This window comes from Mariniluteicoccus endophyticus, from assembly GCF_054780035.1.
The window spans coordinates 1-57,671 of sequence record NZ_BAAGXC010000038.1 but is presented as its reverse complement, the minus strand read 5'-3'; the positions used below and the strand labels follow the sequence as shown (position 1 = coordinate 57,671).

The 57,671-nt window shown below is 70.0% G+C and carries 51 protein-coding genes and 2 tRNA genes; 30 read left to right on the top strand and 23 right to left on the bottom strand.

Annotated features, from left to right (window positions below):
- The first annotated feature begins 371 nt into the window (after positions 1-371).
- Complete coding sequence (locus tag ACYVGD_RS15830; RefSeq protein WP_460744748.1) at positions 372-2,183, top strand: phosphoenolpyruvate carboxykinase (GTP); 1,812 nt, start codon at positions 372-374, stop codon at positions 2,181-2,183.
- Between the two features lie 64 nt (positions 2,184-2,247).
- Here ACYVGD_RS15830 and aqpZ read toward each other — a convergent pair whose 3' ends face one another.
- Complete coding sequence (aqpZ, locus tag ACYVGD_RS15825) at positions 2,248-3,024, bottom strand: aquaporin Z (protein WP_460744747.1); 777 nt, start codon at positions 3,022-3,024, stop codon at positions 2,248-2,250.
- A gap of 193 nt (positions 3,025-3,217) precedes the next feature.
- Positions 3,218-3,310 (bottom strand) — tRNA-Ser (locus ACYVGD_RS15820).
- A gap of 130 nt (positions 3,311-3,440) precedes the next feature.
- Here ACYVGD_RS15820 and ACYVGD_RS15815 point away from each other — a divergent pair.
- Positions 3,441-5,072 (top strand): LCP family protein, encoded by a 1,632-nt coding sequence (locus ACYVGD_RS15815; protein WP_460744746.1) that lies wholly within the window; start codon positions 3,441-3,443, stop codon positions 5,070-5,072.
- Positions 5,073-5,076: 4 nt separating this feature from the next.
- Here the strand turns inward: ACYVGD_RS15815 and ACYVGD_RS15810 are convergent, their stop codons facing one another.
- Together ACYVGD_RS15810 and ACYVGD_RS15805 are read right to left on the bottom strand one after the other, a co-directional pair.
- The gene (locus ACYVGD_RS15810; protein WP_460744745.1) at positions 5,077-5,550 is read right to left on the bottom strand and encodes a hypothetical protein; all 474 of its coding nucleotides are present in this window, start codon (positions 5,548-5,550) and stop codon (positions 5,077-5,079) included.
- Positions 5,551-5,571: 21 nt separating this feature from the next.
- A tRNA-Ser gene (locus ACYVGD_RS15805) sits at positions 5,572-5,658 on the bottom strand.
- Between the two features lie 67 nt (positions 5,659-5,725).
- On the opposite strand from ACYVGD_RS15805, the gene ACYVGD_RS15800 reads away from it, so the two are divergent.
- The 6 genes from ACYVGD_RS15800 (at position 5,726) to ACYVGD_RS15775 (ending at position 10,407) form a co-directional block, all read left to right on the top strand.
- Positions 5,726-6,685: an NAD(P)H-quinone oxidoreductase gene (locus ACYVGD_RS15800; RefSeq protein WP_460744848.1), complete on the top strand. Its 960-nt coding sequence runs from the start codon at positions 5,726-5,728 to the stop codon at positions 6,683-6,685.
- A gap of 15 nt (positions 6,686-6,700) precedes the next feature.
- On the top strand, positions 6,701-7,519 hold the full coding sequence (locus tag ACYVGD_RS15795; RefSeq protein WP_460744744.1) for a helix-turn-helix domain-containing protein: 819 nt from the start codon (positions 6,701-6,703) through the stop codon (positions 7,517-7,519).
- A complete protein-coding gene (locus tag ACYVGD_RS15790) occupies positions 7,516-8,373 on the top strand; it encodes an LLM class flavin-dependent oxidoreductase (RefSeq protein ID WP_460744743.1) in 858 nt (285 codons plus the stop codon). The genes ACYVGD_RS15795 and ACYVGD_RS15790 overlap by 4 nt, the downstream gene beginning before the upstream one ends.
- A gap of 63 nt (positions 8,374-8,436) precedes the next feature.
- Positions 8,437-9,621 carry an MFS transporter gene (locus ACYVGD_RS15785; RefSeq protein ID WP_460744742.1) on the top strand — a complete coding sequence of 395 codons (1,185 nt, stop codon included), beginning with the start codon at positions 8,437-8,439 and terminating at the stop codon, positions 9,619-9,621.
- Positions 9,622-9,679: 58 nt separating this feature from the next.
- Positions 9,680-10,231 (top strand): bacterial proteasome activator family protein, encoded by a 552-nt coding sequence (locus tag ACYVGD_RS15780; RefSeq protein WP_460744741.1) that lies wholly within the window; start codon positions 9,680-9,682, stop codon positions 10,229-10,231.
- 2 nt (positions 10,232-10,233) lie between these two features.
- Positions 10,234-10,407, top strand: a complete 174-nt coding sequence (locus ACYVGD_RS15775) for a hypothetical protein (protein WP_460744740.1) — start codon at positions 10,234-10,236, stop codon at positions 10,405-10,407.
- Positions 10,408-10,659: 252 nt separating this feature from the next.
- Here ACYVGD_RS15775 and ACYVGD_RS15770 read toward each other — a convergent pair whose 3' ends face one another.
- The 3 genes from ACYVGD_RS15770 to serS form a co-directional block, all read right to left on the bottom strand.
- Positions 10,660-11,235, bottom strand: coding sequence for a WhiB family transcriptional regulator (locus ACYVGD_RS15770; protein ID WP_460744739.1), 576 nt, complete (start codon positions 11,233-11,235; stop codon positions 10,660-10,662).
- A gap of 362 nt (positions 11,236-11,597) precedes the next feature.
- Positions 11,598-12,404, bottom strand: a complete 807-nt coding sequence (locus ACYVGD_RS15765) for an HAD family hydrolase (protein ID WP_460744738.1) — start codon at positions 12,402-12,404, stop codon at positions 11,598-11,600.
- 9 nt (positions 12,405-12,413) lie between these two features.
- A complete protein-coding gene (serS, locus tag ACYVGD_RS15760) occupies positions 12,414-13,694 on the bottom strand; it encodes a serine--tRNA ligase (protein ID WP_460744737.1) in 1,281 nt (426 codons plus the stop codon).
- A 211-nt stretch (positions 13,695-13,905) separates the two neighbouring features.
- On the opposite strand from serS, the gene ACYVGD_RS15755 reads away from it, so the two are divergent.
- Positions 13,906-15,510 carry a bifunctional phosphatase PAP2/diacylglycerol kinase family protein gene (locus ACYVGD_RS15755; RefSeq protein WP_460744736.1) on the top strand — a complete coding sequence of 535 codons (1,605 nt, stop codon included), beginning with the start codon at positions 13,906-13,908 and terminating at the stop codon, positions 15,508-15,510.
- A 75-nt stretch (positions 15,511-15,585) separates the two neighbouring features.
- Here ACYVGD_RS15755 and pheA read toward each other — a convergent pair whose 3' ends face one another.
- Positions 15,586-16,524: a prephenate dehydratase gene (gene pheA, locus ACYVGD_RS15750; protein ID WP_460744735.1), complete on the bottom strand. Its 939-nt coding sequence runs from the start codon at positions 16,522-16,524 to the stop codon at positions 15,586-15,588.
- A 119-nt stretch (positions 16,525-16,643) separates the two neighbouring features.
- Between pheA and larB the strand changes: the two genes are divergently transcribed.
- Both larB and larC read left to right on the top strand, forming a co-directional pair.
- A complete protein-coding gene (gene larB, locus ACYVGD_RS15745) occupies positions 16,644-17,303 on the top strand; it encodes a nickel pincer cofactor biosynthesis protein LarB (protein WP_460744734.1) in 660 nt (219 codons plus the stop codon).
- Positions 17,300-18,634: a nickel pincer cofactor biosynthesis protein LarC gene (larC, locus tag ACYVGD_RS15740; RefSeq protein ID WP_460744733.1), complete on the top strand. Its 1,335-nt coding sequence runs from the start codon at positions 17,300-17,302 to the stop codon at positions 18,632-18,634. The genes larB and larC overlap by 4 nt, the downstream gene beginning before the upstream one ends.
- On the opposite strand, the gene mptB is transcribed toward larC, so the two are convergent.
- On the bottom strand, positions 18,623-20,197 hold the full coding sequence (gene mptB, locus ACYVGD_RS15735; protein ID WP_460744732.1) for a polyprenol phosphomannose-dependent alpha 1,6 mannosyltransferase MptB: 1,575 nt from the start codon (positions 20,195-20,197) through the stop codon (positions 18,623-18,625). The genes larC and mptB overlap by 12 nt on opposite strands.
- A 101-nt stretch (positions 20,198-20,298) precedes the next feature.
- Here mptB and ACYVGD_RS15730 point away from each other — a divergent pair, with 101 nt between their 5' ends.
- Positions 20,299-21,531, top strand: a complete 1,233-nt coding sequence (locus ACYVGD_RS15730) for an arginine deiminase (protein WP_460744731.1) — start codon at positions 20,299-20,301, stop codon at positions 21,529-21,531.
- 69 nt (positions 21,532-21,600) lie between these two features.
- Entirely contained in the window at positions 21,601-22,863 is a 1,263-nt protein-coding gene (locus ACYVGD_RS15725; protein WP_460744730.1) for a S8 family serine peptidase, read from the top strand.
- Between the two features lie 72 nt (positions 22,864-22,935).
- On the opposite strand, the gene eccCa is transcribed toward ACYVGD_RS15725, so the two are convergent.
- Positions 22,936-27,078: a type VII secretion protein EccCa gene (gene eccCa, locus ACYVGD_RS15720; protein WP_460744729.1), complete on the bottom strand. Its 4,143-nt coding sequence runs from the start codon at positions 27,076-27,078 to the stop codon at positions 22,936-22,938.
- A 217-nt stretch (positions 27,079-27,295) separates the two neighbouring features.
- Between eccCa and eccD the strand changes: the two genes are divergently transcribed.
- Both eccD and ACYVGD_RS15710 read left to right on the top strand, forming a co-directional pair.
- Positions 27,296-28,702 (top strand): type VII secretion integral membrane protein EccD, encoded by a 1,407-nt coding sequence (gene eccD / locus ACYVGD_RS15715; protein WP_460744728.1) that lies wholly within the window; start codon positions 27,296-27,298, stop codon positions 28,700-28,702.
- 48 nt (positions 28,703-28,750) lie between these two features.
- Positions 28,751-29,578 carry an enoyl-CoA hydratase/isomerase family protein gene (locus tag ACYVGD_RS15710; protein WP_460744727.1) on the top strand — a complete coding sequence of 276 codons (828 nt, stop codon included), beginning with the start codon at positions 28,751-28,753 and terminating at the stop codon, positions 29,576-29,578.
- Between the two features lie 6 nt (positions 29,579-29,584).
- On the opposite strand, the gene ACYVGD_RS15705 is transcribed toward ACYVGD_RS15710, so the two are convergent.
- Together ACYVGD_RS15705 and eccE are read right to left on the bottom strand one after the other, a co-directional pair.
- Positions 29,585-30,229, bottom strand: coding sequence for a hypothetical protein (locus tag ACYVGD_RS15705; RefSeq protein ID WP_460744726.1), 645 nt, complete (start codon positions 30,227-30,229; stop codon positions 29,585-29,587).
- Positions 30,226-31,404 (bottom strand): type VII secretion protein EccE, encoded by a 1,179-nt coding sequence (eccE, locus tag ACYVGD_RS15700; protein ID WP_460744725.1) that lies wholly within the window; start codon positions 31,402-31,404, stop codon positions 30,226-30,228. The genes ACYVGD_RS15705 and eccE overlap by 4 nt, the downstream gene beginning before the upstream one ends.
- A gap of 279 nt (positions 31,405-31,683) precedes the next feature.
- Here eccE and eccB point away from each other — a divergent pair, with 279 nt between their 5' ends.
- The 5 genes from eccB to ACYVGD_RS15675 all read left to right on the top strand — a co-directional run bounded on the left by eccB (position 31,684) and on the right by ACYVGD_RS15675 (position 36,359).
- On the top strand, positions 31,684-33,039 hold the full coding sequence (eccB, locus tag ACYVGD_RS15695; RefSeq protein ID WP_460744724.1) for a type VII secretion protein EccB: 1,356 nt from the start codon (positions 31,684-31,686) through the stop codon (positions 33,037-33,039).
- 355 nt (positions 33,040-33,394) lie between these two features.
- Positions 33,395-33,706, top strand: coding sequence for a WXG100 family type VII secretion target (locus ACYVGD_RS15690; RefSeq protein ID WP_460744723.1), 312 nt, complete (start codon positions 33,395-33,397; stop codon positions 33,704-33,706).
- A gap of 38 nt (positions 33,707-33,744) precedes the next feature.
- Positions 33,745-34,047 carry a WXG100 family type VII secretion target gene (locus ACYVGD_RS15685; RefSeq protein ID WP_460744722.1) on the top strand — a complete coding sequence of 101 codons (303 nt, stop codon included), beginning with the start codon at positions 33,745-33,747 and terminating at the stop codon, positions 34,045-34,047.
- Between the two features lie 207 nt (positions 34,048-34,254).
- On the top strand, positions 34,255-34,650 hold the full coding sequence (locus tag ACYVGD_RS15680; RefSeq protein WP_460744721.1) for a hypothetical protein: 396 nt from the start codon (positions 34,255-34,257) through the stop codon (positions 34,648-34,650).
- Positions 34,651-34,655: 5 nt separating this feature from the next.
- Positions 34,656-36,359, top strand: coding sequence for a hypothetical protein (locus ACYVGD_RS15675; RefSeq protein ID WP_460744720.1), 1,704 nt, complete (start codon positions 34,656-34,658; stop codon positions 36,357-36,359).
- 49 nt (positions 36,360-36,408) lie between these two features.
- Here the strand turns inward: ACYVGD_RS15675 and ACYVGD_RS15670 are convergent, their stop codons facing one another.
- Both ACYVGD_RS15670 and aat read right to left on the bottom strand, forming a co-directional pair.
- Positions 36,409-37,272, bottom strand: a complete 864-nt coding sequence (locus ACYVGD_RS15670) for an Fpg/Nei family DNA glycosylase (RefSeq protein ID WP_460744719.1) — start codon at positions 37,270-37,272, stop codon at positions 36,409-36,411.
- Positions 37,273-37,275: 3 nt separating this feature from the next.
- Positions 37,276-37,932, bottom strand: coding sequence for a leucyl/phenylalanyl-tRNA--protein transferase (aat, locus tag ACYVGD_RS15665; protein WP_460744717.1), 657 nt, complete (start codon positions 37,930-37,932; stop codon positions 37,276-37,278).
- A 103-nt stretch (positions 37,933-38,035) separates the two neighbouring features.
- Here aat and ACYVGD_RS15660 point away from each other — a divergent pair, with 103 nt between their 5' ends.
- The 4 genes from ACYVGD_RS15660 (at position 38,036) to ACYVGD_RS15645 (ending at position 42,250) form a co-directional block, all read left to right on the top strand.
- The gene (locus ACYVGD_RS15660) at positions 38,036-38,734 is read left to right on the top strand and encodes an EcsC family protein (RefSeq protein WP_460744716.1); all 699 of its coding nucleotides are present in this window, start codon (positions 38,036-38,038) and stop codon (positions 38,732-38,734) included.
- A 21-nt stretch (positions 38,735-38,755) separates the two neighbouring features.
- Complete coding sequence (locus ACYVGD_RS15655) at positions 38,756-39,454, top strand: DUF6882 domain-containing protein (protein WP_460744715.1); 699 nt, start codon at positions 38,756-38,758, stop codon at positions 39,452-39,454.
- A gap of 228 nt (positions 39,455-39,682) precedes the next feature.
- On the top strand, positions 39,683-41,236 hold the full coding sequence (locus ACYVGD_RS15650) for an FMN-binding glutamate synthase family protein (protein ID WP_460744714.1): 1,554 nt from the start codon (positions 39,683-39,685) through the stop codon (positions 41,234-41,236).
- 117 nt (positions 41,237-41,353) lie between these two features.
- Complete coding sequence (locus tag ACYVGD_RS15645; protein ID WP_460744713.1) at positions 41,354-42,250, top strand: SDR family NAD(P)-dependent oxidoreductase; 897 nt, start codon at positions 41,354-41,356, stop codon at positions 42,248-42,250.
- Between the two features lie 9 nt (positions 42,251-42,259).
- Here the strand turns inward: ACYVGD_RS15645 and ppk2 are convergent, their stop codons facing one another.
- Complete coding sequence (ppk2, locus tag ACYVGD_RS15640; RefSeq protein WP_460744712.1) at positions 42,260-43,150, bottom strand: polyphosphate kinase 2; 891 nt, start codon at positions 43,148-43,150, stop codon at positions 42,260-42,262.
- A 68-nt stretch (positions 43,151-43,218) separates the two neighbouring features.
- On the opposite strand from ppk2, the gene ACYVGD_RS15635 reads away from it, so the two are divergent.
- Complete coding sequence (locus ACYVGD_RS15635; protein WP_460744711.1) at positions 43,219-44,016, top strand: inositol monophosphatase family protein; 798 nt, start codon at positions 43,219-43,221, stop codon at positions 44,014-44,016.
- Between the two features lie 48 nt (positions 44,017-44,064).
- Positions 44,065-44,976 carry a hypothetical protein gene (locus ACYVGD_RS15630; protein ID WP_460744710.1) on the top strand — a complete coding sequence of 304 codons (912 nt, stop codon included), beginning with the start codon at positions 44,065-44,067 and terminating at the stop codon, positions 44,974-44,976.
- Here ACYVGD_RS15630 and ACYVGD_RS15625 read toward each other — a convergent pair.
- The 7 genes from ACYVGD_RS15625 to ACYVGD_RS15595 all read right to left on the bottom strand — a co-directional run bounded on the left by ACYVGD_RS15625 (position 44,879) and on the right by ACYVGD_RS15595 (position 51,054).
- Positions 44,879-45,652: a sigma-70 family RNA polymerase sigma factor gene (locus ACYVGD_RS15625; protein ID WP_460744709.1), complete on the bottom strand. Its 774-nt coding sequence runs from the start codon at positions 45,650-45,652 to the stop codon at positions 44,879-44,881. The genes ACYVGD_RS15630 and ACYVGD_RS15625 overlap by 98 nt on opposite strands.
- A gap of 91 nt (positions 45,653-45,743) precedes the next feature.
- Positions 45,744-46,490: an ANTAR domain-containing protein gene (locus ACYVGD_RS15620; RefSeq protein ID WP_460744708.1), complete on the bottom strand. Its 747-nt coding sequence runs from the start codon at positions 46,488-46,490 to the stop codon at positions 45,744-45,746.
- Positions 46,491-46,812: 322 nt separating this feature from the next.
- Positions 46,813-47,481, bottom strand: a complete 669-nt coding sequence (locus tag ACYVGD_RS15615) for a methionine ABC transporter permease (RefSeq protein ID WP_460744707.1) — start codon at positions 47,479-47,481, stop codon at positions 46,813-46,815.
- A complete protein-coding gene (locus tag ACYVGD_RS15610) occupies positions 47,478-48,287 on the bottom strand; it encodes a methionine ABC transporter ATP-binding protein (protein ID WP_460744706.1) in 810 nt (269 codons plus the stop codon). Before ACYVGD_RS15610 ends, ACYVGD_RS15615 begins: the two co-directional genes overlap by 4 nt.
- Positions 48,284-49,132 (bottom strand): MetQ/NlpA family ABC transporter substrate-binding protein, encoded by an 849-nt coding sequence (locus ACYVGD_RS15605; protein WP_460744705.1) that lies wholly within the window; start codon positions 49,130-49,132, stop codon positions 48,284-48,286. The genes ACYVGD_RS15610 and ACYVGD_RS15605 overlap by 4 nt, the downstream gene beginning before the upstream one ends.
- Before the next feature lie 18 nt (positions 49,133-49,150).
- Positions 49,151-50,149 (bottom strand): isopenicillin N synthase family dioxygenase, encoded by a 999-nt coding sequence (locus ACYVGD_RS15600; RefSeq protein WP_460744704.1) that lies wholly within the window; start codon positions 50,147-50,149, stop codon positions 49,151-49,153.
- 26 nt (positions 50,150-50,175) lie between these two features.
- On the bottom strand, positions 50,176-51,054 hold the full coding sequence (locus ACYVGD_RS15595) for a sulfurtransferase (protein ID WP_460744703.1): 879 nt from the start codon (positions 51,052-51,054) through the stop codon (positions 50,176-50,178).
- A gap of 347 nt (positions 51,055-51,401) precedes the next feature.
- Here ACYVGD_RS15595 and ACYVGD_RS15590 point away from each other — a divergent pair, with 347 nt between their 5' ends.
- Positions 51,402-52,961, top strand: a complete 1,560-nt coding sequence (locus tag ACYVGD_RS15590; protein WP_460744702.1) for a carboxylesterase/lipase family protein — start codon at positions 51,402-51,404, stop codon at positions 52,959-52,961.
- 66 nt (positions 52,962-53,027) lie between these two features.
- Entirely contained in the window at positions 53,028-53,813 is a 786-nt protein-coding gene (locus ACYVGD_RS15585) for a hypothetical protein (RefSeq protein WP_460744701.1), read from the top strand.
- A gap of 17 nt (positions 53,814-53,830) precedes the next feature.
- Here the strand turns inward: ACYVGD_RS15585 and ACYVGD_RS15580 are convergent, their stop codons facing one another.
- Complete coding sequence (locus tag ACYVGD_RS15580; protein WP_460744700.1) at positions 53,831-54,052, bottom strand: hypothetical protein; 222 nt, start codon at positions 54,050-54,052, stop codon at positions 53,831-53,833.
- A gap of 536 nt (positions 54,053-54,588) precedes the next feature.
- On the opposite strand from ACYVGD_RS15580, the gene ACYVGD_RS15575 reads away from it, so the two are divergent.
- Entirely contained in the window at positions 54,589-55,011 is a 423-nt protein-coding gene (locus tag ACYVGD_RS15575; protein ID WP_460744699.1) for a (deoxy)nucleoside triphosphate pyrophosphohydrolase, read from the top strand.
- A gap of 25 nt (positions 55,012-55,036) precedes the next feature.
- Positions 55,037-57,652, top strand: coding sequence for a DEAD/DEAH box helicase family protein (locus tag ACYVGD_RS15570; RefSeq protein WP_460744698.1), 2,616 nt, complete (start codon positions 55,037-55,039; stop codon positions 57,650-57,652).
- The last annotated feature ends 19 nt before the right edge of the window (positions 57,653-57,671 follow it).

The window sequence follows — 57,671 nt, the reverse complement described above, 5'->3', positions numbered from 1 at the left end:
CCTTGGGCGTTCATCGGCGCAGACGACCGGTCAGTGGAGGGCGGCTTTCCACGCCTCGAGCCAGGGGATGACGTCGCGCAGGTTCTTCGTGTCAACGGCAGCGGACGCGGCCGCCCGAGCCGCGGCGCCGGCGTTCAGAGCGAGTGATGTCGGCACGGCGGCGAACAGCGGAGGGTCGGACCGACTATCACCGATGGCACAGCAGTGATCGATCGAGACGCCATGCTCAGGCGGATCCTCCGACCGCGGGTCGACATTCCGTGAGCAAAGTCACGGCCGCTGCCCGGCAAACGGGTTAATACCAGTTCAACAGGTGGGCTAGTCTCATACCACTACACCACTGGTCTACCTACACGCAGGAGTACAACGTCGTGACTGCCACCGTTGCATCGAACGCGCCCACCAACCACAAGGCCCTCCTGGCCTGGGTTGAAGAGGTCGCGGCCCTTACGAAGCCCGACGCCATTCGGTGGTGCGACGGCTCGGAGGCGGAGTGGAAGGAGCTGACCGACCAGATGGTCGAGGCCGGCACCCTCATCCGTCTCGACGAGAAGGCGAAGCCCAACTCCTTCTACATCAAGTCGTCCCCGTCCGACGTCGCCCGCGTCGAGGATCAGACCTTCATCTGCACCGAGACCGAGGAAGGCGCCGGCCCGACCAACAACTGGGCCGCCCCGGCGGAGATGAAGAAGACGATGACCGCGCTCTACGACGGGTGCATGAAGGGTCGGACGATGTACGTCATCCCCTTCTGCATGGGCCCGATCGACGCGGACGACCCCAAGTTCGGCGTCGAGATCTCCGACTCGGAGTACGTCGTGCTCAACATGAAGATCATGACGCGCATGGGCAAGGACGCCCTCGAAGCGATGGGCGAGGACAAGCCCTTCGTCAAGTGCCTCCACTCCGTCGGCGCCCCGCTCGCCGAGGGCGAGGAGGACGTGCCGTGGCCGTGCAACGACACGAAGTACATCTCCCACTTCCCCGAGACCCGTGAGATCTGGTCCTACGGCTCCGGCTACGGCGGCAACGCCCTGCTCGGCAAGAAGTGCTACGCGCTGCGCATCGCCTCGGCCATGGCCCACGACGAGGGCTGGCTCGCCGAGCACATGCTGATCCTGAAGCTCACCAACCCCGAGGGCAAGAGCTTCGTCATCTGCGCCGCGTTCCCGTCGGCCTGTGGCAAGACCAACCTCGCGATGCTCGAGCCCACCGTCCCCGGCTGGAAGGTCGAGACCTTGGGCGACGACATCGCCTGGATGCGCTTTGGCGAAGACGGCCGCCTGTACGCGGTCAACCCCGAGAACGGCTTCTTCGGCGTGGCTCCGGGCACCGGCCACAAGACCAACCCGAACGCCATGCGCACCATCGAGAAGGGCAACTCGATCTTCACCAACGTCGCCCTGACCGATCACGGCGACGTGTGGTGGGAGGGCATGACCGAGGTCACGCCCCAGCACCTGACCGACTGGCACGGCAACTCGTGGACGCCGGAGGACGGCACGAAGGCCGCCCACCCGAACTCGCGCTTCACCACGCCGATCGACCAGTGCCCGATCCTGTCGGAGGACTTCAACAACCCGAAGGGTGTCCCCGTCGACGCCATCCTCTTCGGTGGCCGCCGCGCCTCGACCATCCCGCTGGTCGCCCAGGCCCGCGACTGGAAGCACGGCACTTTCATGGGCGCCACGGTCTCCTCCGAGACCACCGCTGCCGCGACCGGCGCCGTGGGCGTCGTCCGCCGCGACCCGATGGCCATGCTGCCCTTCATCGGCTACAACGCCGGTGACTACCTGCAGCACTGGGTCAACGTGGGCGAGAAGGGCGGCGACAAGATGCCGGGCGTCTTCTACGTCAACTGGTTCCGCAAGGACGACGACGGAAACTTCGTGTGGCCGGGCTTCGGCGAGAACAGCCGCGTCCTGAAGTGGATCTGCGACCGCCTCGAGGGGAAGGTCGACGCCGAGGAGACCGTCGCCGGTCTCGTCCCGACCAAGGACGGCATCGACCTCGACGGCCTGACGATCTCCGACGAGGACTTCGCCGCCGCCACGAAGGTCGACAAGGAGGAGTGGAAGAAGGAGGTGCCGCTCATCGAGGAGTGGTTCACCAAGTTCGGCGACAAGCTCCCCGAGTCGATCGCGGCCGAGCTCGAGACCCTGAAGAAGGGCCTCGAGGCCTGATCGCCTGAAACAGCGGTACGCCCCCGCGAGACCGAGGTCTCGCGGGGGCGTCCACGCGTGAGGATCAGGCCTTCTGGCGAGCGACCTCGTCCTCGTCGACCGGGGTCGAGTCGGCGGCGTGGAGCCACGCGTACGACAGGCCGGCGACGACCGCACCGAGGATCGGCGCGACGAAGAACAGCCAGACCTGGCCGAGGGCGGCCGGGTTGAACACGGCGACACCGAGCGAGCGGGCCGGGTTGACCGAGGTGTTGGTGACCGGGATCGAGATGAGGTGGATCAGCGTCAGCGCGAGGCCGATGGCGATGGGGGCGAAGCCCTGCCACGCGCGGTCATCAGTCGAGCCGAGGATGACGTACAGGAAGATCGCGGTCAGCACGAACTCGAGGACGAAGCAGGCCAGGAGGCTGTAGCCGCCGGGCGACAGCTGGCCGTAGCCGTTGGTCGCGAACGAACCGGCCGACGTGCCGTCGATCGAGAAACCGCTCTTGCCAGCGGCGACGACGTAGAGGACCGCAGCCGCCGCGACGCCCGCGACCAGCTGGGTGACGATGTAGGGTAGGACGGCCTTGGCCTCGACGCGCTTGGCGGCGAACAGGCCGAGCGTCACGGCCGGGTTGAAGTGGCCGCCGGAGATGTGGCCGACGGCGTACGCCGCGGTCAGGACAGTGAGACCGAATGCCAGGGCGACCCCGACGAAACCGATGCCCAGCTGGGTCTTGTTGGCGTCGTCGGTGAGAACCTTGGCCGCGAGGACTGCACTGCCACAGCCGCCGAAGACGAGCCAGAAGGTGCCGAGGAACTCGGCCCAGAGGCGGGCACGCATGGGGGGGTTGGTCATGGGGGAACTACTCCAATCGACGTCGAATCCTCGGTGGACCCGACATGGCCGTGGTCGCCTCGGACGAGGTCGAACTGAAATTCAGGGTACGGGAGAACTTATCGACCGCAAAACAAGATGGGGGCATCTGGGAGAGCTCTTAGGAGACCCTTGAGACAGAGCACGGGACCGACTGTCGTCGATCCCGTGCGGCTGGCGGAGGCGGCGGGATTTGAACCCGCGATGGCTGATAAAGCCAAACCCACTTAGCAGGCGGGCGCCATAGACCGGACTAGGCGACGCCTCCATCGGGCCGAGGCCCGGGGTCAGATGATACCCAACGAGGGCTCGCGCCGCCAACGGGATGCCCAGTCGCGGGGCTGGGCCATGCTCCGGACCGGGGTAGCATGACCGCAGCCCGAAGCACAGGAGTTCTTATGACGCCAAACCCGGCGGCCGGACGACCGCACCGTCCCGTGCGTACGCGTACGTTTCGCGAGGCGGCGGGTTGGACCGCGCTGGGCACCTATCTCCCAGGGCTGGGGCTGATCAAGGCCGGCCAGCGTCGCACGGGCGCGGTCCCGCTCGGCATCTTCGGCGCCATCGTGCTGCTGCTGGTGGGCTGGGCGGTCTTCGACCGCAACTCCCTGTTGAAGCTCGGCGTGAACGCCGACTTCCTCTGGACGATGGTCGTCGTCCTGCCCATCATCGCGGTGGCGTGGCTGGCTCTGATCGTCGTGAGCCACCTGCGGCTGCGCCCTCGGGTCATCACGCACCTCCAGCGCGGCCTGGGCTCGGTCCTTGTCGGCTTCCTCTGCTTCACCGTCGCCGCACCGCTGGCGGTCGCCGCCCGCTATTCGTTCGACCAGGCCCGTCTGCTGTCGTCGATCTTCAAGCACGGCGACGACATCAAGTCGGGCACCGCACCCAGAGTCAACGCGGGCGACCCGTGGAAGAACAAGCCGCGCGTGAACCTGCTGCTGCTCGGCGGCGACCTCGACAAGGATCGCACGGGCACGCGTACCGACACCATCATGGTGGCAAGCATCGACACGAAGACCGGCTCGACGGTCCTCATCTCGATCCCCCGCAACGCGACCCGCGTGCCGTTCCCGGCGGACTCGCCGTTGCACCAGTACTATCCGGACGGCTTCCAGGACTCCGAGAACAACCTGATCAACGAGGTCTACGAGGTCGTCCCCCAGAACGTGCCCGCCGACGTCCTGGGCCCCACCGACAACCTCGGCGCCGACGCGCTGAAGCTCGCCGTGGGCGAGGCGACGGGCCTGAAGGTCGACTACTACGTGCTGCTCGAGCTCCAGGGCTTTCACAAGCTGCTCGACGCCCTGGGCGGCGTGACGGTCAACATCAACACGTGGGTCGCGATCGGCGGCGACACCGACGCGGACATCAAGCCCGTCGGCGCCCTCCACCCGGGCCCCAACCAGAAGCTCACGGGCGCGGAGGCGATGTGGTTCGCCCGCGGCCGCTACGGTGCCGACGACTTCCAGCGCATGGACCGCCAGCGCTGCGTGGTCGACGCCATGATCAAGCAGGCCAACCCCGCCCAGATGCTCACCCACTACGAGCAGATCGCCCGTGCGTCGACCGACCTGGTCAAGACGGACATGCCGTCGGAGATCCTGCCGGCGATCGTCGACCTCTCCATGCGGGTGAAGAACTCGAACCAGTCGAAGTCGATCGTCTTCAAGAACGGTGTCGACGGGTTCTGGTCGGGCAACGTCGACTGGGCCAACGTCCGCGCCCGCTCGCAGGCCGCGGTCACTCCGCCCGCTCCGAAGACGCCCGACCCGGTGCCCAGTCAGGCCCCTGGGACCCCGGGCCCCGCGACCCAGGTACCGTCGCAGGCTCCCACGTCTCAGGCCCCGACCTCGCACGCACCCACGTCGACGGCGCCCACGAGCCAGGCCCAGCGCACGACGGCCTCCGCGACCCAGGGGCCGGCCCCGGCGACGCCCGCCCCGCCGCCCGCGGAGGACCTGTCGGCCTCGTGCGAGTTCAAGCCGGAGATCGCCGCGGCCCAGCCGCCGCGTCCCCCGTGGGAGTGACCGCTCAGCCCTTGCGGCTGCGCTCGAGCCGGCGGTAGACGTCGGCGAGCAGCTCGTCCTGCTGGGGGTCTTGGTTTCCCAGCGGGGTGATCACGTGGTCGGTGGTGTCGTCACGGTGGACGAACGTCACGCGGTGGCCGGTGTCGGACACCGTCACTTTCACGGTCTCGGCCCACGTGCCGTGGCGTACGCCGGCCGGCGTGCGGAACGAGTAGCCGGTGGGTGTCAGCTCGGCGCGGACCCGCATGCGGAACATCGCCACGAGCGCGAGGACGAGCAGGACCACGCCGAGGGCGACGAGGATCCCGCCCACCGCGGCGACGGCGGTCGGCCAGGCCATCTGGAGCGCGCTCACGAGCACGATCGCGCCTACGACGGCCGCCACGGCCGCGATTCCCAGGGCGCGGACCGGCGGGGCCGGTCTCAGGTGGTAGATGCTCACGTCGGCGGCGGTGGCGCTCTGGGGCTTCTGGCTCACGGGTCCTCCTGGTCAAAGGGGCGGCGAGAGTGGGATTCGAACCCACGGAACGGTCACCCGCTCGGCCGCTTTCAAGGCGGCTGCACTAGTCCACTATGCGATCTCGCCCGGCGGGCCGGGGGCCCGACAGGGAACTCATGCTAGCCCACTGGTTAGTGTGAGCCGCATGACTCAGATGCGTGCAGTCCGACGTTCCGGCGATGGTGGTCCCGAAGTGCTGAGCCTCGGCGTGGCCGAGCGCCCCGCCCCGGCCGAGGGCCAGATCCTCGTGCGTGTGGCGGCAGCTGGCATCAACCGCGCCGACGTGCAGCAGCGCAAGGGGTTCTACCCCCCTCCGCCGGGTGAGTCGGAGATCCTCGGTCTCGAGGTCTCGGGCACCGTGGAGCACGCCAACGGCTGCGACGGCTGGTCCGAGGGTGACGAGTGCGTGGCGCTGCTCGCCGGTGGCGGGTACGCCGAGTACGTCGTGGTCGACGGTCGCCACGCGCTGCCGCTGCCGCCCGGGGTCGATCTGGTCACCGCCGCGGGCATGCTCGAGGTCGCGGCCACGGTCGTGTCGAACATGGACATCGCCCGCCTTTCCGAGGGCGAGACGTTCCTCGTCCACGGTGGTGCAGGCGGCATCGGCTCGTTCGCCATCCAGTACGCCCGCTCGCTCGGCTGCACCGTGGCCACGACGGCGGGCTCGGCGGAGAAGCTCGAGTTCTGCCGCGAGCTGGGCGCCGAGCACGCGTTCGACTACCACGACGACTGGGTGTCGGCGGTCAAGGAGATCGGCGGCGCCGACGTCATCCTCGACAACATGGGCGCGAAATACCTGATGCCGAACATCGACGCCATGGCCAAGGACGGCCGCATGGTCGTCATCGGCCTGATGGGTGGACGCAAGGCCGAGCTCGACCTCGGCAAGCTGCTGGCCAAGCGGGGCTCGGTCATCTCCACCGGCCTGCGCGCGCGGCCCGCCGACCAGAAGGCCGCGATCTGCGCGGCGGTCGCCGAGCGGGTGTGGCCAAGGATCGCCGACGGCACGATCCGCACCGCGCCGACGAAGGTGTTCGACGTGGCCGACGTCGCGGCCGCTCACGAGTACTTCGACTCCGGCGACCACCGCGGCAAGCTCGTCCTGAAGTTCTGAGCCACCCCGCCGCCCGTGGACGTACGCCCCGAGGTCGTCAGCGCCCTGCGGTTCATCGAGGACCACAGCGCCGACCAGATCACCCTCGACGATGTGGCCGACGCCGTGGCGTACAGCCGTTTCCACCTGGCACGCGAGTTCAGCGCGGCCGTGGGGATGGGGCCGATCACCTATCTGGCGACCCGTCGCTTCCGCCACGCGAAAGAGCTGCTGCTCTCGACCGACGAGAAGGTCGTCGACATCTGCATGGAGGTCGGCTTCTCGTCGCTGGGCACGTTCTCACGCCGGTTCGTCGAGGCCGTCGGTGTCACCCCGGCGGCGTTCCGCAGCTTGCCGGACGTGCTGACCGACGCCCCTCCCACCCAGCGGCACCTGCCTGGCGGCGACCGCCGCGGCGGCCGGGTCGAGGCCCGGCTGCGCTGGACCGAGACCGCGCTCGCCGCCAGCACGGGCTGGGTGTATGCAGGCCTGTTCGGTCAGCGGGCGGCGCGCGGACGCCCGGTCTGCGGGTCGCTGTTCCGCCAGGCCGAGGCCGTGGTCTTCGAGGACGTCCCACCCGGGCAGTGGTGGCTGCTGGCTGCGGTGTTCACGTCGGACGACGTCGTCGAACAGCTGCTGCCCCGACGGCCGACCACCGGCGGCGCCGCCGAGCCGATCCGCGTCGCCGCGGGACAGACCACGAGCACCACGATAGCGATGGTGGCCCCCGAGCGCTGGGAGACGCCGATCACCGTCGCCCTGCCTGCGCTCACCTCGTCGGCCGACCCGGCACCGCAGCGCCCGCTGCGTCCCCTCCCCCGCGTCATGCGCGTGCTACCGAAGGAGAACCCATGAGGATCGGCGTCTGCGTGCTGCCCGAGCACGCCGCCGCCGAGGCGGCCCGCATCTTCGCGCGCGTTGAGGAGCTGGGCTTCGCCCACGGCTGGACCTACGACCACCTGACCTGGGCGAATACCCCGGATGTGCCGTGGCACTCGACGACGGTGACGCTGGCGATCGCCGCCCAGGCCACGCACGACATCGCCATCGGCACGTGGGTGTCGTCACCGAACTTCCGCCACCCGGTCACGTGGGCGCGCGACCTGCTGTCGCTGCAGGAACTTTCGGGCGGCCGCGTGGTCTGCGCGTCCGGTGCGGGCGGTTCGCCCGACGACGGCGCGCTGCAGGAGCCCCTGTCGGGCAAGGACCGCACGCGCCGCTTCCACGAGTTCACGCGCCTGCTGCGGCGCTCCCTGCGCGAGGACCCGATCGACCACTCCGGTGACTTCTTCGAGGCCCACGGCGTACGCAACGTCGTGGCGACGACGTTCGCTCCCCCGCCGCTGCTCGTCGCCGCGAACGGGCCGAAGGGCGTGCGCCTGGCCGCGGAGGTCGGCGACGGGTGGGCCACGACGGGCGTGGGCTCCCCGGACCTCGACGATTGGTGGGCGTCGGTGGCGCGGCTGGCCGAGGCGTACGCGGCCGCCGGGGGGACGGGGCCGCGCTGTTTGTCCATCGACGCGGCGCCGGCGTACTCGTTGTCGTCGCGGGAGTTCCTGCACTCTCAGCTCGACCGCGCCGAGGAGCTCGGGTTCACCGATGTGGTGCTGCACTGGCCGCGGCCCGAGGACCCCTACGAGGGCGAGATCGGGGTGCTCGAGGAGGCCGCGACGCGCAGCACCGGTCGCTGGGACGTGACCGCTTCGTGATTGTTTCCTGACCGCGGTGAAACCCGTTCGCGGTTTGTCGGAGAGGCAGCCTAGGATCCGGCTGTGAACCTCTCGGTCTATCGCGACGTGTGGGCGATCCCCGCGGCCCGGCAGATCCTCCTCCTCGGCCTGCTCGTCCGCGCCCCCTTCTTCGGCGGCATCGTGCTGCTGACGGTGCACGTGGTCAACCAGCTCGACCCCCGCTACAGCGCCGCGGGCATGGTCTCGACCGCCGGCACGCTCGCCGTGGCACTGGCCGGGCCGTGGCGCGGGCGAATGCTCGACCGGCTGGGGCTGCGGCGTACGCTCCTGCCCTCGCTGGTCGTCCTCCCCGTCTGCTGGGTGATCGCGCCCTTCGTGGGATACTGGGCGCTGATGGCGTTCGTCATCGTCGCCGGGCTCTTCGCCGTGCCGAGCTTCTCGATCATCCGCAACGCGCTCATCGCCGCGGTCGACGAGAGACAACGCAAGACCGCGCTGGCGTTCGACGCCGTGCTGGTCGAGATGTCGTTCATGACTGGCCCCGCGCTGGCCGTGTGGGTCGGCACGGTCTGGCACACCGGCTGGGCGCTCATGATGTTCGAGCTGGTGTCGGTCGCGGCGGCGTGGGTGATCTTCATGGTCAACCCGCGGCTCGGCGGCGAGGGTCGCTCCGACGAGGGCGCCGAGGCCCCGCGGGGCTGGCTCAGCGCTCCGGTGGTCGCCGTGATGCTGATGGCCAGCGCCGCCACGTTCGTGCTGGGCGCCTCCGACCTCACCATCGTCGCTGGCCTGCGCGCGCTCGGTCACCAGCCGTCCATCGGCTGGGTGCTGTCGCTGTGGGGCCTGGGTTCGGCGGTGGGCGGGTTCCTCTACGGCGCCAGCCAGCGGTCGGTCCCGCCGTGGGTGCTGCTGCTCGGGCTGGGCGCGTTCACCATCCCTGCCGCATACGCCCGCTCCGACCTCACCATGGCGCTGCTGCTGGTGATCGCCGGGCTGTTCTGCGCGCCGACGTTGACCGCCGGCAGCGAGGCCCTGTCCGCTCTCGTCCCCGCCCGCGCCCGCGGCGAGGCCTTCGGGTGGCACGGCTCCATGATGACCATCGGCTCCGCGATCGGCTCGCCGTCCATCGGTCTGGCGATCGACCACCTCGGCTGGCGGGCGGGTTACCTGACCGGTGGCGGCGTCGGTGTGCTCATCGCGCTCGTCAGCGCGGTGTTGATCGCCCGGAGGCGGCGTACGCGGCCCGTCGCTCAGGACGCACGCTGAAGACCGGGCGCCGCTGTGAGCCCGGACCCCGCGTACGCCTGCACCTAGACTGGAGCCCATGAGCGAACCCGAGCAGAACGACCAGACCGAGGAACCCACCGTGGTGGCCACCGACGAGGACGGTCGCGTGACGGTGGTCAGTTCCCGCGCCATGGCCACCGAGGACCGCTCCGGCGACCCTATGGGGTCGATGGTGGAGGAGCCGGCGAAGGTCATGCGCATCGGGCACATGACGCGCACCCTGCTGGAGGAGATCAAGTCCGCACCCCTCGACGATGCGTCGCGCAAGCGCCTGCGCGAGGTGTACGCGGCGTCGATCGCCGAGCTCAAGGACGGCCTCGACCCCAAGCTCGCCGACGAGCTCGAGCGCATCGCCCGCCCGTTCGCCGAGGACTCCACACCGTCGGACGCCGAGCTCCGCATCGCCCAGGCCCAGCTCGTGGGCTGGCTGGAGGGTCTCTTCCAAGGCATCCAGACCGCGCTGGTCGCCCAGCAGATGGCCGCACGCGCTCAGCTGGAGCAGATGCACCGCGCCCTGCCCCAGGGCCAGACCCCGCCCGCGGAATCCCAGCCCGGGGGCGGTCAGGGCCAGTCCGGCATGTATCTCTGATCGTGGCGAAGTTCCTCGTCTCGCACCCGTGCGACGACGGCTGCGGCGAGATCGAGACCGGTGACACCTGTCAGGGTGCACCGGTGTACCGCTGCCCGGGGTGCGACACCGAGTGGATCGAGGACCACGAGATCACCGAGCCGGACGCGCCGTTCGTGCGCGTCCCCCGGCAGTGATCCGTACGCGCTCACCCTCACGCGGCGTCGTTCGCCGTCGTCCGCGCCTGGTGGTCGACCGCACGGCCTGTACGACGTCATCCAGCGGAGCAAAGTCAACCTCACACCCCCACATCCACGCCGCTCCCCACCGTCACGGAGCGCAGCGCACATGAACGGGCGGGAGTCGATGTGTGACACGCACGCCGGACACCACGCCCGTTGAAACACGACAGCCCCGCATCGACGATGCGGGGCTGTAGCGTGGGGTGATCAGGCGACGCGGCGCGGGGCGCTGCGGCGTACGACCTCGTGGTAGGCCTGCATGACCTGGGCCACCGACGGCACGAACTTCTTGACTGGCTTGGGGTCGCGCTTCTCGTTGCGGTGCTTGCGCAGGTGGCGCTTGACCGTCGACAGCGAGCAGCCGAGGCGGTGGGCCAGCGTCTCGAGGCTCTCGTGCGGGTTGGCGTTGCGGAGGCGGACGACTTCGTCGTGGTCGACCTGACGGTGGCGGGCGGTGACACCGGCAAGGGTGTCGAAGTCCTCCGCGGCGACGGTGATGCGCAGGCGGTTGCGGATCTCCTGGCGCTGCCGCTCGCTGGTGCCGGCGACGACGCCGGCGACATCGTGTTTCACGACCGCGTTGTACAGGCACTGTTGCATCAGCGGGCACTCGTGGCAGAGGTTCTCGGCCTTGCGGGCGAGCATCATGTGCTCGCGGCGGGTCTCGGCCGGGGCGGATGCCGTCGGCGGCTCCTCCAGAAGCTGGTGCTGGAACAGCGACGCGTGCTCGATGCAGCTGCGCACGTCGGTGTCGTTCACGGTCGTGGAGCGAGCGGCGTTCATGGTGTTTCCCCCATCGTGTCTGCGTCTTCTGGTGAGTCCGACGGGACGTGTCCCCTCGGTGGTTCCCCTGAAGATCCCCCGATTTCGCGGGATTTCTCCCGCGGCTCCAATGTTCGCATTCACAAACATGGGCGCCTGACGTACAAGGTAAGCCGCCCTACCCGTCTTTTCGTAGGTAAAGCACCCAAGCAAATCTGAGTACCCGTACTCAGGCTCGTGAAGGGGGAGGCACAGGCAACGTGGCCAGTCGCTCCGCAAACCCGTGTCAAGACACGGGAGATCAGTGACATCTGATCCGTTGAAGCCTCAACGCACTCGGTTGAAGGGTCAACGCCTACAGGTGAACTTACAGAGAACGAAGGTCAACCAGCCGGGAACCAGCGCGCGAGTTCGTCCGGGGTGCCGTCGTCGACGAACAGACCCGTGACCGCGTCAGCGGCCGCCTTCACCTCGTCGGGCGCGTCACCGAGCGCCACACCGCGACCGGCCCACTGGAGCATCTCGATGTCGTTGCGCCCGTCGCCGAGCGCCAGCACGTCGACGGAGTCGACGCCCAGCTTCTCGCACACAAAACTCAGGCCGGTGGCCTTGTGGACGCCCTCGGGTGCGATGTCGAGCCAGGCGGAGTAGCCGATGAAGTAGGAGACGCCGTGCAGGCCCAGGGCCTCGGCGAGCTCGATGAAGTCCTCGTCGCTCGACCCCGGGTCGCGCACGATCACGCGCGTCACCGGCCGGGAGCGCAGCTCGTCGAGCGACTCATGCCAGACCTGGCCGTGGAGATCCCCGTCTGGGAACGCGCCCGAGACACGGTAGCCCTCCCCCACGACCTCGGTCGCGATCAACGCGTGCGGGGCGCGCTCGGCCACACGGTCAATCACCGCGGCGGGGTCGAACGTGACCTCGTGGACGACCTCGCCGCCCTCACCGGACGCCGGGTCGTACCAGACCCCCACCGCGCCGTTGGAGGACACCGCGTACCCCGCGGGCAGGTCGAGCGCCTCGAAGACCGGGCGGGTGGCGTGCCAGCCGCGTCCGGTGCTGAGGACGACGGGTACGCTGGCGTCGACCACGCGGCGTACGGCCGCGTACACCGAGGGCGGGAGCACGCCGGCATGGTCGACGAGGGTGCCGTCGATGTCGAGGGCAACGAGTCGGGGGCGCCAAGTCACGCGCCGACCCTACCGACCGGCAGGGGTCAGGACCTCGCGCCCGCCGAGGTACGGACGGAGCGCGGCGGGGACGCGTACGGAGCCGTCGGCCTGTTGGTGGTTCTCGAGGATCATGATGATCATGCGCGTCATGGCGCACAGCGTGCCGTTGAGCGTCGCCAGCGGGCGTACTCCGTCGGCGAAGCGGCCACGGATGTGCAGGCGGCGGGCCTGGAAGTCGGTCGTGTTCGACGTCGACGTGATCTCACGGTATTTCTCCTGCGTCGGCAGCCAGGCCTCGCAGTCGAACTTGCGCGCCGCGGACAGGCCCAGGTCACCCGAGGCGACGTCGATGACGCGGAAGGGGATCTCCAGCGACGAGATGAAGTCCTTCTCGTAGCCGAGCAGCTTCTGGTGCATCTCCTCGGCCTCGGCCGGGTCGCAGTGGACGAACATCTCGACCTTGTCGAACCAGTGCACGCGGAAGATGCCGCGAGTGTCCTTGCCGTACGAGCCGGCTTCCCGGCGGTAGCACGGCGAGTAGCCGACGTACTTGCGCGGCAGCGAGTCGGCCTCGAGGATCTCGTCGCGGTGGTACGCCGCCAGCGCGACCTCGGAGGTGCCCACGAGATAGAGGTCGTCGGCGGGCAGGTGGTAGACGTCGTCGCCCGAGCCCTGGCCCAGGTAACCGGTGCCGTCCATCGACTCCGGGCGCACCAGCGCCGGCGGCAGGATCGGAGTGAAGCCCCACTCGGTGGCCTTCGCCATCGCGTGGTTGAGCAGCGCCAGCTCGAGCTGGGCGCCCACACCGGTCAGGAAGTAGAACCGCGAGCCCGACACCTTCGCGCCGCGCTCCATGTCGATCGCGCCGAGGATCTCACCGATCTCGAGGTGGTCCTTCGGCTCGAAGCCCTCGGCGGTGAAGTCGCGGGGCGTGCCGATCTCCTCGAGGACGGCGAAGTCTTCCTCGCCGCCGCGCGGGACCTCGTCGAAGACGAGGTTCGGCAGCTGCTTGAGGCGTTCCTCGAACGTCGCCTCGGCTCCCTTGGCCGCGGAGTCGGCCTCCTTGACCTGTGCGGCGAGCTCCTTCGTACGCGCGAGCAGCGCCTGCTTCTCGTCGCCCTGGGCCTTCGCGACCTGCTTGCCCATGCCCTTCTGCTCCGCACGCAGCTCCTCGAAGCGAGTGATGTTGGAGCGGCGGGACTCCTCCAGCGCGAGCAGCTCGTCGACGACGGACGAGTCCTCCCCGCGGGCCTCCAGCGAGGCGCGGATCTTGTCAGGGTCGGTGCGCAGCAGCTTCGGATCGATCACCCCGCCAGCCTAGCGTTCGAGCCACGACTTCTATCCCGAGTCTGCGAGCCCGCCACCCGGCTGGCCGCCGGCCCCCGAAGGCTCTGAGCCTCCACCGGGGTGGACGCCCGCACCAGACTGGCCCGCCCCTTCGAAGGACCAGGAGTCCTGGACCGTGGATGCCGAACGACCGCCACGGGGCCCCGACCGCTGCGCCCCGTAGACTTCAGAAGTGACCCGCAGACCCAGTCCGTACGCGACCGCGATCACCGCGGCGACCGTCACCGCGGCCGTCGCGTGGACGCTTCTCGTCGCCCTCGGTGTCTTCGACGGCATCGACCGCGCGACGGTCCATCGGGGGCTCGTCCCCGACTCCCCCGTCGCCCAGATCGCGTCGGCGTTCGCGCTGACGTTCCACCCATGGATCCTCTTCGCCGTGCTTGGCGGCATCGCGGTGTGGGCCAACCAGCGCCGCATGCGCAACCTCGCCATCGCCCAGGCCCTCGCGATCGTGCTGGGCTGGGGCGGCTACCTGCTGCTCAAGCTCGTCCTCCACCGCGCCAGGCCGGACACCCCGTTGCGGGTCATAACCCACTCGGGCTACGCGTACCCCTCCGGTCACATGGTGGCCGTGACGGTCGTCGGTGCCATGGTCGTGGCCACGCTGACGGTCACTCGCCAGTCGCGGACCGTGCAGTGGTGGGGCCGCGGCATCGCGGTCGCGCTGCTGGTGCTGGTCGGCATGGACCGCTGGGCCATGAACGCCCACTGGTTCTCCGACATCGTCGGCGGCGTCCTGTACGGCGCGGCGGTCACGTCGGTCGCCCTGGTCGCGGCGAGCGTACGCGTCCTCCCGAAGGACCCCATCGGCGCGATCGAGCAGGCCGTCCTCCACCGCCCGACCCCCGAACCCGAGCCGGGCACCCCGCCGAAGCGGTGCGCGATCGTCTACAACCCCACGAAGGTGCTCGACCGGGCGACGTTCCAGCGTCACGTGGAGTACGAGCTCGAGTCCCGCGGCTGGGATCGACCCATCTGGCTCGAGACGACCAGGCACGACCCCGGCCACCAGATGACGCAGGTCGCCGTCCGCAAGAAGGTCGACCTTGTGCTCGGCGCCGGTGGCGACGGCACGATCCGCGTGATCTGCGACGAGCTCGCCGACACCGGCATCCCGTTCGGCATCATCCCCGCCGGCACCGGCAACCTCCTGTGCCGCAACCTCGGCATCCCGCTCGACGAGCCGTCGGCCCTCCGCGTCGCGTTCGACGGCGTCCCGACGCCGACCGACCTGGTGAGGATCACCGTCGACGACGAGGACGACGGCGAGGCGTGCGCCGTCATGGCAGGCATCGGCATCGACGCGGCGATCATGGAGAAGACCGACGCCGACCTGAAGAAGGTCGTCGGCTCCGGCGCCTACTTCCTGTCCGCCGCCCAGAACGCCAACCACCCACCGCTGCCGGTCACCATCACCGTCGACGACGGCGAGCCGTTCCGACGCCGCGCGTCGGTCCTGCTCGTCGGCAACGTCGGCATCCTTCAGGGCGGCATCCAGATCATCCCCGGGGCGCGCGCCGACGACGGGCTGCTCGACCTGCTCGTCGCGAGCCCGCGTACGGTCGCCGACTGGGCCCGGCTCACACGCAAGGTCCTCACCCGCCGCGCGCAGGCCGGCGGCGACGACCGCATGGATCTCATCCAGGCCCGCCGGGTCGAGATCGTCGCCGACCGCCGTGACGCCTACCAGCTCGACGGCGACACCGAGGGCCGCTGCCAGAAGATGGTCGCCGAGGTCATGCCCGGCACGCTGCAGCTGATGCTGCCGCGCCGCTGAGGACCACCGACCGGGTGCTCCTCGTCTCGCTGGTGCTCGCTCGGAGAGCAGGGCCTGATCACGCTCGGAGAGAGGTCAGCCCTCGGGATTGCGTACGCGCTGCAGCCAGGCCTCCGCGTCGCGGTAGGCGCGGTCGGTGTGCGACGCGCGCAGGTCGGGGCGTACGCCGTCGGCGCTGGGGTACGAGCCGAGGAACACGACCTCGCGCATGGTGCGGTGCAGGCCCTTGATCGCGCCCGCCACGCGAGCGTCCTCGACATGGCCGAGGGCGTCGATCGAGAAGCTGTACGTTCCGCGCGTCATGCGGCTGGGCCGCGACTCGATGCGCGACAGGTTCACGCCGCGGCTGACGAACTGCTCGAGCATGCGCAGCAGTGCGCCGGGCTCGTCATCGGGCAGGAAGACGACCATCGTGGTCTTGTCCGCGCCGGTGGACGGCGGCGGGGCGGCCGGCCTGGACACGAGCACGAACCGGGTGAACGCCTCGGTGTTGTCGGCGATCGCGGTGGCGACGGCCTCGAGGCCGTGCATGCGGCCGGCGATCTCGGCGCAGATCGTCGCGTCGTAGCGCGACTCCGGATCGGCGACCTCCGCCGCACCCGCCGCCGTGGAGCCGCCCTCGCTGACGGTGGCCTGCGGCAGGTTCGCCGCGAGCCAGCCGCGGCACTGCGCCGAGGCGTGCGGGTGTGTCACGACGCGGCGTACGTCGGCCAGACGCGTCCCGGGGCGCGCGTACAGGTTGAACTGAACGGGCAGGAGCAGCTCGCGCGTGATCACCAGCGGGTCGCCGTACGTGAGGTTGTCCAGCGTGGCCGAGACCCCGCCCTCGACGGAGTTCTCGATGGGCACGAGCACCGCGCCGACCTCGCCCGAGCGGACCGCCTCGAGCGCGAGCACGACGGAGCCGTACGGGATCGGCTCGCCGTTGAGGACGGGCAACGACAGCAGGGCCTGATGGGTGAAGGTCCCCTCGGGACCGAGATAACCGAACTGGGCGGGCGGGACTCCGGGCATGGGCGACAGGCTAGCCGCGTCCGGCGATCGCGTACCCGCGTTCCCAGCCTTCAGGCGCCCAGCTGGGGCGGCGTGGTCGGGATCCACCTCGTCGACGTGGCCCCACTAGGGTCGTCCCCATGACCGACCGCTGGGCCCGACCCGACCTGGACCGCGCCGCACGCACCGGCGACCCCGAAGTCGTCTACGGCGCGGGCAAGACCCCGGACCAGGTCGTCGACCTGCTGCGGCGCCTCCACGAGGCGCACCCCGCTCGGGCGGTGCTGGCCACGCGTCTGGACACCGCCCACCTGGCCGCGGTGACCGCCGACCTGCCCGGCACGGCCATCGACGAGGTGGCCCGCTGCGCGACGCTGGGCCCGCTGCCCGAACCCCGCGGCACCGTCGCCGTGATCGCCGCCGGGACGTCGGATGCGCCCATCGCGGCCGAGGCCGCGCTGACCGTGCGCGTGTTCGGCGCCGGCGTACGCCGCATCGACGACGTCGGCGTGGCCGGCCTGCACCGCATACTCGACGCCCGCGCCGAGTTCGCCGACGCCGACGCGGTCGTGGTCGTCGCCGGCATGGAGGGCGCACTCCCATCGGTCGTCGGCGGTCTGGTCGGCGTACCGCTCGTCGCGGTGCCGACGTCGGTCGGCTACGGGGCGAGCTTCCAGGGGCTGTCGGCGCTGCTGGGCATGCTGAACTCGTGCGCGCCCGGCGTCACCGTCGTCAACATCGACAACGGATTCTCCGCCGGGGTCCACGCCGCTCGCATCGCCCGAGGAGCCGCCCGATGATCGCCTGGATCGACTGCTCCGCCGGGATCGCCGGCGACATGCTGCTGGGCGCGCTGCTCGACGCGGGCGCCTCGCACGAGCGCGTACGCGAGGCCGTGCGCGCCGTCGCGCCGGTGCTGGATGTGCGGGTTGAGCGTACGCAACGCCATCAGATCGACTGCGCCAAGGTGACCGTCGTCGACACCACCAGCGCGCGCGCCGCCGACGGCCTGCCGCACGACCACCACCCGAACCACGCGCACGCCCACCCGCACCGACCGTGGCGCGAGGTGCGCCGCCTGCTCGACGACGCCGACCTGGACCCGCGCGTCCTCGCGTTGGCCCACGCGGCGTTCGAGCGACTGGCGTACGCCGAGGGCGCGGTCCACGGCATCGACCCCGACGACGTCGAATTCCACGAGGTGGGCTCGCTCGACGCGATCGGCGACGTCGTCGGCTGCGCCGCCGCGCTGGTTGACCTCGACGTCGACACGCTCACCGCTTCGCCGGTCACCGTGGGCCACGGCACCCAGGTCCTCGGCGCGCACGGCCGCATCCCCGTCCCCGGTCCCGCAGTCACCCAGCTCGCCCGGGCCGCGCGCATCCCGGTCACCGGCGGACCGGTCGCGATGGAGATGGCGACGCCGACGGGCGTGGCCATGCTCGCGGCGTGGTGCGAGGAGTTCGGCGCGCCCCCGGCGATGGTCCCAGATCAGGCTGGGTCCGGCGCGGGTACGCGGGATCCTGAGGGTGTCGCGAACCTGGTGCGGGTGCTGGTGGGGTCCCCTCGTCTCGATGGCGCTCGCTCGGAGACCGCTTGCCCTGAGACCGTGGAGGTCCGTTCTCCGGGCGAGGCGGCCTGCGGCCGGGACGAGGAGCTCCTCGCCGGCACTGGTTCGGGGACCGCCCGCACCGAGCAGGCGATCGTGCTGGAGGCCAACGTCGACGACCTCGACCCGCGGGTCTGGCCGACGGTGCTGGACGCGCTGCTGGCCGGCGGCGCGTACGACGCGTGGTTGATACCGATCCTGATGAAGAAGGGCCGCCCGGCCCACACGCTGTCGGTGCTGTGCTCCCCCGACGACCGGGCGTCGCTCGTGGAGGCCATCGTGCGGCACACCACGACCCTCGGCGTACGCGAGCACCCGGTCCGCCGCCACTCCCTCGACCGCCGCACCGACCCCGTCGACGTCGACGGCCACGCGGTCGACGTGAAGGTCGGGCTGCTCGGCGACGAGGTCGTCAACGCCCAGCCGGAGTTCGAGCACTGCCGCGCCGCCGCGGACGCGCTCGGCGTACCCGTCCAGGATGTCGTCGCCCGGGCGCTGGCGGCGTGGTGGTCAGCCCGCTGACGGGTCGGCCGCAGCCTCCTTCGGGGGCGGCGCGGCGCGGCGGCGCAGGGCGTGCTCCTGCCACCAGACGACGACGGCGAGCATGAGCACCACCGCGACGTTCGACGTGAGCTCGCGCGAGCGGCGGCTGGCCAGCTCCATCGCCGGTGTCATCATCGGCGCGTAGCGGCCGAGGACGTAGCCGAGGTTCAGCGCCGTCACGCGGACGAGCTCGATCAGGTCGAGTCGGGTCGGGCCGAGCAGTGCCATCGGCATGAAGCACATGAGGTCATACCAGGGCAGGGTGTACGCCGAGGTCAGCAGCCACGCACCCGAGATCACGACGGCGGCACGGACGGCGACGGTCACCGGGTCGCGGCGCAGGTCGGCACCCTCGGGCAGTCCGGGGGCCGCACGCCACGGCAGGACGCGGGCCAGCATCCAGCCGACGACCAGTGCGAGCAGCCACGGCAGGACGCCGAGCACCGACGAGACCGTCGCCTCCGGCAGGAACGGCGACAGGAACCGCTGGATCGGGAACGCCCACGACGTCGCCGCCACGTAGGACGCGTTCTTCGAGGCCGTCTCCAGGGCGGCGGGGAACACCAACAGATAGGCGATCACGTTCGGGATCGCGCCGCCCAGCCCGGCCAGCAGGAACGCCTTCAATCGGCGCCGGTAGGCCCACGCCATCGCGAGGCCGTACACGCCGACGGTCGCCTTCGACGTCATGCCGGTGCCGATGAGCAGGCCGGCGAGGAACGGGTTGGAGCGCAGGAACAGGAACCCCGCCACGGCCAGACACAGGCCCAGCGACTCGTTGTGGGCGCCGGCGACCACGCCCCAGATCATCAGCGGGCACGCGACGGTCATGAGGATCGCGCGCGACTGGAGGAGCCGCTCGCCGCCCGCGACCCGGACGGTGACGGCACCGGCGGCGAGGAACGTCGTGGTGAAGATGAGCTGGAACCAGAACACGATGTCGTGCACGTTGGTGCCGCCGAGCGCGTTCGCCAGCCGCATCACCGCCCACAGCAGCGGCCCGTAGACCGACACCGTGTCCTGCCACGGCTCCTCCATGGCGACCAGGACGGGATCGAACTGCGTACGCAGGACCTCGGCCGGTGTCACGGTGTAGTTGTCGAAGCCGAGCTCCGAGAGACGACCGTACGCGGCGTACATGATCACGTCGGCCGACGTCATGGGCGGCACGAGCGCGACGCTGACCGTCATGAGCGCCCCGAGGCCGAACAGCTTCCGGTTGTCGGGGCGCCAGCCGGCGTCCAGCGCACGCCAGCTGACCCAGGTGCCGAGTGCGCCGACGAGCACGGTCCCCCAGCCGAGGAAGGCCACGCCCCACGAGGGGATGGGGTTGCGCCCGGGCAGCGAGAACGGCGGGAGCAACGAGCCGCGCCGCGGCAGCGCGAGCGTCATCACCGATTCGCCGAGGGCACCGATCATCACGGCGAGCAGAGTGGAGGCGACCAGCAGTCCGAGGGCGGTACGGGGCGAACGATGCCAGGGCGTGCCCTGGGGCGCGTCGAGCAGTCCCGTCCCGGTGGGTGGGTAGGTGTCTGCGGTCACGGTGGCGCCTCGGTCGGGTGGCTGGGTCGCAGACAGGCTACCGGTTGGCTCCTGCCCCGGCCGGGCTCGCCGCCCGCCCGGTGGAACGCTAGTCTCCGGCCATGGTGACCCACATCTCACAGTCGAGCGGAGAGACCCCCACGTTCGGCGTACGGACCGAGGTCGGGCAGCTGCGAACCGTGCTGCTCCACCGCCCCGGCAACGAGCTGCGCCGACTGACCCCGCGCAACAACGACGACCTGCTGTTCGACGGCATCCCCTGGGTCGACCGCGCCCAGGACGAGCACGACGCGTTCGCCGACGTGCTGCGCGGCCGCGGCGTCGAGGTGCTCCTGCTGTCCGACCTGCTCGTGGAGACGCTGCGCGGTGACGAGGCCCGCCTGCGGGCGATCGAGCTCACGACCAGCGACGACCTCCACATGGGAGAGACGCTGCGTCGCACGCTGAAGCAGCGCCTGGGCGACCTCGACCCCGAACAGCTCGCGGAGGTCCTCATGGCGGGCCTCCGCAACGACGAGTACGCCGGCCCGCGCACGCTGGTGACGTCGATGCTGGCGCCGGAGGACTTCCTCATCAACCCGCTGCCGAACCTGCTGTTCACCCGCGACTCGTCGGTGTGGCTCGCCGACCGTTCGGCGATCACGTCGCTGGCGCTCCCGGCGCGTGCCCGGGAGACACGCCTGACCGACCTGATCTACACCTACCACCCGCGTTTCGCGCCGCTCGCCGCCGACGGCCGCGGCCCGGTCCACGGCTGGCGCAACGAGCACGTCGAGGGCGGCGACATCCTCGCGATGGCCGAAGGCGTCCTGGCGGTCGGCGTCGGCGAGCGCACCACCCCGGCCGGTGTGGAGTCGTTCGCGCGCACCGTCATGGGTCTCGGCCTTGCCCGCACCGTCCTGGCCGTGCCGATCGACCAGGAGCGCGCGACCATGCACCTCGACACGATCGCGACAATGGTCGACCACGACAAGATGGTCATGTACCCCAACGTCGCCCACCGCCTGTCGGCGCGCGCGCTGCACCTCGACGGCGACGACCTGGTCGTCGGCGACGAGCGCCCCTTCCTCGACGCGGCCGCCGAGGCCATCGGCCACCCGATCCAGCTCATCGACACCGGCCTCGACCCGGTCACCGCCGAGCGCGAGCAGTGGGACGACGGCAACAACACCCTCGCGATCTCGCCGCGGGTGGCGGTGGCGTACGAGCGCAACACCGAGACCAACGCGCGCATGGAGGCCGCCGGCATCGAGGTCGTGGCGATCTCCGGCTCCGAGCTCGGCTCGGGCCGCGGTGGCCCGCGCTGCATGAGCTGCCCGATCGCGCGCGACTGAGGGGGTCGCACCGCCGGCGCAGGGAGCCGCGCAGGCCACTTCTGCCCCTGCGTTGACTATCGTGTGCGCGTGCCCAAGCCCGTATGCCGTGTCGCCGCCTTCGCGGCGGGTCTCGCGCTCACCCAGGTGTGCGCCCACCCCGCGTACGCGGCCGACGGCGACGGCGAGCCGTTCAGCGCGAGCACGTGCATCGACTACCCGAAGCAGGCACCCGTGGCGTCGTGGGCGACGGAGCGGCTGAAGGCCGAGAAGGCGTGGCCGCTGGCGACTGGCAAGGGCGTACGCATCGCCGTGCTCGACACGGGCATCGACACCGAGGGTGTGGCGGTGCTGACGCGCGCCGAGAGCGGACACCAGGTGGTGCGGGAGAACTACAACTTCGCGGGCTGGGACGCGATCCGCGGCAACGGCAACGAGAAGAAGGCCGACTGCACGCACGGCACGAAAATCGCCGCCCTGATCGCTGGCAACGCCCAGCCGGGATCGGGCACCGACTTCACCGGCATCGCCCCCGACGCGGACATCATCGGCATGCGTACGCTGCAGGCGGCCGTCCGGTTGGACGAGGAGAAGGCCAACAAGCCCGAGCCGCTCGAGCCGACGATCAAGGCCATCCGTCGCGCGATCGACCTGAAGGTCGACATCATCAACATCTCGGCGGCGGGCACCGGCTCGCCGGAGTACGAGCGGGCGATCTCGGACGCGATCGACGCCGGCATCGTCGTCGTGGCGGCGGCCGGGAACTCGGGCTCATCGGCGTCACGGCCCTACCCGGCGAGCTATCCGGGCGTCATCGCCGTCGGCATGACCGACGCCAGGGACGTCGCCCACCCGCAGTCGCAGTCGCACGAACGCCTGAAGGTCACAGTCGCCGCGCCGGGTGTGGACGTGCTGGTCCCGAACCCGAGCTCGCCGTCCGGCGGCGCGGCCTGGCAGACCGACACCGGTACGAGCTTCGCCGCCCCTCAGGTCGCCGGCGTCGTCGCGCTGATGCTGGAGCGCGAGCCCGACCTCACCCCTGCGGAGGTCAAGCAGCGCCTGCAGGACTCGGCTGACCCGCCCCCTGCCGCCGTTCCGGACAAGCAGCTCGGTCACGGCATCGTGAACCCGTACGCGGCGCTCACCGCCATGCCCGGTGGTTCGCGTACGCCCGGGCCCACGCCCAAGCCCCCGCCCGGCCGAGCTCCCTTGCCGAACGAGCGGCCGTTGACCGGCGGCCGCGGTGCCGATCTCGCGCTGGTCCTCGGTGGTGTCGCCGTCCTCGGCACGGCGCTGGCGACCGCGCTGTACGCGGCGTACCCCTTCGGGCGTCGGCGCAACTGGCGCCCCTGACCGTCGCCCCGCGCCCGACAAGCGCGCGAGCGTCGGTGCAGTGCGCCCCGGCGCGTGAGCGCGCCCAGACAACTAGTCGTACTGCGGTTCCGGCGTGTGGACGGTCTGGACGAGCACCTTCTGCGCACGCGTGACCATGGTGCCGCGGCCGGGCGGCAGCGACGTGGGCTTGACGTCGCCCACGAGCGCGCCCTCGTCGCGCGGGCCCGAGAGCACCATCGCGGGCGCCTGGGCGTCGCGCATGCGGGCGAGGATGCCGTCGCCGTATGCGGCGCGGCCGGCACCACCCATGCCGCGTGCGATGACCATGTGGAGGCCGATGTCGGAGGCCTGCTGGACGAGCTTGGCGAAGCCCGACAGCGGGTTGTCCATCGTCGTGGCGACGAGGTCGTAGTCGTCGACGACGACGAAGACCTCGGAGCCCTTCCACCAGGACCGCTTGCGGAGCTGTTCCTGGGAGACGTCGGGGCCGGGGAGGCGTTCGGCGACGGCCGCGGCGAGGCCCTCGCCCATCTCGTTGGCCGCGGACGCGGACGCGCAGTATGCCGCCAGATATTCGTCGGGGACGAAGCCCAGGTGGGAGCGGCGGTAGTCGACGAGGAGGATCTTGACCTCGTCGGGGCGGTACTTGGAGATGATGCCCTGCAGGAACGTGCGGACGATGGTCGACTTGCCCGACTCGGGCTCGCCGAACAGGTAGAAGTGCTGCTCGGCCTCGGGGTCGAACATGACGGGGGCGAGCTCGAGCTCGTCGACGCCGATGGCGAAGGAGCGTCCGGGGCAGTCGGCCGGCGCCGGCAGGTGCTCGGGCAGCAGCTCATCGGGCAGCATGCGGACCTCGGCGACCTTCGGGCCGGGCCACGCCCTGGTGACGGCGGCGACAGCGTCGCGTACACCCTCGGGCAGGTGCTCGGGGTCCGGGTCGTGGTCGATGCGGGGCAGGCCGATGAGCATGTGCAGCGAGTCGTTGGACAGGCCGCGGCCGGGGCGGCCAGCGGGGACGAGACCGGCGGTCTTGCGGTTGATCTCCGACTCGTAGGAGTCGCCGAGCTTGAGCTCGACGCGCGACTGGAGGAGGTCGCGGATGGCCGTGCGGCACTCGGACCACTTGCCGGTGGCGGCGATGATGTGGATGCCGAACGACAGGCCGCGCTGGGCGAGCTGGGTGAGGGAGTCCTCGAACTCCTCGAACTCCTGGCGCAGGGTCAGCCAGCCGTCGACGACGAGGAAGACGTCGGACGAGAACCGGTCGGCGGGGATCGACCCGTCGGCGCGGCCGCGACGGTAGGCCTGCATCGACTCGACTCCGAGCTCCGCGAACTGGAGCTCGCGGGCCGACAGCAGGGAGGTGAGCTCGGCGACGGTGCGCTTGACGCGGTCGACGTCGAGGCGGCCGCAGACGGAGCCGACGTGCGGCATGCCGCGCAGCGACGCCAGCGAGCCGCCGCCGAAGTCGAGCACGTAGAAGCCGACCTCGGTCGGGGTGTTGAGCAGCGACAGCGACATGATGAGCGAGCGCAGCGCGGTCGACTTGCCCGACTGGGGGCCGCCGACGATGCCGAGGTGGCCGGCACCGCCGGAGAGGTCAACCCACATGGGGTCGCGCCTCTGCTGGCGTGGCCGGTCGACGAGCGCGACGGGCGCGCGGAGGCGTCCGTGGTTGGAAGAGTCGGCGGTGGTCAGGCCGCGACCGGGCACCTCCACGAGGCGTCCGCCCTCGCCGAGGGATCCCTCGAGGAGCTCGGCGACCGTCGGCGAGATGTCGAGCGGCGGCAGCCACACCTGGTGGGCCGGCCACTCGCCCTTGCCGCGGAGCCGCCCGACGACGATGTTGAGGAGAGTCTCCTCCTCGTCGCCGTCCTTGCGCGCGGAACGCTTGGGCTTGGCGTCCGCGGCCGGCGTGGCGGGCTCGACGGCCTTCGGCTCGGGCGCGGGCGGCAGCTCGGGGGCGACGAAGCCGGGCAGGAACGGCAGCACGGGCGGGATCCACACCTCAGTGTGGTCCTCGGCGTCGGACGCGTCGGCGATGCCGTCGTTGCCGCGGGCGATGGGGGCGCTGGAGCCCTTCCACGGGCCGGAGACGTACGCGGCCTTGAACTGCACCATGTTGGTGGTGTCGTACTTCAGGTAGCCGTTGCCGGGCGCCGAGGGGAGTTCGTACGCGTCGGGCACGCCGATGACCACGCGCGACTCCTGCGGCGAGAACGTACGCAGGGCGATGCGGTAGGACAGGAACGTGTCGAGGCCGCGGAGCTTGCCCTCCTCGAGGCGCTGCGAGGCCAGCAGCAGGTGGACGCCGATCGAGCGGCCGATGCGGCCGATCTGGATGAAAAGGTCGATGAACTCGGGGCGCGCGGTGAGCAGCTCGGAGAACTCGTCGACGACGATGAACAGCGACGGCATGGGCGGGATGTCCTCGCCGTCCTGGCGCGCCTGCTCGTACTCCTCGCGGTTCTTGATGTCGCGCGACTTGAGCTTGGCGTTGGTGGCCGAGAGCACCTCCATGCGGCGGTCGAGCTCGCCACCGATGGCGTCCTGCATGCGGTCGACGAGCGTGAGCTCGCCCTCGAGGTTGGTGATGACGGCCGACACGTGCGGCAGCTCTTCGAGGCCGGCGAACGTGGCGCCGCCCTTGAAGTCGACGAGCACGTAGTTGAGGCGGTCGGGGCCGTGTGTCATCGACAGGCCGAGCACGAGTGTGCGCAGGAACTCCGACTTGCCGGAGCCGGTGGCGCCGATGCACAGGCCGTGGGGGCCCATGCCGGCCATGGCCGACTCCTTGATGTCGAGCTCGACGGGCTGGCCCTGGGTGCCGTTGCCGATGGGGACGCGCAGGCGCTGGTGGAGCGGGCGGAGCTTCCAGGCCCGTGAGGTGTCGATGACGGTGGGGTCGCCGACGCCGACCATCGCCGGGTAGTCCTTGGGTGGCTCGAAGACGGGCGCCTCGGCGATGTCGTCCTCGTCGCTGGCGGGCAGGTCACGGCCGTGCATGCGGTAGCCGGCGAGGCCGCGGGCGAGCATCTCGACCATGACCATGGGCAGCTGGTCGGCGGGGCCGACCTCGGAGGCGCGGACCTGCTGACCGCGGCGCAGGTGGACGACGAGCATGCCCGGGTCGTCGGGGCGGGCCGGGTCCTTGCGTACCTCCATGGCGACGGTGCCTTGCTCCAGCCGGCGCGGGGGCTCGGTGACGCGGGAGATCTCGAGGACGGTCGCGGTGGTGCCGGGCGCGGTGAAGGGGGCGGCGCTGACGCCGTCGACACCGTCGGTGACGACGACGACGTGCTTGAGGGCCTCGTCCTCGAGCGAGCCAGCGGCGCCCTCGGCGAGCTGGGCGAGCTCGACGGCGTTGGTCGCGAACAGGCGCATGAGGCCGATACCGTCGGTGCGGGTGGGGTGCTGGGCGTGCGGCAGCCACTTGGCCCAGTCCCACAGGTGGACGCGGTCGGGCGCGATGCAGAACAGGATGCGGAACTCGGTGGGCGCGTGCCAAGCGGCCATCTGGGCGACCATCGCGTACGCCAGCCTGCGCGCCTCGTCGCTGTCGCCGAGGACCTGGACGAGGCGGTATGCAGGCACGTCGAGCGAGATCGGCATCGACGGCACGCGGCGGTGGGTGTTCATGAAGCGGCGCAGGGCGCCGACGGTGAGCGGCTCGAGGTCCTCGACGGGCTTCGACTCGGGCGGCGTGATGCGCTGGGCGAAGTTCTGCAGGCCGAGCCCGACGCGGATGGAGCCGAAGTCGTCGTTCTCGGGGCGGCGCTCCCACATGCGGCGGTTGCCGGAGATGGTCCACAGGTCGGCGGGATCGGGGTGGATCCACAGCATGGCCTTGCGCTGCTCCTGCGCGGTGTCGCGTACGCGCTTGCGCATCTGGCCGAGGTAGCGGAAATAGTCGCGGCGCGCGGCGTCGAGCTCCTGGGCCTGGTCGTCGTTGCCGCGACCGGTCTGGGTGAGCATCATGCCGAGCATCGAGATGCCATACATGCCGCCCATGACCGCACCGAGCGGGCCGCGGCCTCCCCCGCCGCCGGACATCATCATCATCGCCATGGCGCCAGCACCGGCGACCATCGGCAGCATCATCAGGATGCCGCGCAGCCCCTGGCCCTTGGCCGGGGGCGGGATCTCCGGCGGGGACTCGAGCAGCAGGTCACCCCGGGGCATCGACGGCCCGAGCGCCCGCTTGGGTCGGTTGAAGGTGATGGTCGCCACGGCCGGTCACACTATCCGCGCGGCGTGTCAGGCGCACCCGTCCACCATCACCCGAAACCCAACCTGTCCGCATGCCACGACACGTTGGTCCCGGGACTGCGTCCCAGGGACCACTTCGGCCATCGTCGTGCACGAAGTGGGCTTCTGGCCGCGTTCGCGCGCACGCGTACGCGGCTGGACCGCCGGCACGACCCCGTAGGGGCTAGGCTCACGCCCCGTGAGCACTGGGGTGGAAGAAGGCACGGGTGAAGACCTCGCGCGCGTGACGGTGATCTCGCCGACGCGACGCATCGACCTCGCGCTGCCCGGCGGCACGCCGCTGATCGACCTGCTGCCCAACATCGTCCGCTTCGCCGGCTACGAGGGGGGCTCGGCGAGCGACGCCCAGCAGACGTGGGTGCTGCAGCGGTTTGGCGAGGACCCCCTCGACACCAACCTCGACGTGGCCGAGCTGGGCCTGCGCGACGGCGAGACGCTCCACCTGCGCCAGCGACCGGCGGCGATGCCTGATGCGGCGTTCGACGACGTGGTCGACGCGGTGGCGACGGCAACGAGCACCCAGCCGTCGTGGGAGCCCGCCGACGGCCAGCGCTTCGCCCTGGTCCTGCTCGCCGTCATCGGCATCTCCCTGCCGGCAGCGGGCGCCCTGCTGGTGCCCGGCTGGGTCGTGTCGGCGATCGTCCTGCTCATGTCGGCGGCGTGCGGGTTCACCGCGATCCTGCTTGCGCGCGCGTTCGGCCAGCGGCCGACGGCCGGCACGCTGGCGTGGGTGTGCACCGCCCTCGCCGCAGTGGGCGGGTTCAACCTGCTCAGCGGCACGTTCATCCCCGAGTCGGGTGATTGGCCGATCCAGCTGTTGTGCTCGGGCGCGTTCGCGCTCGTCGCGGCAGGGGCGATGGCGCTGGGTACGCAGGTCACCGCGTACCACCTGCTGGGCGTGGCGCTGACCGCCATGGTGGTGGTCGGGGCGTCGACGGCGGCGGTGCTGCTGCCGGGGCGCGCCCTCCACGTGAGCGCGGTGGCGCTGGCGATCGTGCTGGCGATGACCCCCCTGCTGCCCGCGATCGCGTTCCGCATGGCGCGGGTGGCGATGCCGAACCTGCCGGCGACGGCGGAGGGGCTGATGGCCGACCGTACGCCGGTGCAGTCCGACATCGTCGAGCGCGCCGTGTCGGCCGACCGCTTCCTCGGCGGCTTCCTCGTCGCGACGGGCCTGTCGGCGACGCTGCTGTCGATCCCGGTGTTCATGGTGGCGCATGGCTGGGCGCCGGTCGCCCTTCTGGTGGCGGTCGCGCTGGCCCTGGCGCTGCGTGCCCGGACGTTCACCGGCCGCATGCAGCGCTTCTGGCTGCTGCTCGGCGGCACGCTGGTCGGCCTGATGGCCATCGCCAAGTGGGAGGCCTACCTCCAGTCGCCCATCTTCAAGGCGGGCCTGGCCGCGGTCGTGGTCCTGCTGGCGGTGTGGCTGCTCGCGCAATACGCTACCACCCAGTGGAACAGGGTCCTGTCACCGGTGTGGGGACGCTGGGGCGACATCCTCGAGTGGCTGGCGATCATGGCGATCGTGCCGCTGGTGCTGGCCGTCCTCGACGTCTACTCGTGGGCGTACGGCCTCGCCGGTTGACCCCGTTTCGCGCCCTTCGGCGGGCGCCGCTGTGGGATGATCGCCCGCATGACGACCGAGCATCCCGGATTCCGCCTGACCCGAACCGATGCCGTGCTGCGGCTGACGCTGTGCAACCCCGACAAGCGCAACGTCCAGACGCCCTCGATGTGGCTGGCCATGGCCGAGGTCGCGCGCACGCTTCCTGAGGACGTACGCGTCGTCGTGATCGACGCCGAGGGCCAGGACTTCTCCGCGGGTCTCGACCGGGCGATGCTGCAGCCGGAGGCGCCCAAGGGAGAGCCGAAGGTGCTGTCGATCGCCGCGAACCGGGGGCCGGCCGAGACGTCCCGCCTGATCGCGACGTTCCAGGAGGCCTTCTCGGCGTGGGCCGAGTGCGACGCCATCGTCGTCGCCGCGGTCCAGGGCAACGCGATCGGCGCGGGTTTCCAACTGGCGCTGGCCGCCGACCTGCGCGTGGTGGCCGCCGACGCGAAGATGTCGCTCCGCGAGACCTCGCTGGGCATGGTGCCCGACCTGGGTGGCACGCTGCCGCTGGTGCGTACGGTGGGCTACTCGCGCGCGCTGGAGATCTGCCTGACCGGCCGCGCCATCGAGGCCCAGGAGGCCGTGGGCTCGGGCCTCGCGACGATCGTCGCGCCGAACGACCGCCTCCGTGACGTGACCGATGCCGTGGTCGACGCCATCCTCGGCAACCGCCCGTCGGCGACGAAGGCCATCAAGAAGGTGCTGCGCGCCGCGATCACGAACGACCCGGCAGCCCAGCTCGCGACCGAGCGCGAGGCGCAGGGCCACCTGTTCGTCGAGCTCGTCGGCGGCTGGCGCAAGCCCACCGAGCCCCACCACGACCACGGGGACCACGACCACACCCACTGAGGGCGGTCAGCCGAACAGCAGCTGGTATTCCGTCGGTGTCGGGCGCATCGCGATCTTCACGATGCGCCGCGGCACGGCGAGCATGACCTCGTCGTTGGCCATGAGCTCGCACGCGCGCACCTGGCGGTTGTTCAGGAAGTACGCGCGACGCATCGCGTCGACCATCTCGGGGTTCTCGGGTGTGATCAGGCCCATGTCGCACGTACGCAGGTCGGACACCAGCGAGTCGGACGCGGGGTCGATCGTCACCAGCACCGACTGCCAGGAGCCGATCTGCGCGGTCGAGCCCTCGTACGTGGCCGCGTCGTCGACGATGAGCGACGGCCGGTAGGGGCGCCCGGCCTCCGGGAGGGGCTGCCCGGGACCCACGAGGTCGGCGGTGCCGCCGTGGGCGTGGATGCGTTCGACGAGGGCCGTCCACTCGCGCGGGTCGTCGGCGATGACGGAGACGTGGGCGCCGAGCGAGATCGAGCGGAACGCCAGAAGCCACGACACGTACTGCGGCACGGCGAGCACGAGCCGGGTGCCGCGCTCCCGGAACAGGCGGATCGAGACGGGGCCGCGCGGGCCCTCGCCGAGGACCATGCCGCTCGGCCCGGTCGTCATCACTGCCTCGCGCGTCGGCGCGTCGGGCAGCACCCAGCCGCTCACAGCTCCGGCCCCCGTCCGAGCGGGACGGTCGCCAGCATCGTCGGCACCTGCGTACCTCCGGCGAGCGCGAGGCTGACGTCCTTGCCGAGCGTACGGGCGAGGTGGTCGACGGCGCGGCTGGCGCCCTCGTCGTTGGGCGCGACGACGCGTACGCCGCCGTGGGGCGAGCGGCCCGGCTCGAGCGTGTACGCCGTGACGCCGAACAACACCGGCGCCGAGGCGAGCGCGTCGTTGATGTGCTGGAACGTGCGCGAGGGGTTGGTTCCCCAGCGGCGGACGAGCTGGCCGGCGTGGACCATGCCGTCGCACTCCCAGCGGGTCCAGCGCTCGACGGAGCGTACGCCGCGGGACGCCGCCGACGTGGTCCCGGCGGTGAGCTCGAGCACGTCGACGACCTGGTCGGCGTTGAGCATGTTCGTGTCGACGCCGGCACGCTTGAGGACCGACTGGACGCGGTGGAGGCCGAACTTCAAGGTGGCGTGGATCCCGGCGATGCCCTCGCCACGGCGGGTGACGGCGTTGAGGCAGCGCGTCGGCTCGAGGCGTACGCAGATCCAGGTGCGGCGCACGGCGGGCGGCACGACGGGGGCGGTCTCGCGATAGGCGGCCGCGGCGGCAGACGATCCGCCGAGGAGCAGGTCGTTGGGCGCGGGCACGGTGTAGGTGACGACCTGGACGCCGGCGAACAGGATGTCGTCGGAGACGGTCAGGCCGTCGAGCAGGCCGAGGTCGATCTCGGCGCCGGAGTCGGCGAGCAGGTCGTCGTCGGCCTGGACGCCGAGGACGGCGACCCAGCCGTCTCCCTCGGAGACGATGCCGATCTCCTCGCCGCGGCCGGTGCGACCGGCGATCACGCGGAGGCCGTCGGTCCAGGCGGCGACAGGACCGAGCTCGGCGGCGACGCGGCGGGCGCCCTCCTTGTTGGCGCTGCGGCGGCCGTACATCCAACGAAGCCGCAGCCAGCCCACGAGCGAGCGGCCGCCGAAGAACGGCAGGACGAGCACGAGGATGGCGATGAGGAGCGAGCCGCCGACGAGGATGCCGAGGGTGTTGCGGGCCAGCAGGAAGACCACGGCCACCAGCACGGCGATCTCGATGGCGACGAGGCTGGGGGCGTTGCGCAGCAGCCAGGGCCGCTGCAGCGTACGTGCAGCCACCTCTCCGCTTCGTGACACCGGTCCTCCTCGTTCTGGCGATGATCGAGCATCACTCTAGGGGCACATCAGGTCCGATCCGCCAGCCCTCGGGCCCATGGATGGATCTCGCCCCACAACAGGCCGAAAACGTCACAACAGGTCATCCAACGCCAGTCGTGACGTCTTCACCCTGTTGTAGACGGGCTGGTGTGCCGCGTACTGCGCACGAGGAGGACCAGCGCGCGTATTGAAAGGTGACACCGTCAGGCGACAGAATGCCCACGGCCCGCAACGCCAAGGAGTCCGGAAGGAGGGCTGATGGCCAGCCGCAAGGACCTCCTCAAGGCCCACACGTTCATCACCGGACGTCTCACATCGGCGCTGGTCGACCGCGACCCGGACGACCCGGCACCACCCATCAAGCGTCAGGTCACCGGCATGTGGGTGAGCGTGATGATCGGCATCCTCGTCCTGGCGGGCTTCGGCGTGGTGGGGCTGATCAAGCCCGGAAACTCGAAGAACTGGCAGGCCGACCGCACGGTCATCGTCGACTCGGGCTCGGGCGGGACGCTGGCGTTCCTCAACGGCAAGCTCTACCCGACCTACAACATCACCTCGGCCAAGCTCGCCACCGGCGGCGGCGAGGTGAAGTCGGTCAAGCCGTCCTCGCTGCGCGACTTCCCCCGCGAGCGCATGATCGGCATCCGGTCGGCGCCGGCCCAGCTGCCCGACCCGAAGGACGTGACGAACTGGCCGATCCGCACGTGCAGCGTCGCGCCGCCGGTCGGGTCGTCGAGCGACCAGCGCTTCACGACGCTGGAGATCGGCACGGGGCAGGTCCCCGGCGAGTCGGCGTCGTTCGTGGCCAAGGCCGATGACGACCAGGAATACCTGGTGGCGAGCGGGCGGGCGTACGCGCTGCCCACGCATGCGATCGCGCTCCACCTGGGCTTCGGCGAGCAGATCGTACGCCCAGGCTCGGCTTGGCTGCGCGCGCTGCCGCAGGGGCCGCGTCTGGACCCGCTGGAGATCCCTGGTCGCGGTTCGCGGTCGAAGAACCCGGTGCAGGGTCTCGATCCGACGATCGGCACGCTGATGCACGTCGACGGCGCGATCCGCACCTCGTACGTCCTGCTGTCCGACGGGTTGAGCGAGATCTCGCCGCTGGAGGCGGCGGTCCTCGAGGTGGCGAACGGCAAGAAGTCGATCCCCGTGCGGGCAAGCGACGCCAACGAGGCCCGCAACGCGTCGATCCGTAGCGTCGCCCATCCGGCGATGCCGTTCCAGCTGCCGACGCGCTCGCCCATCGAGAACACCGAGCGGGCCTCGGTGTGTGCGACGTGGGTCGACTCGGACGAGAGCCCCCGCATCGCGTTCGGCGCGCCGACACCACCGGTCTCCCAGCAGCATCCCGACGAAGCGGTGGCCGACACCGTCGTCATGCCGTCGTTGCGCGGAGCACTGCTGCGTCCGCGGGGCAGCGGTCGTGAGACGCCGGGCACGCTCGTGGTCGACGGCAAGAGGTACGCGATCGCCGACACCGAGTCGCGGGCCGCTCTGGGTTATGGCCAGCTCGAGTCCGCCGAGGTCGAGCCCGCCCTGCTGAAGCTGATCCCCGAGGGCATGGACCCGGGCCGCTCGCTGTCGATCCGCGCGGCCACGGAGATGGGCTGACCCTCTTCCCCCGGCTTCTCCCTGGGCGCCCGGCTCCAGCCCACCCAGTTCTCCGAGCGAGCACCACCCCACCCTGTGCGCCGAGCGAGCGTCAGCGAGACGAGGCCCCACGTAGCCCCTCGGAACCTTCCCTACGCAGGGTCGCGGGTCACGGCGGAGGGCGACACCTAGGCGCTCTAGGTATAACTACTCATTCGCTACTCAAAGCCCGTCGCACCGGGGATTTCCGCTTCCGGACTGACCCGTGGGCCTCCTATGGTCTTTCACAGAACGGCATCCGGAAGTCCGGGTGACACAACCAAACGGCACACGCCACACCCCCGGGTGAACATCACTCGGCCGAACTGGAGGAAACATGTCCAAGGAATCGCATTCGCCGGAAACCCTCGCCAAGGCCGGCAACGAGGTCGAGCAGGCCTACGGTCAGATCGAGAAGCAGATCCAGAAGAAGCTCTACGGCGAGATCGAGGCCCTCATGGGTACGTGGAAGGGCGACGCCGCCCGCATGTTCTACCAGGCCTTCCAGCAGTTCGACAAGGAGTTCTCCGACGTCCAGGACTCGCTGAACCTGCTCCACAAGAAGCTCGTCCAGTCGGGCGTCGACTACTCGAAGACCGAGGTCGAGTCCTCTGACGTGGCCGCGCGCCTCAAGAACCTCATCGGCTGACCCACCCACCCCTCACGACTTCAGGAAAGAGCAGAGACATGAGCCACGATCAGATTTCTTACAACCGCGAGCACATCTCGCAGGGTGTCGCCGACCTCCGCGCCGCCAAGAACGCCATGGCCCGCGCCAAGGAGGAGCTCCAGCGCGACGTCACCAGCATCCTCGGCGAGTCCTGGGAGGGCCCGTCGCACGAGGCCTACCAGGCCACGATGCGCGAGTGGAACCAGTCGATGGAGCGCATGGAGAACATCTCCAACGCCATCGAGCAGGCTCTCGGCAACATCGGCGAGAACTACGTGAACACCCAGCGCGCCGTCCAGGGCATGTGGTCGGAGAAGTGATCCCACTTCCCACCCGGTGAGCGGGCGCGGCCTTCGGGCCGCGCCCGTTTCGCCTTGTCGGGGACGGCGCCTCGTCGCGCCCGCTGCCGGCGGTCGCGTACGCGTGGAACCTTCCTCGTCCCGCCGGTTCCGTCAAGCCACGGAACCGACGAGGATGGCTGTGACGTCCCAGTCAGGTCCCCCACCGATCGAGCCCCAGGAGCAACCGTGCAGCAGATGGTGCATGACGGCGGAGGCGGATCCATCCGTCCGCCGGTGCGGTCCGAGGTCCACGTCGACCCCGGTGACATCCGCGACTTCGCCCGTTTTCTCGACGAGATGACCGAGCGCGTACGCGACGTCGAGAAGACCTTCGAGCCCTACGTGCGCGAGATCGACCCGGTGCGGGCCGACTTCGGCGCCTACTACGCGTCGGCCGGCGCGACCGCGGACCACGACAAGGCCGTCCGCGCGGCCCACGCCAACCTCGTCGCCCTGCGCAAGCGCGTGGCCGAGCTGTCCGAGGGCACGCTGCTGCTGTCCCGCGGCTATGCCGCCGCCGAGGACCTCAACGCGTCCGTGGCGTCCGACATCAAGGCGGCGCTGGGCAACAAGGCGCTCTGATCGCGATGATGATTGCAGACGACGGCGGCTCCGGCGGCCCGATCACCTACCACGGCCACACCCAGCGCGAGATCCTCGCTGCGATCGGTTCGGTCGACGCCTACTCGGTCGACCATGCCGAGACGGTGTGGCGCGATGCGGCGGCCTCCCTGCGGGAGATCAACGAGCTGATCGAGCAGCGGCTCAAGGCGCTGCTCGACGAGAAGGAGGGCTGGCGCGGTGATGGCGCCGACATCTTCCGCGCGGTGATCACCGCCGACCTGCTGAATGGCACCGAGCGCATCTCGCGGGCGGCCGACGCCAACGCGGCCGCCCTCGAGCCGGTCAACCGCCAGGTCGGCCAGGCGATGGTGAGCGCGCTGATGAACGACATCCCGTGGGACAACGACACCCAGTGGCGTGTCGACCGCGAGCACCAGGACCAGACGCTGTTCGGCAAGGTCGACGAGTTCGTGACCGGCGACGACGACGACCTCCAGAACCGGCAGAAGAATGCGGCCTACGTGGTTCTCGACGGCGCGAACGGCCAGCGTGCGCGCCGGGAAAAGCCCGACTGGGAGGCGCTGCAGAGCTCTACGCCGATAGTGCCCCCGCCGTCGATCTTCACGAAGACCGAGACGCCGGTGACGCAGTACACCCACTACTTCGACCGCATGATGGAGGGCTTGGGCCTCAACTCCACGCCGCGGGAGAACGTGCGCGCGAGCGCCCAGTCGGCGAACACCGCCATGACCGACTTCACACCGACGATCCTCGAGGAGCCGAAGTTCGTCAAGAACGACGTGACGGGCCGCAACACGCGTCCCACCGAGTTCGAGGCCCCGGTGCGTCCCGACTTCGGCTCGTCGTCGCGCGCCGACTCCTACCGCCCGCCGCTGCCTTCGGGCAGCCCGACGGGTGAGGACCGGTACGCGGGCGACGACCGCTTGGGTTCCTACCAGCCGCGCCCGAGCGACTCCCCCGCTCCGGAATCCGACGAACGACTCGGATACGGCGGCCCCGACCTGGGTGGCCCCGGTGGTCACGGCGGTTCCGGCGGCCCGGTCGGCGGCGGTTCGCCGCACGTGCCCGACCTCGGCAGTGAGCCCCATCCCGGCTGGGCCGACGACGCCAGCAAGCTGCCCGTCGACGAGCCCGGCACGCGTGCGGCCGGGGTCGACACGATGCCGCGCGGCACAGGCCCGACGATCACGCCGAGCCTCAATCCCAACGGCCCCGGCGCACCGGGTCTCAGCGGCCCGACGACGACGGGCGGACCGCTCGGCCCCGGCGTGCGTCCGGGCCTGATCACGCCCAACGCCCCGGGTCTGAACGGACCGGGCAACGGCCCCGGCACCAGCGGCCCCGGTCGCAGCTATACCCCGGGCAGCCGCTTGGGTGGCACCGGCACGAACGGGTCGCCGCAGGGCGGCCGTCCGGGCCAGGGGCCCTTCCCCACGAAGGCCGGCCAGGGCGGTCCCGGCGGGCCGGGCATGCGCGGCGGTGCCAGCGGCCCGTTCTCGGGTCGCTCGGGCTCGTCGTTCAGCATGGGCCCCAACGGCAAGGGCATCGTCAACCCGGGCAACGTCGGCCCGATGGCTGGCAGCCCCATGGGCGGCCGCGGGTCCGGCACGCGCGACGAGGAGAAGCGCGTGGGCCATCAGTCGTGGCTCGAGGAGGACGGCGACGTCTGGTTCGACCGAGATGACGTACGCGCGGGCGACCTCTGATCCTCTGTACCGACCGACGGGCCGGTCCCTGTGGGGGCTGGCCCGTCGTTCACTTCAGGAGTCTTGACATCCTGCGGTCGGCGAGCTTCTTGCCGCCGGTCTGGCATGTCGGGCAATACTGCAGCGACGAGTCGGCGAACGAGACTTCGGCGACGGTGTCACCGCAGACGGGACAGGCCTCGCCGGTGCGGCCATGGACGCGCATCTGGGCGCGCTTGTCGTCCTTGAGGTCTTTCGCGGCCAGTCCCGCCGACCGCGCGACGGCCTCGGCGAGCTGGCTGCGCAGCGCCGCGAACAGCGTGTCGCGCTCGTCGCCGGACAGGCCGGACGCCGGCTTGAACGGGCTGAGCCGCGCGGCGTGGAGGATCTCGTCGGAGTAGGCGTTGCCGATGCCGGCGATGGTCCGCTGGTCGCGAAGCACGCCCTTGACCTGGGCGCGGCCGGCGTCGTCGAGGATGCGGTCGAACACCTCGCGGGTGAAGTCGTCGGCCAGCGGGTCGGGACCAAGCGTCGCGATCGCCGGCACCTCTGCGAGGTCGGCGACGACGTGGACGGCGAGCTTGCGCTGCGTACCCGCCTCGGTGAGGTCGAAGCCCGAGCCGTCGTCGAGCACGAGGCGCAGCGCCAGCGGGCCCTTGCCGGGACGGGCGGGCTTCTCGGGCTGTGCGTCCTTCCACCGCAGCCAGCCGGCGCGGGCGAGGTGGAACGCCAGCCACGTGCCATCGCAGCCGAGCGCGAGGAACTTGCCCCGGCGTACGACCTCGGTGACCTCGAGGCCCTGCAGCGCCGTGGGGGCGATCGCATACGTCTTCAGCGCCGAGAACGCCGTGAGCTCGACGCGGGCGACGACGTGGCCGACGCAGCGCTCGGCGACGTACGCGCGCAGGGACTCGACCTCGGGCAGCTCGGGCATGGCTCAATCCTGCCCGAACCGGGGTACGCACAGCTCGAGCGCCTGCTCCAGCCGTGCCAGGTAGGCCGACCGCGGGACCTCGACGACGCCGAGGGTCGCGAGGTGGTCGGTCTGCCACTGGACGTCGAGGAGGCGCCGGTCGATGTCGCCCGCGGCGCGGAGCACGTCGACCAGCCCGATGAGCGCGGCCTTGGACGCGTCGCGGCCGTGGACGGTGTCGTGGAACATCGACTCGCCGGCGAACAGCCCGCCGATCGCCACCCCGTACAGGCCGCCGACAAGCCTTCCCTCGGCGTCCCACGCCTCGACGGAGTGGGCGATGCCGCCGGCGTGGAGGCTGCGGTAGAGCGCGCGGATGGTCCCGTCGATCCAGAACCCGTCGCGTGCCGGGTCGGCGCACCGGTCGATGACCTGCCCGAACGCCTGGTCGACGGTGATGCGGTAACGCTTCGCCGTCTTGCGCAGCGACCTCGACACCTTCAGTCCGTCGAGCGGCAGGATGCCGCGCCGCAGAGGCGACCACCACCCCATGACGTCCTCGACGGGCATGGGGAACACACCGCTGGCGTACGCCTCGACGACCATCATCGGGTCGACCTCGCGCGACCACCCGATGAGGTCGTCGGCGGGCCAGTCCTCCGGAGGGCCGAACGTGGTCACGCCACCATTGTGCGTGATCGGGGAAGGATCAGGGTCCGGCGACATCGGAAGGGGCGGCCGGGCCACGTACTCTTGAGGGCAGGACTTCTCAGGAGGCTGAACTATGGCGAACAACGCGACCAACGTCGGGCGGGCACTCGGCGCCCTCGTCCCCGCGGCCGTGAACCTGCGGCCCGGCGCGGCTGGCAACGTGCTGCGCCGCATCCTCGACGTCGCCATCGACGGCGCCGGCCGCCTCCCCGGAGCGCGGGAGGCCGCCGCCAAGCAGCTCCAGAAGACAGGTGACGTCGAGGCCGCGATCGACTCCCTGGTCACCCAGCACGTCTCCCTGGCCGGCGCACAAGGCTTCGTCACGAACATCGGCGGCCTCGTCACGACCGTCGTGTCGCTGCCCGCAAACGTCGCGGGCGCGGCCGTCCTCCAGACGCGCATGATCGCTGCGATCGCCCACCTCAAGGGCTACGACGTGACCGACGACCGCGTACGCACCGCCATCGGCATGTGCCTCGTCGGGGACGACCTCGAGCGGATCCTCGAGGGACACGACCTGCCCACGCGCCCGCTCGTCGTGGCCACCGCCCCGGTCTTCGACGGCGACCTCGAGCGCGCCATGTCCGACCGGATCGCCGCCGAGCTCGTCGCCCGCATCACCGGCAAGCGCATGGTCGTCGCGATGACCAAGCGCATCCCGGTGCTGGGAGGAGGCGTGGGTGCCGCGTTCGACGGCTGGGACACCTGGACGATCGCCAAGTACGCGCGCACCGAGTTCGTCGCGCGCCGGAGGCTGACCTCCCACGAGTGACCGGTCCCTAGACTGGCGACCATGAGCCTCACATTCGCGGACGTGGTCGACGACTCGATGCTGGCGTACGCCGAGACCCAGGCGGCGCTGGCCGCCTGGATCGACGAGCAGACCGGTGGTGGCTCCAACGAGCAGAAGGTTGACCGCGTACGCCGCCAGGTGACCTGGCTGCCGCGGCTCCACAAGCGCGACGAGGTCGTCGCCGTGGCCCACTACGTGGGGTCGGTCGTGAACGGCGAGGGACGCTGGGCGTGGGCCGACGAAGAACTGGCCGACTCGCCGTTCGTGCGGCTGTCGGAGCGTCTGCGTACGTTCGGCGAGGCCAACCAGATCCCGGAATTGGCCTCACCCACGGTGCAGGCGCAGCCGTGGGTGATGGCGGGTGTGGCGTGTCGTGTCACCGAGATGCCGGCGAGCCACATGGCGCCACGCGAGGGCGGCGTGGACATCTTCGTGGTCGACCCGGCGGGGTTCACGGTGGGGCCCATCGCCGCGGAGGACTTCACGCGACTGATGGCGGGGTCCCTGCAGGCGGACGGCTTCGTCAACGACCACCGTCGCGCCGTGCAGGGCTGGGCTCAGGCGCGGCGCATGCCGCACCGCTGGGTCGACCCGGGCTCGTTCCGGGTCTTCGACATCGGCTTCCCCCAGGGCCCGCTCTTCATCCACTTCGACGAGGCGGGTCGCTTCGAGCGCGCAGAGCTCCAGCCGTTGGGCTGAAGGGTCAGAGCTCGGCCTCGACCAGCGGCGGCACGACGGCGCACAGCAGGACGAGCAGGATGCCGAGGGTCACGGTCGCGGTCAGGATCACATTCATGGTCATGACATCCATGGTGTCTGTGCGGCCCGGCGCAGACATCGGCCAGCGGATGCGTACGCCCCCTGCCTTCCCCTGATCGTGGCCGACCTGTCGCTCAGGGTTCACCGACGACAAGTAACAATGTCGCCATGTCCTGGAAGAAGGCCCTGCCCATCATTCCCGCTGCGGCCGTCGCTGGCGTCGCCGCCTACGACCTGACCCAGAAGCGCCACGCGCTGATGCGCAACTTCCCCGTGATCGCACACGCCCGCTATGCCCTGGAGAGCATCGGCCCGGAGCTGCGGCAGTACATCGTCACCGGCAACGACGACGAGCGGCCGTTCAGCCGCGACCAGCGTCGCTGGGTGTACGCATCGTCCAAGGGTGAGAACAACTACTTCGGCTTCGGCACCGACAACGACGTGGAGAACGGGTCCTACCCGATCATCAAGCACCGGACCTTCTCAGAGGTCGCCCCGCCCACGTCGGCCCACGTCGGCGAGCAGGCGTGGCTGCCGTCGGCGAAGATCCTCGGCGGACCGCGCGGCCGGGCCAGGGCCTTCCGCCCCAACTCAGTCGTCAATGTGTCGGCCATGTCGTTCGGCTCGCTGTCGGGCAACGCCGTCGAGGCCATCAACCGCGGGATGGCCCTGGCCGGTGGCATGCACAACACCGGTGAGGGCGGCATCTCCCCGCACCACCTCAACGGCGGTGACCTGGTCTGGCAGATCGGCACGGGCTACTTCGGCTGCCGCACGCCCGAGGGCGACTTCTCACTGGAGCGCCTCGTGGCCCGCGCGGAGGCCGCGCCGGTGAAGGCCATCGAGATCAAGCTCTCGCAGGGCGCGAAGCCGGGTCTGGGCGGCGTGCTCCCGGCGGCGAAAGTGACGCCGGAGGTGTCGGAGATCCGCGGCATCCCGGAGGGCGTCGACTGCATCTCGCCGTCGCGCCACTCGGCGTTCGACTCGGTCGACTCGATGCTCGACTTCGTCGAGACCATCGCCCAAGCCACCGGGCTGCCGGTGGGCATCAAGTCGGCGGTCGGTGACCTCACGTTCTGGCACCAGCTCGCCGACGCCATGGCCGACGGCCAGCGCGGCGTCGACTTCATCACCATCGACGGCGGCGAGGGCGGCACGGGTGCGGCGCCGCTGGTGTTCTCCGACTCGGTCGCACTGCCGTTCCGCATCGGGTTCGCCCGCGTGTTGGAGATCTTCGCGCGCGCCGGGTTGGTCGAGCGGGTCACGTTCATCGGCTCGGGCAAGCTGGGCCTGCCCGAGAACGCGCTCATCGCGTTCGCGCTCGGCGCCGACATGGTCAACGTCGCCCGCGAGGCGATGCTGGCCGTGGGCTGCATCCAGGCCCAGAAGTGCCACACCGGCCTGTGCCCGACGGGCGTGGCGACCCAGAACCCGTGGCTCGAGCGCGGCCTCGACCCCGACCACAAGGCCGGACGGGTGGCCGCGTACGTCCGGACTCTGCGCCGGGACCTGCTGAAGGTCAGCGAGGCCGTGGGCGTCCTCCACCCGGGCCTGATCACCACCGACGACATCGAGCTGTGCGACGGCAACCGTTCGGGCACGCCGCTGCGCGAGATGTACGGCTACGAGCCGCACTGGGGCCTGCCGTCGGTCGACGACCGCCGGGCCATCGAACAGCTGATGGCCGCGACCGCGCCCCAGGGGTCCGACGAGCCGGTCTGATCGACGGTGGAGTCAGGCGGGGTTGGATTTTCAGGGAATCTTGAGCGTTCTGGGTCAAAGCCGGCGTGGCCCCGGACGGGGAGGCCTAGACTCTGAGGAGAATCCTCAGGAGCTCGCGTGAACAGTCCCGTCCATGTCCCCGACCTGTCGGGGACCATCGCCCTGGTCACCGGCGCGACCAGTGGCATCGGCCTCGAGACCGCCGCGCGTCTCGGCATGGCCGGCGCCGACGTGATCCTCGCCGTGCGCGACCTGACCAAGGCCCGGCGCGTCGTCGCCCGGCTGCGGGAGGCCCACCGTGAGGCCGCGTTCCGCATCGAGCAGGTCGACCTCAGCGACCTCGCATCGATCCGCCGCGCCGCGGGTCAGATCAACGATCAGGGCCGCCCCATCGACATCCTCGTCAACAACGCGGGCGTGATGTCGGGTTCGCGCCAGCGCCAGACCACCATCGACGGGTTCGAGCTCCACCTCGGCACGAACTTCCTGGGCGCGTTCGCCCTGACCGGCCTGCTGCTGCCGTCGCTGCGGCTCGCCCAGGGCGCCCGGATCGTGTCGGTCGGCAGCCTGACGGCGTTCCGCGGCACGCTCGGCCTTGGCCCCGACCTGACCCACCGCTACTCCCCCGGCGCGGCCTACGCCCGGTCGAAGCTCGCCCTCACCACGTTCGCCGTCGAGCTGCAGCGCCGCTCCGACCACCAGGGCTGGGGCCTCACCAGCACGATCGCCCATCCGGGGTGGGCCGCGACCAACATCAACGGCGGCCGCTTCAGCCGGCTCGGCACAGTGATGCCGCTGATCACCCGGCCCGACCTCGCGGCGCTGCCCACGCTCGCGGCCGCCACCCTTCCCGACGTGCCCGGAGGGTCGGCCATCGGCCCGGAGGGGCTGCTCCAGCTGCGCGGCGCCCCGGGCATCGTGCCGCTGCCGAAGAAGGCCTTGGACGCCGACTCGGCGGCCCGGCTGTGGCGGACCGCCGAGCAGATGACGGGTGTGTTCTGGCCCGAGGACTGAGCCGCCGGGTCAGTCGCCGACGGCGTCCTTGCCGCGGCGCACGATCAGCGGGTCGGGCTCGTAGACGACCGAGTCGTCACGCCCCTCGTAGTCGAACTGGTTCAGGAACGCGCGCATCGCGTTGATGCGGGCGCGCTTTTTGTCGTTCGACTTGATCGTGATCCACGGGGCGCGGTCGGTGTCGGTGCGCAGGAACATCTGCTCCTTCGCCTCGGTGTAGGCCTCCCACTTGTCGAGCGACTCGAGGTCCATCGGCGAGAGCTTCCACTGGCGGACTGGATCGATCTGTCGGATGGCGAAGCGGGTGCGCTGCTCGTGCTGGGTCACCGAGAACCAGAACTTGGTGAGGTGGATGCCCGAGTCCATCAGCATCTCCTCGAACAGCGGGGCCTGTTTCATGAAGACCTCGTATTCCTCGTCGGTGCAAAAGCCCATGACGCGCTCGACACCGGCGCGGTTGTACCAGGAGCGGTCGAACATCACGAACTCGCCGAACGTCGGCAGGTGCTGGATGTAGCGCTGGAAGTACCACTGGCCCTGCTCGCGGTCGGACGGCTTGGCGAGGGCGACCACGCGCGCGTACCGCGGGTTGAGGTGTTCGGTGAAGCGCTTGATGGTGCCTCCCTTGCCGGCGGCGTCGCGGCCCTCGAAGACGATGACCATGCGCTCGTTGTTGTCCTGCGCCCAGTACTGCAGCTTGAGGAGCTCGATCTGGAGCTTGTGCTTCTCCTCGGTGTATTCCGCGAGGCCCAGCCGGCTGTCGTAGGGGTAGTCCTCTTCCCAGGTCTCGACGGCCGAGCCGCCCGGATCGATCAGCTCCGGGTCTTCGCCCTCGGCGCCGGCGATGGTGTAGCCCTCGGCGCGCAGCCGATCGATGTATTCACGCAGGTTCTGCAACATGAGCGAAGCCTAGGGTGGTGGTATGAACTGGTGGTGAACCCGGCCGGGATCGCGGTTAGGCTGATGCCGTGCCCCAGTCGCTCCGAGTGCTCGCCGCCGACATCGCACGCGAGGCCGGGGAGTACGCGCTGGCCGAGCGTCGCAGAGGTGTCCGTGTCGCCGATCTCAAGTCCACGCCCACCGATGTCGTCACCGCCGCCGATCGCGCCACCGAGGAACTGATCCGGGAGCGCATCCGCGCCGCACGCCCCGAGGACGGGATCCTCGGCGAGGAGGGCGCGTCGGTCTCCGGCTCGTCGGGGCTGACGTGGGTGGTCGACCCGATCGACGGCACTGTCAATTACCTCTACGGCATCCCGATGTGGGGCGTGTCCGTCGCCGTGGTCGAGGGTGATCCCGATCCCGCGCGGTGGGAGGCGGTGGCCGGTGCGGTGTCCCTGCCGGTGCTGGGCGAGCTCTTCTCCGCCGCACGCGGCGAGGGGGCGACGCTGAACGGCGAGCCGATCTCCTGCTCGACGAAGGACGACCTGGGCCAGGCGCTCGTCGCAACGGGGTTCGCGTACGCCGCGGAGCGCCGCACGAAGCAGGCCGCGGTGGTCGCCGGGCTCATCGGCGACGTACGCGACATCCGGCGCATGGGCGCGGCGAGCGTCGACCTCGCGTACGTGGCATGCGGGCGTCTGGAGGCCTACTTCGAGGCCGGGCTGCACCCGTGGGACCACGCGGCCGGGGCGCTGGTGTGCCGCGAGGCGGGCGCGGTCGTGGGCGGCCCCGCCGGCGGAAGGGAGTCCGCCGACCTCGTGCTGGCGGCCGCTCCGGCGCTGTTCCAAGCGCTCTCTGACCGTCTGGCCGGTCAAGATGTTTGACTCCGCGGCGGCCGGGGTATCACTCCGATGACCCCTCAAGGAGGCCCCATGGAGCTCGAAGGACGACTCAAGGTCGGCGCGCATGTGATCGCTGAATTCGACTACGAGGTCCCCGGCGACCTGCTGGCGGTGTTCACACGCGCGATGACCGCGTCGCCCACGGAGTGTGGGATGCCGTCGTTCGAGGCGACCGGTTCCGCGCTCGGCGACCGTCTCGACGTGATGGGCTGGGACGCCGCCAGCGCGCTGTCCGAGCTCGACTCGTCGCTGGCACTGGCCCGCAGCGCGTACGAAAGCCTCCACATGGACGCCGACCCGACGGCGATCCTGTCCGACCCGTGGTCCGGGCTCTCCGGGCTCGACGCGGCGGGCTGGCTGCGCCGTGTGCGTGCCTCCACGGGCCCCGAGAGCGTGTGGACCGACTGGGCGCTGAGCCTGCTCCACGACCGTGACCCGAACACGGTGCTGCGCCTCATGGCGATAGCGCGCCCCGACGAGATCTGCCGCCTCGAGGTGCAGCCCGACGTGGAGTTCGACACCGAAGTGCCGCGCCGGCTGTTGGTGATGACCCAGACCGCCGAGGACGCGGCCGCGATCAGCGGCGCCGTCCAGGGCCGCGCGCCCCACCTGACCGACCTCGTCCGCGTCGCCCACCTCGGTGGCGACGGTGAGCCGGGCACGCTGCGCGGGCACGTCCTGGGGCTGGCCGAGCTGACGCTGAAGCAGCCGCTCGTCGCGGTGTTCCGCCCCGGCACCGACCCCGCGATGGCCACCATCGTGGACGTGCCCCGCCTACAGGTGCTGGTGGCGTCCACCGACCCCGTGGTCGACCCCTCTTCGACGCTGGCGGAGCTGTTGACGCTCAGGGGCGTGGGTGGGCTCCCTCCCGAGAGTCTGTCAGCACGGCTCGCAGACGACGTACGAGTCGAGCAAGCTCACGGGAGACCTGCATCTGACTGATACCCAGCCGTCGGGCGATGTCTGACTGGGATAGCTCCTCGACGAACCGCAGGCGCAGCAGTTCACGCTCGCGCTCCTGCAACCGGTTCACGGCCTCGACCACGGTGCGACGGGAGAGCACGGAGTCGTAGGCCTCGTCGTGGACCGGGTCGTGCCGCGGCAAGGGCGCCGACGTCATCAGCCCACGGCTGGCGATCGCCACGCGCACGTCCATGACGTCGAGCCCGAGCTCCTGGGCGATCGCCTCGGCGGTTCCTTGGCCGCCCCGTGACTCGATGTCGGCCTTCGTCCGATAGGCGGCGAGCATCGTCTCTTGGACGGACCGGGGTGGTCGTACGAGCCAGAGGGTGTCCCGGAAGTGTCGTTTGAGCTCGCCGGCGATCGTGGGAACGCAGTAGGCGAGAAATGCCTCACCGGCACCGGGCCGGTAGCCGAGGACCGCCTTGATGAGGCCGAGCCGGGCAACCTGGACGAGGTCGTCGCGCTCGATGCCCCGCCCGTCATAACGGGTGGCGATCGAGTCGGCCACAGGTAGCGCCGTCACGACGGCCTGCTCGTGGAGCAGGTCACGGTCGGCACCCTCGGCGCGGGCGGCCTCAAGGAGCAGTCCTTCAACGGCGAGCGCGAGCGCCCGGGTCTTGTCTTTCGCCGCACCTGAGGCAGCATGGTCGAACATCGAGATTTTCCTGCAGGCAAAGAAATTACTCGCGGCACGCTGTTCGACCGGGATCTGACGGGGCCATTATGCACGGCGCCTCGCGGAGTGCTCAGAGCTTGGGCAGATTCGTCTTCTTGTCGCGACCGCGTACCGGACGCGTGAACTCAGCGGTCACGCGTTCGGCGACGTCGCGGAGCTTGATGTTGAGCTGGTTCGAGGTGCGGCGCAGGGTCGAGAAGGCGTCGTCGGCGCTGATGCCGTGACGCTCCATGAGGATGCCCTTGGCCTGGCCGATGACGTCGCGGCTGGTGAGCGCCTCGTTGAGACGGCGGTTCTTCCCGCGGGCCTCGGCGAGGGCTATCGTCACCCCGGCGATGGCGGCGAGCAGCACCGCACGCTCGCGGTCGGCCTCGTCGAAGCGGGCGCGGCTGCGCGAGTACAGGTTGAGGGCGCCGGGCGGCTGCCCGGCGGCGCCGGGGTCTGGACGGCTCGACAGGCCGGCGGCGAGGACGGCCTGTACGCCGACGGCAGCGGCCTGGGGTCCGAAAACCGGCCAGTGCTCGCTCTCGGCAAGATCGGCAGAACCGGCGACGGGTGCGGAAGTGGAGGCGACCTCGAGGCACGGACCCTGCAACGTCTCGTACTGCATGCGGTCGACCTCGAGGACCCAGTCGTGGCTCACAGCAGTGGTGAACGGCTTCCCTTCGGCCCCGTAGATCGTCACGCTTGCGCCGTCGGCCCCGTCAATTCCGCGCAGGGACAGGTCCAGCACGCGTTGAAGGACGTCGGAAGGCTCGGGGCGCCCAGCAGAGAGCTGGTCGACGATCTCAGCCAGCGTGACCTCGGGGGAATCCATCGGTGCGCTCCTTTCGGCAGCTCGGTGAGTCGATGGCCAAAGCCAACTGATCGTACGCCCATTCGTGTCGACTCCGGGAATCTGTGTGGGCACGGAAAGACCCGCGGGTTCGTCGTTCTTGACGGCCGGCCTGGACGAGGGGCCGGCACCCGCGGGTCCGGTGGCTCGGGTGGATTCGCCGAGCAGTCCGTCAGAGCGCACCGCGTCAGCGGTGAGCCACCTCACAAGTCCGTTCGCCAATCATTCGTCGGACCACCTCCTTCCTCGTGTACGTCCACGGTAGGTCGGCCTCCTCCACGGGACAAGGGATTATTCGCAGTCCTCAGCCGCGGCGTCGTGCCATGCGTGCCACGATCAGGTCGCCGAGGCTCTGGACGCCCTGCACCAACACAATGAGCACGGCGACGGCCACGAGCAGCACCGGGGTGTTGAAACGCTGGTAGCCGTAGCGGATGGCGAAGTCCCCCAGCCCCCCGCCGCCGATCGTTCCGGCCATCGCGGAGAAGCCGATGAGCATGACGACGGTCAGGGTGATGCCGGCCACGAGCCCGGGAGCGGCCTCGGGCAGCAGCACCTTGACCACGATGTCCCGGTTGGTGGCACCCATCGCGCGAGCCGCCTCGACCTTGCCGCGGGCCACCTCGTGCAGGGACGCTTCCACGACCCGGGCGAAGAAAGGTACCGAGCCGACCGTCAGCGGCACGATCGCCGCGACCGGACCGATCGAGGTGCCGGCCAGCAGTCGGGTCAGCGGGATGAGCACGATCAGCAGGATGATGAACGGCAGCGAGCGACCCACGTTGATGACGGCGCCCAGCACCCGGTTCAGCGGGCGGTTCGCCCAGAACCCGAGGGGCCCGGTGACCACCAGCAGGACGCCGATCGCGGTCCCGATGAGCACGGTCAGCACCGAGGCGGCCCCCACCATCAGCAGGGTTTCCTGCAGCGCCTCCCAGACCTCCGGCAGCGCCTGGGCCACGGTCGTCTTCACGCACCCACCCCCTCGAGCCCCGCGCGTACGCCCTCGCGGGCCAGGAACGCGGTGATCGCCCGGGCGTGCGCCGTGTCGCGTACGCCGGACGGCAGGATCGCCTCGCCCAGCCGGGAGTCGTCGGCGGCGACCAGGTCGGCCAGCCGTCCGGTCTCGACGACGCGTCCGTCCTCGAGGAGCGCTGCGGACGTGCAGATGCGGCGTACGACGTCGAGCTCGTGGGTGATGATCGCGACGGTCACCCCGAGCGTGCGGTTGAGCTGGGCGATGAGGTCGAGGATCTGTTCGGTGGTCTCGGGGTCAAGCGCCGACGTGGGCTCGTCGCACAGCAGCAGACGCGGGTCGCCGGCGAGCGCTCGCGCGATGCCAGCACGCTGCTTCTGGCCTCCGGACAGCTGGGCCGGGTGGGCGAAGCGGCGGTCGGCCAGTCCGACGAGCTCGACCAGTTCGTCGACGCGGGCCTCGCGCTCGCGCCGCGGGATGCCCGCGACCTCGAGCGGGAAGGCCACGTTGCCGCGGACGTCGCGCGAGTCGAGCAGGTTGAACTGCTGGAACACCACGCCGATGCGGCGGCGCAGGGGCCGGAGCTGGGGCTCCGAAAGCGCGGTGAGATCCTGCCCGTCAAGCAGGATCCGTCCCGAGGTGGGCCGGTCGAGCAGGTTGAGGCAGCGCAGCAGCGTCGACTTGCCAGCCCCGGACCGGCCGATGATGCCCATGACCTCGCCGTCGGCGATGTCGAGGCTGACGTCATCGAGGGCGCGTACGCCGCCGTCGAAGACCTTGGTGACGTTCTCGACGCGGATCATCGAGCCCCCGCTGGTGTCTGGGCCACCGGCAGCACCGACCCGCTGTAGCGCTGGGTGATCCAGTCCGCGGTCTCGGGCGAGGTCAGGGCCGTGGCGAGTGCCTTGACTCGCGGGTCACCGGCCTTGTCGCCGAGGACGGTGAGCACGTTGGCGTACGGGTTGTTCTCTTTCGGCTCGAGTCGCAGGGCGTCCTTGGCCGGGGTGAGGCGCGCCTCGAGCGCGTAGTTGCCGTTGATGACGGCCCCGGCGATGGTGGGGTCGTCAAGCGTGCGGGGCAGCTGGGCGTCGTCGATGCCGACGATTTTCAGTCCCTTGGGGTTGCCGGTGATGTTGCGCTCGGTGACGTCGATCGCGGCGCCGCCTCGCGCGACGTCGAGCGTGAGCAGCCCGGCGTCGGCGAGCAGGAACAGGCCGCGAGCGAAGTTGGTGACGTCGTCGGGGAGCACGACGGTGCCACCCTGGGGCAGGTCCGTGGGGGCCTTGGCTCGGCGCGAGTAGAGGCCCAGAGGCTCGACATGGACCTTCGCGACGTGGGCGAAGGAGACGCCGCCGTGCTGCTTGGCCCAGTCGTCGGCGTACGGCACGTGCTGGAAATAGTTCGCGTCGATGTCACCGCCGACGAGGAGCTGGTTGGCGTCGAGGTCGCCCGAGATCTCGGAGATCTTGAGACGGGTGTCCTTCAGCACCCCGGACTCGCTGATGTGTCGGAGGATCTCGGCGTGGGGCACGGACGAGGCGGCGACGCGCAGGTCACCGCTGGAACCACCGGTCCCGCAGCCGGTGGCGGTGAGGCCGGTCAGCAGTGCGGCGCCGCCGGTGGCGCGCAGGAAGGTACGTCGGTTCATGGGTATCTCCTTGTGGGATCAGGCGCGGGCGAGCAGGCGCTGGTGATGGATTTCGGCCACGTCCGGGTGGGAGCGCAGGCGGGACTTCAGCGCGTTGGCGCCGTAGGTGTCGAAGATGGCGTTGGACTCGTCCTGGGTGACGCCGCGGGAGCGGGCCGCGAGCTCCGGCGGCAGCTGCAGGCGCGGGATGACGGCGTCCAGGCCGGGGTTGTAGAAGAAGGGCACGGAGATGCGGTCGTCCCACGGCGGCGGCGAGACGACGCGGTGGTTGGTCGCGATCAGGTAGCCATCGGTAGCGCTCTCGAGCAGCTCACCGATGTTGACGATGAACGCGCCGTCGACGTGCGGTGCGTCGATCCATCGGCCGTCGGGGCCCTCGACCTGTAGGCCTGCCTTGCCCTGCTCGACCAGCAGCAGCGTCAGGAGCCCGGAGTCCTTGTGGGCGCCCACACCCTGGTCGTCACCCTCACGGCCCGGGTAGCGGACGACCTTTATCAGGCTGAGCTGGTCGGCGTACGCGGCGTCGAAGAAGTCGCGCGGCTGGCCGAGCGCCTGCGACCACTCCTGGAGCAGGCGATGGCCGACGGCGGACAGGTCGCGGTGCCAGCGTTCGAAGACGGGGCGGAACTCGGCCGGGCGCTCGGGCCATTGGTTGGGGCCCTCCAGCACGGCCCAGTCGGGCGTGGTGTCGGTGATCGTGACGGGCTCGCGCTCGACGGCGATGTCGACCTGCTCACGCCAGTCGGTACGGCCTTGCGTACGTTCGCCGCCGATGCGGGCCCAGCCGCGGAAGTGAGGCGTACGCAGGTTCTCGATGCGGCGCTTCTCGTCGTCGGGCAGCGCGAAGAACTCGCGGGCGACGCGGACGACCTCGTCCTGACGCGCCTGGTCGAGGCCGTGGCCGACGAGGTAGAAGAAGCCGATCTCGTGGGCTGCGCGCAGGAGGTCGTCGCGCAGACGGGGTGCGGTGGCGGGGTTGTCGGCCAGCGAGAGGTCGATGATGGGCAGTTGGTCCATGGGTCTTCCTTGTGTGAGCGGCGGGATCAGGCGGGTTTGCCTGTGACCAGGGGGCGGGACTCGTCGGCGGCCCACTCGGTGAGCGACCCGTCGTAGACGGCGACGTCGTCTCGGCCGGCCCGGGCGAGCTGGAACGCGACGTAGGTCGCCGCGATGCCGCCACCGCAGTAGGCGATGGGGGTGGCGTCGCCGTCGGCGACTGCGGCGGCGTCACCGACGGCGCGGAACGTGTCGACGTCCTTCGCGCGGCCGTCGGCGTCGGACAGCTCGGGGAACGGGATGTGGAGCGATCCCGGGATGCGGCCGGGGCGGGCGTACGTGTGGCGCTCGCCGGTGAAGGTGGGGTGGTCGAGAGAGTTGACCAGCACGCGCGAGGGGTCGTCGATGGCTGCGGCCACGTCGTCGGCCGAGGCGTACAGCTCGGGGCGGGGGTGGGCGGTGAACGTCACCGGCTCGACGGCGTCGGCGGGGCCGGTCGCGATCTCGTGGCCCTCAGACCTCCAGGCGGGAAGCCCGCCGTCAAGGACGAGGATGTCGTCATGGCCGACCAGGCGCAGATTCCACCACAGCCGGGTGGCCCACATGTTCACGCCCTGGTCGTAGACGACCACGGTGGTGTCGTTGGAGACGCCGAGGGCGCTGATGCGCTGGGCGAACTCCTCGGGCGGGAGGACGGTGAACTCCTTGGGGTCGTCGCGGTCGGCGAGGTCCTCGAGCAGGTCGGCGAAGCGTGCGCCGGGGATGTGGCCCTGCTCGAAGGTCTCCCGTCCTGACGAGGTCGTGTAATAGCCGTCGCCGGCCGGTTGGACGAGGATCGTGGTCGCGTCGAGGACGACGACGCCGGGGGCGTCCTTGATCTGGGCGAGCTCGGCGGCGGTGATGAGGCGTGCGGCGTGGTTGGACATCATTCTCCCCGGGAATGGTGGATGTGGTGGGGCATGCGTACGGGTGGGCGGTGGCGGCGCACATCAGGCGCGCGACGAGGGGATCCGGACGCACGGACCTCGGTGGAGGTCGCGCGCCGCCGCGGATCAGGTCTGAGCTGGTGCCGTCACAGCCTCATCCACACATCGCGCGCCGGCGCATCATGCAGCACATGACAGCGACGGAGGCGTTGTCACGGCGATGGGCGGCGCGGAGCATGATGGTCATGACGAGGAGCATGCCATAGGGCATACCTATGGCGCCATTCGTCTTCACATCATGAGACGGGGAGCGTCTTTCCCGCACGGACGCGCGCACAATGGGCCACATGCGCAGGCTCGAGATCGAAACCACGGCCGGCACCGTGCGCGGGTTCATCGACGGGGACGTCGCCCACTGGCGCGGCATCCCGTACGCCGCCCCGCCCGTGGGGCCGCTGCGGTTCCGCGCACCGCAGCCGGTGGAGCCGTGGCCGGACGTGCGCGAGTGCATCGAGTTCGGGCCGATGGCCGCCCAGCCGCGTGAGATCGGCCTGGGCACCCTCGACCGCCGGCTGCCCCGCTCGGAGGACTGCCTCACCCTGAACGTGACCGCACCCACCGAGCCGGGCGACGACCGGCTTCCGGTGATGGTCTTCATCCACGGAGGCGCGTACGTCAACGGCGCCTCGTCGGAGCCCACCTACGACGGCTCGTCGCTGGTCCGCCGCGGTGACGTCGTCTACGTGAGCCTGAACTACCGCCTGGGCGCGCTGGGCTGGCTCCACTTCGACCAGTACGCGACGCCCGACCGGCCGATCGAGTCGAACCTCGGTCTGCGCGACCAGATCGCCGCGCTGGAGTGGGTGCGCGACAACATCGCGGCGTTCGGCGGCGACCCCGACAACGTGACGATCTTCGGGGAGTCGGCGGGCGCCATCTCGATCACGACGCTGCTGACGGTGCCGCGCGCGTACCCGTTGTTCCATCGGGCGATCTCGCAGAGCTCGGCGCCGCGCGTGGTGCCGATGATGGACCAGGCCCACATCTGGGCACGGGAGTTCCTGGGGCACCTGGTCGACGACCCGGGTGACCACGAGCAGGTCATGGACGCGCTTGAGAACGCCGACTGGATGGAGCTCTCCGTCGCGCTGTCGCGGCTGTCGGCGATGGGGCTGGAGGACGAGCCGTCGGCGATCCCGGTGGTGCCGGCGGTCGACGGCGACCTGGTGCCGCGTACGCCGGTGGCGGCGATCGCCCAGGGGCAGGCCAACCCGGTGCCGATCATCGTCGGCACGTGCGACCGCGAGGGGACGCTGTTCTCCCACTTCTCCCCCACCAACCCGACGCTGAAGCCGACGTGGAAGCAGATGGTGATGAAGGCCCACTCCTTCATGGACCCCCACGGCGACTTCGCCCACGTCGACGGCGACGAGACGCCTCCGGCGGACGTGCTGCGCCGGCTCTACCCGGGTTGGCCGAAGCGCTCGGCGATGGCGGACCTGTCGGGTGACGGCGCGTTCTGGTATCCGTCGGTGGAGGTCATGGAGCACCACTCGGTGTTCGCGCCGGTGTACGCGTACCGCTACGACTTCGCCCCGCGACTGACGAAGCTGGTCGGCATGGACGCCACCCACGGCGGCGAGCTGTTGCCGCTGTTCGGCGACCTGTCGGGCGAGCTGGCGCGGGTGATGTCGGCGCTGGGCGGTACGCGGGGCTGGGTCGAGCTCAGCGAACACATGCAGGACCAGTGGACGCACTTCGCGCGGCACGGACGACCGCTTGAGGAGTGGCCGCGCTACGACGTCGAGCAGCGGCGTACGTTGATCCTGGACGTGGAGCGCCGTGTCGAGTCCGATCCGCGGTGCGAGCGGCGTGAGGCGTGGCGGCGCGTGGTCGAGGCGGGCTGACGCCCATCTGCTGCGGGCCATTCTTCTCGTTCACGGTCAACCCTTTCGGCGCCTGCGTGTTGGGCCGTGGCGGGCGATCTTCCCTCGTGGCAGAGCCCGGAGGCGGAGACCTACAAGAAGATCCACGGCCAGATGAATGCGCTGTTCACCACCGCCGGCATGTGTGCCAACGCCATGGCTGCGTTCATGAAGCTGATGTCGAAGCTCGTCCAGGCGGTCTACGACCTGATCCGCAAGGAGATCAAGAAGTGGGCCAAGAAGGCTGCGGTGAAGGTCGCGCTGTCGGGCCCGTTCGCGGAGATCGCACTCGCTTGGGCGCTCAAGGACATCGCTGACCTGGTGGGCACTCTCAATCAGATCGTGAGCAACTTCCAGGCCGTCGTGAACGGCCTGAAGACCGTGGCCTCCCAGGCCAAGCAGCTGTTCGAGGAGGCGAAGGGCTACCTCGACGCGCTCACGCAGGAGCTCAGTGGGAGCGCGGGCAAGGTCCGGGCGGGCGCACCGCCGCTGCCGGGTGGCGGACGGATCTCGGAGACCGAGGCCTACAAGATCACCCAGGACGTCGACAGCCGTGCCCAGCGCCAGCAGCAGGCCGAACGGGATCGGGCTCCGCTCGCCGAGCGCAAGGGCCTTCGGGATCCCGCGGACTCACCGGGGGCGGCGCTGCTCGACAAGGGACGGTCCGACCCTGCCGCCGAGCTGAAGACCGAGGGCGAGGACGAGAAGCTGTTCGGCTATCGCTATCCGACCGTCGCCGACCCGAAGCCGCTCATGCCTTCCCCGCCGCAGGGGCCGTCTGCGGTCGAAGAGGTCGAGGACTTGAAGTCGCAGCGCAAGCCGGCGCTGCGCTGACCCACTCCGGGGCCGCGCTACCGATTCGGGGGACGGTGGCGCGGCTCCGGGCTTTCACGGACGGCCTCCTCGTACGCGGCCCTCCGCTCCTGGTATTCCCTCCCGTACCGGAAGCCGCCGTAACCGACGAGCAGGGCCAGGCCGAGGCACATCGACGCCAGGGACAGATCGGTCGTGATGCTGCTCAGGCCCGCGAGGACGAACAGCGTGGCCAGGCCGATGCCCGCCCAGCTCTTCATGAGGTTGGCCTTCCGCGGCGGCCCGCGAACCAGATCGCCCGGCGTACTCACGACCAACGGGGAGCCTCCTGCCACGGCTGCCACTGAGGGTGCTGCTGCTGGGCGAGCGGTTCGTTCTTGCGCCAGGGACGCATTGCCCGCCCGTGGTGGTTCGCATGAACCAGCCCGGCGCCAGCGGCAGCACGACCATCAGGAGCGGGCCGATGAAGCCGCCGGCGGTGATGGCGGGATCGAGGTCGATCAGCTCCAGCTGGCCCCGGCCCATGCTGTTGAGCATGCCTAGCAGCATGGACATCCCACGCCGAAGATGCCCCAGCCGAGGCCTGTCACCGCCGGTGACTTCTTCGGCGGCGGTGTCTGGTATCCCCCGGGCTGGCCCGGGTTCGGCCCGTAGGGCTGCGGAGGCTGCGGTACGCCTGGGTAAGTCATGACCTGAATGTATGCCAGGCGCCCCGTCAGATCTGGAGTTCTGACCGCCGATATAGACCCCATCGACGGACGGCCCCTAAGCTGGCGCCAACTGCGTACGGAGGGTCATGTCTGAGCCGGAAACCCTGCCCGTCGTCGGGGCCATCATCCGAAGGGGCAACACTGTCTTCGCCGCGCGCCGCAGGCCAGGGCGCAGCGCTGGGGGCCTATGGGAGTTCCCCGGCGGCAAGATCGCTCCGGGCGAGACACCGGAACAAGCGCTCACGCGCGAACTTCAGGAAGAACTTGACGTACACGTTGTCGTCGGGGAGCTCGCGTCCCGGCACGTCACTCCGCTCGGCATCAAACTGATTGATCTCGCTTGTTACTGGGCAGAGCTAACCAGCGATGCACCGACCAACAGCACTGATCACGACCAGATGCGTTGGGTGCCGCTCGCGCAACTTCCCGACCTTGACTGGTCTCCAGCGGATATCCCCATCGTGGAGGACATCCTCGACGGACACACGCAGGCTGTCAGTGCCTCCTAATAGAGTCCACACGCAAGGGGGCGACATGGATCCGCTTAACGAAGGCCTGTACGACAGCCTGATGACTCAGCGACTCGCGGAGCAAATCCAGGCCACAGGGCTGGAGGTACGCCGCAGTCGACTAGATGCCGCTGAAGAGCCGGAGGTACTGGCCCGCCACTTGAGTGACGTTGTACTGCGGGTCCTTCGAGACGAAGAGTCCAGCGACCGACGCCGCGCCATTCTTAACGAGCTTCTCCAGAATCTCCAGGCCGATTCCGACAAGATCGACGCAAGCGAACGATTGGTTGCCCTCACTCGACCCGCGCGCCCCGGCGCGGAGGTCTTCTACACCGCCGCACCCCACACGCCATTGAGTGATGCCGCCCTCCTCACCAATAGCGCCGGGGAGCCAAGTGTGGGCGCGGAGCTCAGGTCTGAAATGAAGAGTGCCGACGAAGTTGATCTCATCTGTGCGTTCATCCGATGGACAGGCCTTCGCACAATGACCGAGGAGCTCAAAGCGCTTGAGCGGCTCGGAGTCCCCTTTCGAGTCATCACCACGACATACATGGGCGCCACGGAGCGGCGAGCAATCGATGCTCTCGTTCGAGACTACGGCGCCGAGGTCCGAATTCAGTACGAAATCCTCCGCACCCGCCTGCACGCCAAGGGCTGGCTTTTCAAACGACGCACTGGCTTCGACACGGCGTATGTCGGCTCGTCGAACCTATCGAGGTCGGCTCTCCTCGATGGCCTCGAGTGGAATGTCAGGCTGAGTTCTGTCGCCACTCCCGCACTGCTTCACAAGTTCCGCGCAACGTTCGAAACCTACTGGAATGACCCGAGTTTCGAACCATACGATCCCGACGCCGATGCCGAACGGCTAGACGAGGCGTTGCGGGTGTCCGGGGGAAACGTCAGGTCAGGGAATCAGCTCCTGCCTCGCGGACTGACCCCGCAGCCCCTGCCCTTCCAGGAAGAAATTCTTCAGCGCCTGCAGGCAGCTCGCTCGGACCATGAGCGGCATCGAAATCTCGTCGTAGCGGCAACGGGTACCGGGAAGACGATGATCGCTGCCTTCGATTATCTGCGCATGTGCAGCGGAACCCGCCGCCCAAGCCTGCTCTTCGTGGCACATCGCAAGGAGATTCTGGAGCAGGCGATTCGCTCATATCGAGCGGTACTGGGAGACCCCTCCTTCGGCTCGCTCTACATAGGTGGGTCCACTCCGACCCAATGGCGTCACCTCTTCGCTTCCATCCAAACGCTCAACGCCCGAGAGTTGCAGCGATTGGAAGCTGACTCCTTCGATGTCGTGGTTATCGACGAGTTCCATCACGCCGCCGCCGCAAGCTATCGCCGTCTACTCGAACTCCTGCAACCGCGAGAGCTCCTGGGGCTCACCGCCACCCCCGAGCGCACCGATGGTTTCGATGTACGGGAGTTCTTTGACGGAAGGACTGCAGCGGAATTGCGCCTGTGGGATGCACTCAAGGCAGAGCTCCTGTGCCCGTTCCACTACTTCGGAATCAACGACGGCACTGACCTGCGCCAAATCCAATGGGCTCGGGGCCGCTACACCGATGCTGAACTCACGAACCTCTACACGGGTAACGACGCTCGAACCCGCGTCATTCTCAAAGAGCTCACCGAGAAGGTCACCGACGTCCACACCATGCGTGCTCTTGGGTTCTGCGTCGGTGTCCACCATGCTCGCTACATGGCCCAGGTCTTCAATGAACAGGGCATCCCCGCCCTGGATGTGAATGGGGACACGCCAGCCGACCAACGCGCCGAAGCAGTTCGTAAACTTCAGCGGGGGGAGGTCAGCATTCTGTTTACTGCGGACCTCTTCAACGAGGGCGTCGACATCCCTGAAGTCGACACGGTCCTCTTCCTCCGCCCCACCGAAAGTGCAACAGTCTTCCTGCAGCAGCTTGGCCGCGGCCTCCGCCGCACCAGGGACAAGCCGGTCCTAACGGCCCTCGACTTCGTGGGCCACCAGCACAAGAGATTCAGGTTTGATCAGCGCTTCACTGCCCTGACGGGCGTGTCGAGGCGCGCGCTTCCGAGCCACGTCGAAGAGGGGTTCCCTTTCCTGCCGTCCGGTTGCCAGATTGTGCTTGACCGAGAGACCCAAGAGACCGTGCTGCGAAATCTTCGCAGCCAGCTCTCCAGTAGGTGGACAGCGCTCGTTCAAGAGCTTCGCGAACTTGGGAATGTGAGCCTCCCGCAGTTCCTCGAAGCCACAGAGGCCGAACTTAGCGACCTGTTGCGCGACCACTCCTGGACCGAAGCCAAACGACAAGTGGGATTGCCCATGCCCGCCGTCGGCCCGCAGGAAGACAAGCTCCTGCGCCGGGTCTCCCGGTTCGCGCACGTGGACGATGCCCGACGTGCGGCCCTCTATCTCGATCTCTTGAGCGATGATGCGCCCCGGTACCAAGATCTCAACGCCAGCGAGCAGATTATCGCGCGCATGCTGTTCTTCACCCTTTGGCGCGACAAGGGAGGATTTGCAAGCTTCGAGGAGGGTCTTCTCTCCTTGCAGCACGAAGAGTCTTTCAGGCGAGAAGCATCAGAGGTCATCCATTGGGCCTGGGAGAATAGCGGCTCATCCCAAAGCAGGGTGGGTTCTGAATCCGCCGGTCTCGAGTAGGCATCGGGCGATGTAGTTG

Coding starts and splice junctions, on each gene's coding strand:
- aqpZ (WP_460744747.1), bottom strand. CDS start 3,024: ATGACCAACCCCCCCATGCGTGCCCGCCTCTGGGCCGAGTTCCTCGGC.
- ACYVGD_RS15815 (WP_460744746.1), top strand. CDS start 3,441: ATGACGCCAAACCCGGCGGCCGGACGACCGCACCGTCCCGTGCGTACG.
- ACYVGD_RS15800 (WP_460744848.1), top strand. CDS start 5,726: ATGCGTGCAGTCCGACGTTCCGGCGATGGTGGTCCCGAAGTGCTGAGC.
- ACYVGD_RS15790 (WP_460744743.1), top strand. CDS start 7,516: ATGAGGATCGGCGTCTGCGTGCTGCCCGAGCACGCCGCCGCCGAGGCG.
- ACYVGD_RS15780 (WP_460744741.1), top strand. CDS start 9,680: ATGAGCGAACCCGAGCAGAACGACCAGACCGAGGAACCCACCGTGGTG.
- ACYVGD_RS15770 (WP_460744739.1), bottom strand. CDS start 11,235: ATGAACGCCGCTCGCTCCACGACCGTGAACGACACCGACGTGCGCAGC.
- pheA (WP_460744735.1), bottom strand. CDS start 16,524: ATGCCCGGAGTCCCGCCCGCCCAGTTCGGTTATCTCGGTCCCGAGGGG.
- larB (WP_460744734.1), top strand. CDS start 16,644: ATGACCGACCGCTGGGCCCGACCCGACCTGGACCGCGCCGCACGCACC.
- larC (WP_460744733.1), top strand. CDS start 17,300: ATGATCGCCTGGATCGACTGCTCCGCCGGGATCGCCGGCGACATGCTG.
- ACYVGD_RS15730 (WP_460744731.1), top strand. CDS start 20,299: ATGGTGACCCACATCTCACAGTCGAGCGGAGAGACCCCCACGTTCGGC.
- ACYVGD_RS15710 (WP_460744727.1), top strand. CDS start 28,751: ATGACGACCGAGCATCCCGGATTCCGCCTGACCCGAACCGATGCCGTG.
- eccB (WP_460744724.1), top strand. CDS start 31,684: ATGGCCAGCCGCAAGGACCTCCTCAAGGCCCACACGTTCATCACCGGA.
- ACYVGD_RS15690 (WP_460744723.1), top strand. CDS start 33,395: ATGTCCAAGGAATCGCATTCGCCGGAAACCCTCGCCAAGGCCGGCAAC.
- ACYVGD_RS15685 (WP_460744722.1), top strand. CDS start 33,745: ATGAGCCACGATCAGATTTCTTACAACCGCGAGCACATCTCGCAGGGT.
- ACYVGD_RS15675 (WP_460744720.1), top strand. CDS start 34,656: ATGATGATTGCAGACGACGGCGGCTCCGGCGGCCCGATCACCTACCAC.
- ACYVGD_RS15670 (WP_460744719.1), bottom strand. CDS start 37,272: ATGCCCGAGCTGCCCGAGGTCGAGTCCCTGCGCGCGTACGTCGCCGAG.
- ACYVGD_RS15660 (WP_460744716.1), top strand. CDS start 38,036: ATGGCGAACAACGCGACCAACGTCGGGCGGGCACTCGGCGCCCTCGTC.
- ACYVGD_RS15655 (WP_460744715.1), top strand. CDS start 38,756: ATGAGCCTCACATTCGCGGACGTGGTCGACGACTCGATGCTGGCGTAC.
- ACYVGD_RS15650 (WP_460744714.1), top strand. CDS start 39,683: ATGTCCTGGAAGAAGGCCCTGCCCATCATTCCCGCTGCGGCCGTCGCT.
- ppk2 (WP_460744712.1), bottom strand. CDS start 43,150: ATGTTGCAGAACCTGCGTGAATACATCGATCGGCTGCGCGCCGAGGGC.
- ACYVGD_RS15630 (WP_460744710.1), top strand. CDS start 44,065: ATGGAGCTCGAAGGACGACTCAAGGTCGGCGCGCATGTGATCGCTGAA.
- ACYVGD_RS15625 (WP_460744709.1), bottom strand. CDS start 45,652: ATGTTCGACCATGCTGCCTCAGGTGCGGCGAAAGACAAGACCCGGGCG.
- ACYVGD_RS15620 (WP_460744708.1), bottom strand. CDS start 46,490: ATGGATTCCCCCGAGGTCACGCTGGCTGAGATCGTCGACCAGCTCTCT.
- ACYVGD_RS15610 (WP_460744706.1), bottom strand. CDS start 48,287: ATGATCCGCGTCGAGAACGTCACCAAGGTCTTCGACGGCGGCGTACGC.
- ACYVGD_RS15605 (WP_460744705.1), bottom strand. CDS start 49,132: ATGAACCGACGTACCTTCCTGCGCGCCACCGGCGGCGCCGCACTGCTG.
- ACYVGD_RS15600 (WP_460744704.1), bottom strand. CDS start 50,149: ATGGACCAACTGCCCATCATCGACCTCTCGCTGGCCGACAACCCCGCC.
- ACYVGD_RS15595 (WP_460744703.1), bottom strand. CDS start 51,054: ATGTCCAACCACGCCGCACGCCTCATCACCGCCGCCGAGCTCGCCCAG.
- ACYVGD_RS15590 (WP_460744702.1), top strand. CDS start 51,402: ATGCGCAGGCTCGAGATCGAAACCACGGCCGGCACCGTGCGCGGGTTC.
- ACYVGD_RS15580 (WP_460744700.1), bottom strand. CDS start 54,052: ATGAAGAGCTGGGCGGGCATCGGCCTGGCCACGCTGTTCGTCCTCGCG.
- ACYVGD_RS15575 (WP_460744699.1), top strand. CDS start 54,589: ATGTCTGAGCCGGAAACCCTGCCCGTCGTCGGGGCCATCATCCGAAGG.
- ACYVGD_RS15570 (WP_460744698.1), top strand. CDS start 55,037: ATGGATCCGCTTAACGAAGGCCTGTACGACAGCCTGATGACTCAGCGA.